The following is a 56,266-nucleotide window of genomic DNA, read 5'->3' as shown; positions in this document are numbered from 1 at the left end:
AACGGCTCCATCGCCCTGAACAACGCCACCATCAACACCAACGGCGGCAAGCTCACCCTGGGCAGCGCGGCCGACCCGGTCAATGGCTATGCCAGCACCAACGTCAGCAACGGCACCGGCGTGGCCATCAGCAACGGCACGCAGCTCACCACCAATGGCGGCGACATCAGCATTCGCGGCGCCACCTCGGCCACGCTCGGGTCAGGCTCCAGCGCCACGGCGGTGAACATCTCCGGCAGCACCCTGGATGCCGGTGGCGGCAATATCGACATCATCGCCCTGCAGGCCAGCACCAGCGGCACGGGCGATGCCTTCATCCTCACCGGCGGCAGCAACCTGCTCACCGACGGCGCAGGCGCCATCGCCATCAGCGCCGACAACCTCGGCGGCGGCAACGGCGCGCGGGTGTTCAGCACCAGCAACAACATCGCTGCCCGCGGTTCGGGCAATGTCACCCTCAGCGGCAATGCCGTTTCAGGCTTCGGCGTGCTGGTGTGCTCCACGGCCGCAGGCTCGACGCAGAATCTTTCGGTAGGCAGCGGCACGCTTACGGTCAAGGGCAGCAGCGCCAGCAACCGCGGCCTGTACGTGGCCGCCTCCGGCAGCGGTGCGGTGAATCTGCGCGGCGACAACGGCGGGCGCATCGTGCTCGGTGGCGACAGCGGGGGCAGTTATGGCACCGCGCTCAACGTCACCGGCGCCAGCGCCTCGATCAACCTGACCAGCGCCGGCGACATCAGCGTCGAAGGCAACACCAGCGGTGGCAGCACTCCGGCGCTGGCGCTGATCGCGGCGGGCAACGGCAACGCCAACACGCCGGGCTCGCGCATCAACATCGCCAGCAGCGCCGGCAATGTGCGGCTCAAGGCCGACAACGCGGTCATCAACACCGGCTCCGGTTCGTTCCGCGCGCTCTACCTGGATGCCAGCGGCGACTACTCGAACATCCGCGTCAACAGCGCCAGCGGTAACCTGGTGCTGGAAGGCACCAGCGCCTCGGGGCGTGGCGTGGACATCGCCCCGTCCGGCCGTGGCGCCGCCATCGACCTGGGCAGCGACAGCGGCGATGTGCTGATCAGCGGCACCAGCAGCAACAGCTGGGGCGGCTACGGCATCTTCCTCAACTCCACCGGCAGCTCGCGCGGCGTGGCCATCACCACCGGGACCGGCAACATCACCCTGCGCGGCGACTCGGTCGGCACCTCCGACGCCATCGCCCTGGGCGGCAGTGGTACCGCCTCGACCAACCGCATCAGCTCCAACGGTGGCAACATCCTGCTCGACGGCCATTTCCACTCGCCCAACAGCGATGAGCTGGACCACGGTATCGCCCTGCTCAGCGTCACCAACATCATCCAGACCACCGGCTCCGGCAACGTCAGCCTGATCGGCCGCGCCACCGCCGCAGGCGATGCCATCGACTTCTACAGCAGCGGCATCAACCGCCTGAGCGTCGAGAACGGCACCCTCAGCCTCGACGGCAGCGCGGTCGCCGCCCATGGCATCAGCATGCTCACCGGACGGACCGACCTGCGCGCCACCGGCAGCGGCTCGATCAGCCTGCAGGGCTATTCGCAGCAGGCCAACGGCATCCACTTCTTCCCCTCGACCGCCAGCAGCTCGGTGACCCTCTCCACGCAAGGCGGCAACCTCAGCCTCAATGGACGCAGCGACGGCGGCGCCAATGGCAACGGCGTGTTCCTGCGCACCGGCCCCAACGGCGTGGTGATCCAGTCGGCAGGTGGCGATATCAGCCTGAGCGGCATCGGCAACAACGGCGCCACCGGCATCACCTTCAACGGCTCGGGCAGCGGCGCGAACAGCCTGATCGCCACGGGCCACGGCAACCTGACCGTCACCGCCCGCAGCGACAGCGGCACGGCGCTGAACTTCGCCAGCGGCAGCAACCTGCTGCAGGTCGACGACGGTGTGCTGCTGATCGATGCCGACAGCGACAGCGGCGCATACATCGTCCACGGTAGCGACAGCACCAGGCTCACGGCCAACGGCGGCGCGGTGGTGCAGCGCCTGGGCGGGCTGGTCAACGCCACGCTGCTCGAGCGTAGCAGCGCCGATGTACGTGGCTACCAGCAAAAACAGATGGCCAACGCCAACTGGAGCCAGGTGCTCTACCCTGACTACCGGCAAACGCCGTTGCAGCCGCAGCTCGACCAGATCCACCTGGACCTGGCCCTGCTCGGCGACACGCTCGCGCAAGACTGAGGCCCGCCATGAACCAGCCCCCGTTCGCCCTGGAGCACTTCGAACAACTCTGCTACACGCGCCAGCACGAAGCGGCGGCGCGTGAACTGGTGCGCCTGCTGCTGATCATCGACCGCCACTACGGCAAGCTGTCCGGGGAGTTCAGGCTGTCGGTATCGCCTGCGGTGCCGGAGGACGAGCTGGAGAGTCACGTGCTGACGCGCCTGACCTGCGCGATCAGCGCGCTGTTCAGCGACCCGCAGTTCCAGATCAGCCCCGGGGGCTTCGACCAGCTGATCAACTTCCAGCGCTGGCTGTCGGCGCTGTTCGCCGCCAGCGCCTTCATCAACGCCGATCACATCCTGCGCACCCTCAACCTGCATGGCCAGGACAGCCCGCGCTTCGAGGTAGCGCCGGAGCAGTTGGTGAAATTCTGCATCCTCTACTCACCGGAGTCGCAGTTGCCGCTGGATGTGGAACTGCTGTGGACACAGAACCCGCAACTGGCGATGGCACTGTTCATGGCCCTGCTGTCGCCACGCTTTCTCGGCACCCCGGCGGCGCACTCCAAGCGCGAGGCGCTGCTGGCCTGGCTGCCCGAACGGCTGGACAGCCTCGACAGCCTCGATGAGTTGCCGATGGCGATCATCCACGATGCCTACATGCACTGCAGCTACGCCGACCTGCCGCAGCGCCACCGCATCAAGCGTTCGATCTGCCGCCTGATCGAGCGCAAGCTGGCCGCAGAAGGCATCGCCTCGCTGCCTGCGCCGGCCAGCACGCGCAAGGGCAGGCCGCGCATGCTGGTGGTGCTGGAGTGGTTCTCCGGGGCTCATTCGATCTACCGCACCCACTCGCGCACTCTGGAAGCCGCCCGTCAGCATTTCGAGCTGTGGGCGGTCGGCTATGCCAGCAATGTCGATGAATTGGGTCGCAGGGTGTTCGACCGCTTCATCGAGCTCAAGGCTCCGGACGACCTGCTCGCCTGCGTGCGCCAGGTGCGTGCCCTCGCCGAGGAGGTACGCCCGCAGGTGCTGTACATGCCCAGTGTCGGCATGTTCCCGCTCACCCTGTTCGTCGCCAACCTGCGCCTGGCACCGTTGCAAGTGGCGGCGCTCGGGCACCCGGCGACCACCGGCTCACGGCATGTGGACTACATCAGCGTCGAGGAGGATTTCGTCGGCGATCCGGCGTGCTTCAGCGAACGCCTGCTGCTGTTGCCCAGCGACGGCCAGCCGTACCGGCCCTCGGCGATCGAGGTCAGGCTCGGCGCCCGTGAACGGATCGACAGCCAGGAGGTGGCAATTGCCGTGGCGGCCACTACCATGAAGCTCAACCCGAGGTTTCTCCAGGCCTGCCAGCAGATCGTCGAGCGCAGCCAGGAACGTCACGGCCGGCGCGTGCGCCTGCACTTTCTGATCGGCCAGGCGCAGGGGTTGTTGTATCCGCAACTGCAGCGCCTGATCCGTCGTTATGTGCCCGACGCGGTGGTGCATCCGCACCAGCCCTATGCGCAGTACCTGGACACCTTCGACCGTTGCGACCTGTTCCTCAGCCCGTTTCCATTCGGCAACACCAACGGCATCATCGACGCCTTCACCCTGGGCTTGCCGGGCGTGTGCAAGACCGGGCCGGAGGTGTTCGAGCATATCGACGAGGGCTTGTTCAGGCGGGCGGGGTTACCGGCATGGACCATTGCCACGACGGTCGAGCAGTACATAGAGGCGGCGCTGCGCATGGTGAGCGAGCCGGCGCAGCGTGGGGCGCTGTATGCGCACCTGGGGAGCGGGAAGCCGTTGCAGCGGTTGTTCGAGGGCAGGCCGGAGATTTTTGCCGAGCATTTGCTGGCGCTGCTGGCGTGTCGTAGCTGAGCGTTCAGGGTGGCCTGACCGGCCTCGTTGCGGGCAAGTCGCAGCGGCGAACCGCCGCTGCTGCAACGAGGCGATCCGGTTTCGGTCTTCAGCGGGCGTCGAGGGCGTAGAACTCTTGCAGCTTGGCCTGCAGCAGCGCCTTGTCCGGCAGGCAGGTCTGGTACTCGGCGACGAGGGCCGGTGACAGGCTGCGGTTGAGCGCGTACTCGACCACCTCGTCATGCTTGCTGGCGCACAGCAGCACGCCGATGGCGGGATTTTCATGGTTCTTGCGTTCGTTGCGGTCCAGCGCCTCGAGATAGAAATCCAGCTTGCCCATGTACTCGGGCTCGAAGCGGCCGACCTTCAATTCCACTGCCACAAGGCAGTTGAGCCCGCGATGGAACAGCACCAGGTCCACGGCGAAGTCACGCCCGCCAACTTGCAGTGGATACTCCGAGCCGACGAAGCAGAAGTCGCGGCCAAGCTCCACGAGAAAGTCCTTCAAGCGCTGCACCAGGCCTTTATGCAAATCGGCTTCGGCATGGGCCGGGGGAAGGTCGAGGAAGTCCAGCATGTAGGTGTCACGAAACACCGAGAGGGCTTGCGGGTGGGCCTGGCTCAGGGAGGCCGAGGCCTTGAGCGGGTCGGTGACACTGCGTTCGAACAGAGCGTTCTTCATCTGGCGCTCCAGTTCGCGACTCGACCATTTCTCATGAATCGCCATGCGCAAGTAGAACTCGCGCTCTTCAGGCAGCTTGCTTTGGCTGAGAATCGTCAGATTCTGGGTCCAGGGCAATTGTGTCAGCAGTGCTGACACTTTCTCCTCGTGGCGATAGGTCTCGTAGAACTGCCGCATGCGAAAGAGGTTGCGTCGCGTGAACCCCCGTAACCCCGGCTGGGTGCGCGCAAGGTGTGCGGCCAACTGGCTGACCACGGCATCGCCCCACTCGGCATTCTCGATCTTGCGGCTGATGTAGGCGCCGACCTGCCAATACAGCTCGATGAGCTGGGTGTTGACGGCCTGCATGCAGCGTTGCCGCGCCGAGTGGATGAGGGTCACGACCTCGTCGAAGCGCTCATCTGCGGCGGGCGCGGCAGCGGTTGCGTTGTCATGTTGCGGGTGGTCTTTCATCGAAGGGCTCCTGGCATGGCTCCAAGCCAGGAAGCCTATCCAGAGTAGCGCCCTGAAGATGTCGGACCGCTCCGAGGTTGCTGTGGTATGCGACAGAGGGGGACCTAGTCCATGCGCCCCTCGTCATGACCCGTTACATCCGCCCGGCCTGACCCATCGAGCGCACCGCCACCTTGCGCCCATGCCCGCGCGTGGTGACGATGCCGAGGAACGAGATGAGGATCGCCAGGCTCAGCGTGGCACTGACCTCCGCGCGGTGCTCCTCGGTGTACATCATCACCGCCAGCGCGCAGCCGATGAAGACGATCACCCCCCAGGTCAGCCAGGGGAACAGCCACATGCGGAACTTCAGCTCCGTGCTTTCGCGCTCCAGGCGCCGGCGCATGCGCAGTTGCGAGATGGCGATCACCAGGTACACCAGCAGGGCGATGGCGCCAGAGCTGGCGAGCAGGAACTCGAACACGCCCTTGGGCGCGAAGTAGTTGAGGATGGCGATGGCCGCGCCGATCAGCGTGCTGCCGAACACTGCCGCGCGCGGCACACCGACCTTCGAGGTGCGCTTGAGCATGGCCGGGGCGTCACCGCGCCTGGCCAGCGAGAACATCATGCGCGAGGCGATGTAGATCGACGAGTTCATGCAGCTGGTCACCGCGATCAACACCACCAGGTCGACCATGAACGACGCGTTGGGGATGTTCATGATTTCCAGCGCACGCTGGTAGGAGCCCACCACCGCAAGCTGCGGATCGTTCCACGGCACCACCGAGATGATCACGAAGATCGACAGGATGTAGAAGGTGCTGATCCGCCAGATCACCGAACGCGTGGCCTTGGCGATGTTGCGCGCCGGGTCGCTGGATTCGGAAGCGGCGATGGTCACTGCTTCCGTGCCGATGAAGCTGAACATCACGGTGATGAAGGCGCCGATCACCGCCGACCAGCCCTTGGGCGCGAAGCCGCCGTGCTCGGACACCAGCGTGCTCAGGCCGCTGACTTCGCGGTTGGGCAGCCAGCCCATCAGCGCGGCGAAACCCAGGCCGATGAATCCCAGGATCGCGGTGACTTTCAAGATCGCGAACCAGAACTCGAACTCACCGTACTTGGCCACGCTGAACAGGTTGGTACAGGCCAGCAGCAATACCGAAGCAAGGGCGAAGATCCAGCTGTCGACCTGCGGGAACCAGGCGTTGAGCACATGGCCTGCGGCCAGTGCTTCGATGGGGATGACCAGCACCCAGAACCACCAGTACAGCCAGCCGATGGTATAGCCGGCCCAGCGACCGATGGCCTGGTCGGCGTAGGTGGAGAACGACCCGGTGTCGGGGTGGGCGACGGCCATTTCGCCGAGCATGCGCATGACCAGCACGACCAGCGTGCCGGCAACGAAATAGGAGAGGATGGTGGCGGGTCCGGCAGCCGCGATGGCGTGTCCGGAGCCGACGAAAAGTCCTGCGCCGATGATGCCCGCGATGGACAGCATCGTTACATGACGTGGCTTGAAACCTTGAGCAAGGTTGCCATCAGTTCCCACGGTGTTCATTGATCTTGTTCTCTTTTTGCTGACACAAGGAAGGACGGGCAGGCGTAGGCGAAAACTATCTCCTTTCTGGACAATGAGTTGCACGCGGCTCAAGTGATTTTGTTGAGATTGTTCACGGGTTGGGCGAGCGGCGGCGTCGAGGTGCGCTTCATTCAAGCAGCGCAGGTGCAGGGTAAATTGTTCCGGAGCGCCGTGAAGGTGTTCGATCACGACACCGGGTCATGGGAAGGCATGTCGGTGCGCTGCCGAGCCTGTTGGTCCGGGTCCAGCGCCGAGGCCAGGGCGTGTGCAGGCTGTTTTCGCCTTGTCTGACCTTCGTCTCAAGGCTTTTCACGCAGACCCTGGATTGTCGTTGACCTCGCTGACCACCAGCCTCTCACCGACCTGCTTGAGGTCCACCCCGTACAGCCCGTCGCCGATCAGGTTGGCGGTGGACACAAGCTGCGCGCCTCAGTGGTGCTGTTCGAGCGTGGGTAACGCCTGCGTAAAGGCGTTACCCACGCTGTCAGGCCTGGTGATGTCGTATAGACGCCACCGGCCTCAACGCACCAGGCACGGCCGCTTGTTGTCGAAGGTCCAGCCCGGCACCAGGAACTGCATCGCCACGCTGTCATCGCGCGCGCCCAGCCCCATGTTGCGGTAGCACTCATGGGCCTTCAGCAACTGGTCTTCATCCAGTTCGACCCCGAGCCCCGGCCGTGCCGGCACCCGCACATGGCCATCGACGATACGCAGCGGCTCACGCGTCAGGCGCTGGCCGTCCTGCCAGATCCAGTGGGTGTCGATGGCAGTGATCTCACCTGGCGCCGCAGCCGCCGCCTGGGTGAACATGGCCAGGGAAATGTCGAAGTGGTTGTTCGAGTGCGAACCCCAGGTCAGGCCCCAGTCATGACACATCTGCGCGACCCGTACCGAACCCTGCAAGGTCCAGAAATGCGGGTCGGCCAGCGGGATGTCCACGGCCTGGGACTGGATCGCATGGCCCATCTGCCGCCAGTCGGTGGCGATCATGTTGGTGGCGGTGGGCAGGCCGGTGGCGCGGCGGAACTCGGCCATCACCTCGCGGCCAGAATAACCGTTCTCGGCGCCGCAGGGGTCTTCGGCGTAGGCCAGCACATCGTGCTTGTCGCGGCACAGGGCAATGGCTTGCTGCAACGACCAGGCGCCATTGGGGTCAAGGGTGATGCGCGCCTCGGGGAAGCGCTCGGCCAGCGCGGTGACCGCCTCCATCTCCTCCTCGCCACGCAGCACGCCACCCTTGAGCTTGAAGTCGTTGAAGCCATAACGGGCCTTGGCGGCTTCGGCCAGGCGTACCACCGCCTCGGGAGTCAGCGCCTGTTCGTGGCGCAGACGCAGCCAGTCGTCGTCGGCGTCGGCCTCGTTGCGGTAGGCAAGGTCGGTGCGGCCGCGGTCGCCAATGTAGAACAGGTAGCCGAGCATCTTCACCGACTCGCGCTGCTGCCCTTCGCCCAGCAGCGCCGCCATCGGTACGTCCAGGTGCTGGCCGAGCAGGTCGAGCAGCGCCGACTCGATGGCCGTCACCGCGTGCACGGTGATGCGCAGGTCGAAGGTCTGCAGCCCGCGCCCGCCGGCATCGCGGTTGGCGAAAGTCTGGCGCATGGCATTGAGCACGCGCTGGTAATGACCGATCGGCTGGCCGAGCACCAGGCTGCGGCTGTCCTCGAGGGTCTGGCGGATCTTCTCGCCGCCGGGCACCTCGCCCAGGCCGGTGTTGCCGGCGCTGTCACGCACCACCACGATGTTGCGGGTGAAGAACGGGCCATGGGCGCCGCTGAGGTTGAGCAGCATGCTGTCGTGGCCGGCCACCGGGATCACGCGCAGGTCGGTGACCACCGGGGTCGAGGAATGAGGCGTCGTCTGCATGGTCGTTGTCCTTGTCTGGCAGGCGTTCAATGGGATTGACCCAGGGCCGATGGCGCCTTGAGGTCAGAGGAAGGGGCGCCCTTTGCGCGGGTGCGCACGAAGAACACGGCGATCGCTGCCAGCACCGACGTCACCGCCAGCCCGTACAGGCCGCCCTGGATCGATCCGGTCTGCTGTTCGAGCAGGCCGAAGGTGGTGGGGGCGACGAAGCCGCCGAGGTTGCCCACCGAGTTGATCAGCGCGATGACCGCAGCGGCGATGCGCGCATCGAGGTACCCCTGCGGGATCGGCCAGAACAGCGACGAAGCCGCCTTGAAGCCGATGGCGGCGAAGCACACCGCGACGAAGGCGAACACTGGCCCGCCAGTGGTCGACATGAACATGCCGATGGCCGCCACCACCAGGGCTGCAGCAACCCAGGCCTGCTGGAATTTCCAGCGCGCCGCCCCGGCGGCGAAGGCATACATCGCCAGGATCGAGATCAACCAGGGGATCGAGTTGAAGAAGCCGACCTGCAGGTCGCTGAGGTCACCCATGCGTTTGATGATGCTCGGCAGCCAGAAGGTGGCCGCGTAGATGGTCAGCTGGATGCAGAAGTAGATGACGCAGAACAGCACGATCTGGCGATCCTTGAGCAGGCGCCAGGCCGAGGTCTTGATCACTCCGCCGGCGTCGCGCTCGCGCTGTTCGCGGTCGATGGCCTCGACCAGCGCGTGCTGTTCGGCCTGGCTCAGCCACTTGGCATCCTGCGGGCGGGAGTCGAGCCAGAAGAACACGAAGAAACACAGGATCACCGAGGCCATGCCTTCGATGAACAGCATCCATTGCCAGCCGTGCAGGCCCAGGCCCTGGATCTGCATCAGCGCCCCGGCCAGCGGACCGGAGATCAGCGAGGCCAGGGCCGAGCCGCTGAGGAAGATGGCGATCGCCTTGCCGCGCTCGGCCCCCGGCAGCCAGCGGGTGAAGTAGTAGATCACCCCGGGGAAGAAGCCGGCTTCGGCGACCCCGAGCAGAAAGCGCAGCACGTAGAACTGGGTCTCGGTCTGGACGAAGGCCATGGCCGTGGCGACCAGACCCCAGGTGAACATGATGCGGGTCAGCCACAGGCGCGCACCGACCCGCTGCAGCAGCATGTTCGACGGCACCTCGAACAGCGCGTAACCGATGAAGAACAGGCCCGCACCGAAACCGTAGGCGGCGGCGCTGATGCCCAGGTCGCTCTCCAGGTGGGGGCGGACGAAACCGATGTTGACGCGGTCGAGGTAGTTGACCACGAACATGATGACGAACAGCGGCAGCACATGACGTTTGACCTTGGCGACGGCACTGGCCAGTGCATCGCCGCCGTGTGTGGCAGACGGATCGAGGGTGTGGTTCACAGGGAGTCTCCCACTCATTGTTTTTATTGAGGGTGCTGGTGGCCGACGGGCAGTTGTCTGACATCCAGATGGGAAAGAGCATATTCCTGGCGATGTTGTACGACAAGTTGCAAATTGAGGGTAAAAGACAAAATACAAGCAGTTATCTGGCTAAAAATCGTTGAAAATCTTTTATTCGGTGGTTTAAGCCGTGTAATGCAGGAGCGAATTTCAGGATGAAAAAAATCTTTGCAGGCAACTTGTCTGACAAGAAATCTGAGGGTGATCATTCGGGCCTCATCGCGGGACGAGCCCGTTCCCACAGGGATTGCTCCTGCAATCGAGCAGGGTGCCGGGAGCGGGCTCCGCGATGTGGCCTGCAACCCCAACCTGTCCTCCCGAGCGCCCTCATGCCCCGCCCTCACAGCCGCGCCCACGACCTGGTCTCGAGCCTCACCCGGCAATTGCTGCTGGGCACCTTCAAGCCCGGCGACAAGCTCCCCTCAGAGAACACCCTGGTACGCGAGTACGGGGTCAGCCGCACGGTGGTGCGCGAAGCGCTGTCCAAGCTGCAGGCTGCAGGCCTGGTCCAGGCCCGTCACGGGATCGGTACTTTCGTCATCGAGCGCCAGGCCCGCTCCGGCCTGCGCGTGGGCGCCGAGAGCGCCGCCAGTGTGCGCGACCTGCTGGAACTGCGTATCGGTCTCGAGGGCCAGGCCGCTGCGCTGGCCGCGCTGCGCCGCAACGAGCGGCAACTGGCGCAGATGCGCCAGGCCCTGGACGACTACCAGGACCTGGCCGCCGCCGGTGACAGCTGCATCGAAGCCGACCGGCGCTTCCACCTGCTGATCGCCGAGGCCACCGGCAACCTGTACTTCAGCGAAATGATGGCGCAACTGGGCGACGGCCTGATCCCGCGCAAGCGCATGGCCCAGGCCGAGCGCGCCGGGCCCAACCTGGCCGGGCACGCCTACCTGGCCAACCTGGAGCACGAGGCGATCCTCAATGCCATCCGCCGACAGGACCCGGACGCGGCGCGGGCAGCGATCTGCCTGCACCTGTCCAACAGCCGCGACCGCCTGCTGCCGGACAGGTAGGGGCTGTGTGAAAAGTCTTGAGACGAAGGTCAGGCAAGGCGAAAACAGCCGAGGAAGCGGAGTTTACGGGTTGTAAATGAGCATTCCGAGGCTGTTTTCAACGCAGCATGGACGAGTATCAAGGCTTTTCACACAGACCCTAGGCAACGGTCAGGGTAGTGCCCGGTCTACCAGCACCTGCAGGCGCCCGCGCGAGCACTGCTCCACCCGCGCCTCGACGCCATACACCTGCGCCAGCAGGCCCGGCTCGAGCACTTCGGCCGGCGTACCGCAGGCTACCACCCTGCCCTTCTCCAGCATCACCAGGCAATCGGCATGGCTGGCCGCGAGGTTGATGTCGTGCAGCACCGCCACCGCCAGCAGATGGTGGCGAACCACCCGCTCGCGCACCGCATCCATCACCCGCAGTTGGTAGTGCAGGTCCAGGGCGCTGGTCGGCTCGTCGAGCAGCAGTACCTGCGGATTGCGCGCCAGCAACTGGGCCAGGGCCACCAGTTGACGCTGGCCGCCGGACAGGCTGTCCAGACCCTGCTCGGCCAGGTGCTCGATACCCAGCTGGCGCAAGGCATCGAAGGCCGTCGCCAGCAGGTCGTCGGCACCGCCCACGCGCAAGGCGGCGACGATGCTTTCCAGTACCCCGAGCGCCAGCCCCGGCGGCAGTTGCTGCGGCATGTAGGCCAGGCGCCGGGCACGCTCGGCGAAGTGCAGGCGGGTGACGTTCTCGCCGTCCAGGTGCACTGCGCCCTGCATCCGCTCCAGCCCGGCCAGCGCCCGGAGCAAGGTGGACTTGCCCGCACCATTGGGCCCGACCAGGGCCACCAGGCTGCCGGCCGGCAGCTCCGGCAGGCTCAGTCGCTCGATGATCCGTCGGTTGCCATAGGCCACCGACACTCCGTCGATACGCAGGCTCACAACCTTCTCCCCCGCCGGAACACCAGCACCACGAATACCGGAACCCCCACCAGGGCGGTGACGATCCCCACCGGCACGATCACTCCCGGCAGGATCAGCTTGCTGGCGATCGACGACAGCGACAGCAGCAGCGCCCCGACCAGCGCGCTGGCCGGCAGCAGGAAGCGCTGGTCCTCGCCCACCAGCAGGCGCGCGATGTGCGGACCGACCAGGCCGATGAAACCGATGGTGCCGACAAAGGCCACTGCCGTGGCCGAGAGCAGGCTGATGCGCAACAGCGAGGCCACGCGCAGGCGCCGGGTATCGACACCGAAACTGCGCGCGCGGTCCTCGCCCATGCGCAGCAGGGTCATGGCCGGGGCGGCGCGCAGCGAGAACGGCAGCACCAGCGCCAGCACTGCAGCCAGGATGCCCAGCTTCTGCCAGTTGGCCCGCGCCAGGCTGCCGAGCGTCCAGAACACCAGTTGCTGCAGCACATCCTCGGTGGCCAGCAGTTGCAGCAGCGACACCAGCGCGTTGCAGCTGAACACCAGGGCGATGCCGAACAGCACCAGGCTCTCCACCCCGGCGCCGCGCAGCCGCGACATGGCCTGCAGCAACAGTACCGACAGGCAGGCGAAGACGAACGCCATCACCGTCACCTGTGCGCTCGGCGTCAGCCAGGCCACCGACAATGGATAGGCGATGGCCAGCGAAGCCCCCAGTGCGGCAGCCGACGACACGCCAAGGGTGAAGGGGCTGGCCAGCGGGTTGTCGAGGATCGCCTGCATCTCGGCCCCGGCCAGCGCCAACGCGCCGCCGACCAGCACCGCCATCAACGCATAGGGCAGGCGCACATTCCAGATGATCACCCGTTCGGTGGCACTCAGCGCGTTCGGGTCGAACACGCCGTGCAGCAGTTGCCCGAGCCCCATGCCCGAGGCACCGCTGGCCAGGTCGCCAAGCACCGCCAGCGCCAGCAGTGCGGCGAGCCCGGCGACCAGCCCGGCACGCCGCCACAGCAGGCGCCGGTAGCGCCAGGCTGCCAGCGCCGCACCGTCCAACGCCTGGGCCGTCACTTGGCGTCGATCCAGTAGTGGCCGTCCAGGCCGACGTTGAGCATGCGGTTGATCTCGGCCATGGTCGCCTGCGGGTCGAGGTCGTTGAAACGCTCGGGATGAACCCAGCGCGCCATGGCTTCGATGGCGAGGATGTTGAACGGCGAGTTGTAGAAGTCATGCCACAGGCCATGGGCCTGGCCGTCACGGATCGGGCGCAGCGGTGCGAACTCGGGACGCGCGGTGATCTTCGCCAGGCTCTGGCGGGCGGTGTCGGCACTTACGCCGGCACCGAGCAGCACGCCGGGGGCACGGTTGCCGGTGGCGATATAGACATCCGGGTCGGCCTTGAGCACATATTCGACGCTGACGTCACCCAGTGCGCCAGGCACCACGTCGGCGGCGATGTTATGCCCACCCACCGCCTCGACCACACTGCCCAGGCCACTCTTGCCGGTGGTGTGCCCCGGTGCCTGCCAGACCCCTGCCAGCAGTTCGAGGAAGACCTTCGGCCGCTCGCTGTCCTTGAGCCCGGCCACCTGGTCGGCGACATGCTTGAGGTGGGCATCGTAGAAGTTCAGGTATTCCTGTGCCTGCTGCTCACGACCGAGCAGGGTGCCCAAGGCTTGCAGGCTGACGCGGGTGTTCTTGATCGGGTGCACGCGGAAGTCGATGAACAGCACCGGGATGCCCGCCTGCTCCAGCAGGTCGGCGACCGGGCTGTGCTGGGTCGGGCCTTCGCCGGCGATGCTGAAGATTGCCAGGTCCGGCTTCAGTGCCAGGATCTGCTCGGCGCTGACGCTCTGCTCCGAGGCCTGGCCGATCAGCGGCAGCCTGGCCACCTGTGGATAACGCTTGGCGTAGACCTCGTAGGTGTGCGGGTCGAGCAGGCGCATGTCGTTCTGCCAACCGACCACGCGCTGGAACGGGTTGTCGCGGTCCAGCAAGGCCAGGGCGAAGAACAATCGGCCCTCGCCCAGGACGATGCGCTGGGGTGCGTGATCGATCTGGACCTTGCGCCCGAGCACGTCGGTGACCTGGGTGGCGCTGGCGGCTTGGGTGAAGCCCAGACCTGCGGTCAGCAGCATGAACAGCGCCAGCAGGCGCCGCGCGGAGAGGAGAATGGAGGGCATCGGGGAGCTCCTGGCAACAGCGGGTGCGTGACAGAGAATCGGTCTCATTCAAGACCGGGCATTCTAGTCAGGGGGTGCCCTTGCCAGTGTCCGGGTATGTAGTGGGATGTCGGTGAAACGTCATGGGTGACGGTTCATTACATTGAAGCAATCACCACCACCTGTCAGTCGAGCATCGTCCTGAGCGCCCGGCAATCCGCCGCATGCCAGTCCACCAGCTGCGGCCAGGGGTTGTCCGGCAGGTTCACCAGCACCGTCCTCGCTCCCGCCGCGCGCCCGCAATCGAGGTCGAAGCGATAGTCACCGACCATCACCAGCTCCGACGGTGCCACGCCCCAGGCCCTGGCGATGCGCAGCAGGCCGTCCGGGTCGGGCTTGGGCGCCGCCTCATCGCGGCCCAGGATGTGCTCGACCGGGAAACAGTCGGCCAGGCCGATGGCCTCGAGGGTGACATGCGCCAGCTCGCGGGCATTGCGGGTCAGGATCCCCAGCCGGCAACCGCGCGCTGCCAGTTCGCGAACCAGTTCGACGGCGCCGGTGGCCGCTGTCGAAGCAATCGCCAGGTCGCGCTCGTGCTCCAGCAGCCAGGCGTGCTTGGCCGCCGCTTCGTCAGCAGGCAGTGCGGCGAGGTGGGTGAGGATGTCGTCCTCGGGAGGAATGTCCAGCGCCTCGCGGATCGCGGCAAAATCGTGCACCGCCACGGTCAGGGTGCCATCCATGTCGAATACCCAGTTGCGTATGTCGCGCAGGTTCATGCCCAGTCCTTGCGATGGCGGATCAGGCCTTCCTGGGTGGACGAAGCCACCAGCTGCCCGGCGCGATTGAAGATACTGCCGCGAGTGAAGCCACGAGCGTTGCCGGCCCAGGGGCTGTCGGTGGCATACAGCAGCCATTCGTCGGCACGCAGGTCGCGGTGGAACCACAGCGCGTGGTCGAGGCTGGCGATCTGCATATCCTTTTGCCACACCGACTTGCCATGGGGCAGCAGCGAGGTGGTCAGCAGGCCGAAGTCCGAGGCATAGGCCAGCAGGTACTTGTGCAGCGCCGGGATGTCCGGAAGGTTGCCGTCGGCGCGGAACCAGGCGTACTTGACCGGATCGCCAGGCTTGGGGTCGAACGGGTCGCGCTCGGTGACCGGGCGGATCTCGATGGGCTTGGCGCACAGCACCTTGTCGCGGATACGCTCGGGCAACTTGTCGGCCATGGCCTGGGCCAGCTCGACTTCGCTGGGCAGGTTCTCGGGGCCGACCACGTCGGGCATCTGCACCTGGTGCTCGAAGCCGTCTTCGTCGTACTGGAACGAGGCGCTGCAGGTGAAGATCGGGTTGCCCTTCTGGATAGCCGTGACCCGCCGCGTGCTGAAACTGCCGCCATCACGCACGCGGTCGACCGAGTAGACCACCGGCATGCTGGCATCGCCCGGGCGCAGGAAGTAGCCGTGCAGGGAATGGACATGGCGCGCATCCTCGACCGTCTGGCTGGCCGCCGACAGCGACTGGCCCAGCACCTGGCCGCCGTACAGCTGGCGGAAGCCCAGGTCCTGGCTGCGGCCACGGAACAGGTTCTCTTCGATGGATTCGAGGCTCAACAGGTCGACCAGGTCGTCCAACACATGGCTCATCGGCGGCTTCTCCTAACAGGCATCACGCAATTCGGGCATTGGGGCAAATCATACAGAATTTGTCATTGTCTCCGTGCATGGGCGCCCATTCAGGGGCGCAGGGTCTGCTCCCACTGCCTGCGGTCGATGCGGTACAGCACATGCGGCCGCAACGGATGCCCCTGCGGCAGGCGTGGATGCTCGAAGCTGCCTGCCTCGTCCTCAACCATGCCGATGGCCTGCATCACTTTCTGAGAAGGGACATTGTCGCGAGTGGTGAACGACACCACCTCCTCCAGGCGCAACTGCGCGAACGCACAGCGCAGGCAGGTCCAGGCCGCCTCGCTGGCAAAGCCCTGGCCCCAGTGGCGCCGGGCCAGGCGCCAGCTGATTTCCACGGCCGGGGCGAATGGGGCTTCGAAGTTGACATTGAGCAGGCCGGTAAGGCCGATGAAGGCACCGCTGTCCATACGCTCCAGGGCCCAGAGGCCGTAGCCGTATTCGCTGAAATGGCCACGGATGCGGCCGATCAGCGCGGCGGCTTCCAGGCGCGTCAAGGGTGCGGGGAAGTGGCGCATCACCTGCGGGTCGGCGCACATCTCGGCGAACGCCGGCAGGTCGTCGTCGTGCCATTGGCGCAGCTTCAGACGGGCGCTTTCGAGTTCGAGGATCGGGGTCATCGGTGGGCTCCACAATGTCGTTCCTGCAGTCTACAGGTTAGGCGCCGGACGGGTTTTGCACCTGCGCTGAACGACCAATGCATTTTTCACAACGGCTTCACCCGGCGCCGACAGGTCAATTCAGACAATGCCTGCACCTGCCGCCGTGTTCGCGGCGCCCCTTCCTGCCGGAGCCCGAGCATGCTGTCGAGCGACACCCTGGAAAACCTGGCCATCCCCACGCGCCGCAAGCGACGCCCACTGTCGAGCAGGACGCGGGCCGCCGGCCTCGGGCTGTTGCTGGTCGCGGCCGGAGTGATGCTGTGGTCGTCAACGAGGACACACATCGTGAACCTTGGCAATGAACATCAGTTGAACGCCAGCGGCCTGCTGCAGCAATGGGCCGCAGGCAGCGTGATCGTGATGATCCGCCATGCCGAGCGCTGCGACAGCGCGCCCGGCCCATGCCTGGACGATCCGACCGGGATCACCGTGTCCGGCAGCCAGGCCGCCGTTCGCGTCGGCGAAGGCCTGCAGCGCCTGGGGCTGAACGGCGCCGACCTGCTCAGCAGCCCGAAGCTGCGCACCCGCCAGACGGCGCACTTCATCGTCGGTGACACGGTGACCAGCGAGGACTGGCTCGAGGGCTGCGAAAGCGCCTTCGCCGACCAGGCCCTGGCGCACAAACGCGCCGGGCACAATCTGGTGCTGGTGACGCACAATGGCTGCGTCGATCACTTCCAGCGCCGGCTCAAGGTCACACCGGGCGAGCGCGAAAGCGGCTACGCCAGCGCGCTGTTCGTGTCGGTCGACGGCAATGGCAAGGCGCGGATCCTCGGGCGCATGAACGAGCCGGACTGGAGACGGGTGCTGGCGTCGGCACAACGCTGATGGGTGTTCGAGTTGCGTGACATTCCAACCCGCTGGCAAGATCAACGCTGCCTCCAGCCGCGATCCTGCCCATGCCCCTGCCGCTGATCTACCACGACGACTACAGCCCCGAGTTCCCGCCGGAACACCGCTTCCCCATGGACAAGTTCCGCCTGCTGCACGATCACCTGATCGACAGCGGGCTGACCACCGACCAGGCCTTGCTGCGCCCCGAACTCTGCCCCAACGACATCCTCGCCCTGGCCCACGACCGCGCCTACATCGAGCGCTACATGAACGGCGAGCTGTCACGCGAAGACCAGCGCCGCCTGGGCCTGCCCTGGAGCGAGGCACTGGCGCGGCGCACCGTGCGCGCTGTCGGCGGCTCGCTGCTGACCGCCGAGATGGCGCTGCGCAACGGCATCGCCTGCCACCTGGCCGGCGGCACCCACCACGCCCATTACGATCACCCGGCCGGATTCTGCATCTTCAACGACCTGGCCGTGATCAGCCACTACCTGCTCGCCGCCGGGCGCGTGCATCAGGTGCTGATCTTCGACTGCGACGTGCACCAGGGCGACGGCACCGCGCGCATCCTCCACGACACCCCGCAGGCCATCACGGTATCGCTGCACTGCGAACAGAACTTCCCCGCACGCAAGGCCCAGAGCGACTGGGACATACCCCTGCCGCGCGGCATGGACGATGCCGCCTACCTCAAGGTGGTGGACGACGCCCTGAACTACCTGCTACCGCTCTACCAGCCGGACCTGGTGCTGTACGACGCCGGCGTTGATGTGCACAAGGACGATGCCCTCGGCTACCTGCAACTGACCGACGAAGGCGTGGCCGCGCGCGACGAAGCCGTGCTGCGCCACTGCCTGGGACGCGATATCCCGGTGGCAGGGGTGATCGGCGGCGGCTACAGCAAGGACCGGGCCGCGCTCGCCCGGCGCCATGGCATCCTTCATCACAGTGCGGCACGGGTACTGGGTTACACACAATGACTGTGGAACCGCCTGTGGATAACCTGCGGGAAAGCCGCTGCAGGCCTTTAACTGCCTGATCTGCAAGGCACTGTTCATTTTTTGTGCAGTATCTGCCAGACCGCCTGTGGGTTAGAATGGCGGCTCTTTTCCACAGCCCACCGCCGCCATGACCGATATCCACAACCCCTCCCGTCCTTTCGTCGCCGTGATCGGTGGCGGTCCTGCCGGCTTGATGGCTGCCGAGGCCATGGCCCAGGCAGGCATCACGGTCGAGGTGTTCGACGCAATGCCGTCGGTGGGCCGCAAGTTCCTGCTGGCAGGCGTCGGCGGCATGAACATCACCCATTCCGAGCCCTACCCCGCCTTCATCGGCCGTTATGGCGAACGCCGCGAGGCAATCGACGCGCTGCTGCGCGAATTCGACGCCGACGCCCTGCGCCAGTGGATCCATGGGCTGGGCATCGACACCTTCGTCGGCACCTCGGGCCGGGTCTTCCCCAACGACATGAAGGCCGCGCCACTGCTGCGCGCCTGGCTCAGACGGCTGCGCGACGCTGGCGTGATTATCCACACCCGTCATCGCTGGATGGGCTGGAACAGCGAAGGAGCATTGCGGATCGCTTATCCACAGGGCGAACGCCTGGTGCACGCCGACGCCGTGGTCCTGGCCCTGGGCGGTGGCAGCTGGGCGCGCCTGGGCTCCGACGGCAGTTGGGCGCCAGTGCTGGCCGAGCGTGCTGTGGATATCTCACCGCTGAGACCGAGCAACTGCGGTTTCGAGGTACAGGGCTGGAGCGATCTGCTCAAGAGCAAATTCGCCGGCGCGCCTTTGAAGAACATCGCCCTGAGCGTACCCGGCAGTGCTCCACGCAAGGGTGAGTTCATCCTCACCGCCCAGGGGGTGGAAGGCAGCCTGGTGTACGCCTGGTCCGCAGCCGTGCGTGCCGCTATCGAGCGCGATGGACGTGCGACCCTGCTGCTTGACCTGCTGCCGGACCGTCCTGTGGATAAAATCGCGCAGGCCTTGGCCAAGCCTCGTGGCTCGCGCTCGATGGCCAAGCACCTGCACGGGCAGTTGGGGATCGACGGGGTGAAAGCGGCGTTGCTGCGCGAACTGACCGACCAGGCGACTTTCGCCGATCCCATGCGCCTGGCCCAGGCGATCAAGGCGTTGCCGATCGAGCTGGTGCGCACGCGGCCGCTGGACGAAGCGATCAGCAGTGCCGGTGGCGTGCGTTTCGAGGCGATGGATGAGGGCTTGATGCTCAAGCAATTGCCCGGCGTCTTCTGCGCGGGCGAGATGCTGGACTGGGAGGCACCGACCGGGGGCTACCTGCTGACGGCGTGCTTTGCCAGCGGCTTGCGGGCCGGGCAGGCGGCGCTGGCGTGGTTGTCCGAGCGCAAGGCCGCCTCCCTGTAGGAGCCACTCTCTTGCTCAAAATCTGGAGGCCAACCCAATCCCTCTGTAGGAGTGGCGGTTCGCCGCTCCTACAGAGGGATTGGGCTGACCTTCAGATTTTGAACAGGGCAGTTGCACTAGGGTTTGCGCTTGCGTGGCCCGCCATTGAAACTCGGTACCTTGCGCACCGGCTTGACCGTCGGCGCTGAATCCTCGGTGCTGTCCATCCATTTGCCCAGCCCGCGCTTGGCGCTGTTCTCCTTGGGCTTCTTGGGCTTTTTCGGTTTCTTCAGCACCTGACCGCTGGCGTCGGTCATCGGTACCCGGTGATCGGGAATGAAGTCCGGCTCCTCGTGACGTGGCAGGGTCTGGCGGATCAGCACCTCGATGGCCGACAACAGCTGCACCTCGTCGGCGCACACCAGCGAGATCGCCTCGCCCTTGTTGCCCGCCCGGCCAGTACGCCCGATGCGGTGCACATAGTCTTCGGCCACGATCGGCAGGTCGAGGTTGACCACCAGCGGCAGGTCGTCGATATCGATGCCGCGAGCAGCGACGTCGGTGGCGACCAACACCTGGATTTCACGCGCCTTGAAGGTGTCCAGCGCGCGCTGGCGGGTGGCCTGCGGCCGATCGCCGTGAATACCATCGGCGTTGACGCCTTCGGCCAGCAGCCGCTCGACCAATTGGTCGACACCGTTGCGGGTCTTGGCGAACACCAGCACCTGCTTCCAGCGCTGCTTGCGCATCAAGTGGCAGAACAGGTCGGCCTTGCGCTTCTTGTCCACCGGCACCAGCCATTGCTTGACCGTGGTGGCTGCGGCATTGCGCGGGCTGACCTCGATGCTCAGCGGATCGTTCAGCGCCAGCCCGGCAAGCATGCGGATCTCGTCGGAGAAAGTGGCCGAGAACAGCAGGGTCTGGCGCTTGCGTGGCAAGGCGGCGTACACGGCCTGCAGCTCTTCGGCAAAGCCCAGGTCGAGCATGCGGTCGGCTTCGTCGAGCACCAGGGTCTGGACCTGGCCGAACTTGACGGCGTTCTGGCGGAACAGGTCGAGCAGGCGGCCGGGTGTGGCCACCAGCAGGTCGACGCCACGGCGCAGGCGCATCATCTGTGGGTTGAGGCTGACGCCGCCATATACCGCATAGGTGCTCAACGGCAGGTTCTCGGCGTATTGGCGGATGTTGGCGTGCACCTGCTCGGCGAGCTCACGGGTGGGCACCAGCACCAGCGCGCGAATCGAGTTGCTGGCCACCTTCTCGCCTTCGAGCGCCAGGCGCTGCAGCACTGGCAGGGCAAAGCCGGCGGTCTTGCCGGTGCCGGTCTGGGCGGCGGCCATCAGGTCGCGCCCGGCCAGCACCGCAGGGATAGCCTGGGCCTGGACCGGGGTCGGGGTGGAATAGCCCAGCGGCTGCAGGGTGCGCAGCAGGGGTTCGATCAGGCCAAGTTTGGCGAAATTCATGGTGATACCGTCAGGGGTTCAGCGAAGGCGGCAGTTTACCGCAAGCCCCGGGCGTTGCGCTGGCTTTGACGCCGCCCGTTCCCCTTCACTGTCTGTTCGGATCAGGTTGCCTGACGCGGCGCCCGGCGCCATTGCGGCAGGCCGATCAACACCACCGCGCCGACAATCACCCCCATGGCCAGGCACTCTTCTGCGCCGATCTGCTCGCCGGCAAAGGCAATCCCCAGCAACACCGCCACCACCGGATTCACGTACGCGTAGCTGGTCGCCGCTGCCGGTCGCACATGCTTGAGCAGGTACATGTACGAACTGAACGCCACGATCGAGCCAAAGAAGATCAGGTAGGCCAAGGCCCCCCAGCCCGCAGCGGTAGGCATCTGCGTCAACCGCTCGCCACTCAGGGCACTGCCCAGCAGCAGCACTGCGCCGCCCACCAGCATCTCGGCCGCACTGGCCATCGCGCCCTGGGGCAGCGGCAGGTTGCGGCTCCATACCGAGCCGAATGCCCAGGCAGCTGCGGCGAACAGGATCAGCGCCGCCCCCATGGGGCTGGCCTGCAGGTTCGAACCGAGGTTGAGCAGGCCGATACCGGCCAGCCCGAGGAAGATGCCCGCCCACTCCAGGCGCGAGTTGCGGTGCCCGAACAGCAGCCCGAACATCAGGGTGAACAACGGCACGGTGGCCACCGCCAGCGCCGCTACGCCCGAGGCCACGCCAGCATGCTCGGCCAGGGTCACGCCACCGTTACCGCAGCTGAGCAACAGAAACCCGATCGCCCCGGCGGCACGCCACTGCGGCCAGGTCGGCGCCGGAACGCCGCGCCAGCGCAAAAAACCATACAGCAGGCTGCCGGCAATCACGAAACGCACACCGGCCATCAGCATCGGTGGCCAGGATTCGACGCCGATGCGTATCGCCAGGTAGGTGGAGCCCCACACCAGGTAGAGGGCCAGGAAGGCGCCGATGAGCAGCCAGGGAAAACGACGAGAGGCAGGCATGGGAAAACACTCGAAATCCGTTTACGGGTGACTTAGTTTAGAAAGGCACCTGCGTAAACATAAGTTACAAAACACGTTTAATAGACCCATACACTTTGCAATGAACGGTAATTCGACTGCTTTGCCGTTGATTGCACAGCCCGCACCGAGAAGCCCATGGACAAGTACGACCGCATGCTGCTCGCCGCTTTGCTGGAAGACGGCCGCGCCACCTATGCCCAGCTCGCCCGCCAGGTCAATCTGTCGGCGCCGGCGGTGGCCGAGCGAGTTGCCAAACTCGAGGCCAGCGGCGTGATCACCGGCTACGCCGCCAAGGTCGATCTGGAAAAGATCGGTCTGCCCATCCAGTGCATCATCGAACTGCGCCTGGCCAGCCACGGCAACCAACAGGCCTACGACGCCCTGGCACGCATCCCCCAGCTCACCGAATGCCACCGGGTCACAGGCGACCCCTGCGTGATCATGCAGGCGGCAGTGGGTTCGATGCACGAGCTCGAGGCATTGATCAACCAGGTTTCGCAACTGGGGTTCAGCAAGACCTCGATCATCCTGTCCAGCGCAGTGGAGCGGCGGGTGCCGCTGGACCACCTGCAGGGCAATGGCCGCAAGGGATGAACGGCGTCGCTCAGTGCCGCAGCAGCAGGCTGCCTTCGATCGGCACGTAGCGTGTGGCGGCACGGATCAGCGACAGCGCCGTAAGCCCGGGCGCCCCATAGACCACCGTCTCGACACCATGGCGCAGCATCACCCGCTCGAGCAACTGGTCGAAATCGCCATCGCCGGAAGCCAGCACGACCTGGTCGACCCGCCCCGCAGCTTCGTAGACATCCAGGGTGATGCCCACGTCCCAGTCACCCTTGGCCGAGCCGTCGCTGCGCTGGATGTAGGGTTTGAGACGCACCTCGAAGCCGAGGTTGCGCAGGATCTGCTGGAATTGCTGCTGCTTGCTGTCACCGCGGTCGATGGCATAGGCCACCGCCTCGACGATCTCGCCGTCAGCGCTGACCTGCGACCACAGGGCGCTGTAGTTGAAGTGGCAGCCGTGGGCCTGGCGTACCGTGTAGTAGAGGTTCTGTACATCGGCGAACAGCGCGATCTTTTTCACCTGGCGGCCCCGCAATGACGGCGAAAGGGGCGCGGTGCGCCCCTGTGATCCGGGCAGTATGCCAGAGCCGTCAGACGAAGGTGTCGTCGTCGTCCGAGAAGAACCCGCCACCGCCACTGTCGTAGTCGCTGTCGGCAAAGCCACCGCCCTGGTCATTGCCCCAACCACCGTTGTCGGCTACCTGGCGCTGGCTGTCCTGGTCGTTCCAGCCGCCGTTGTCGCTGGTCGGGGCCGGTTCTTCGCGGATCACCTCCACCACCTCTTCGGGCTGCGAATGATGGCTGAACAGGCTGCTGATCCCCTGGGCGAGCAGCACGCCACCGGCCACGCCGGCAGCGGTCTGCATGGCGCCGCCGAGGAAGCTGCTGGCGCCGCTGCGTGGCGGGGCAGCCGCGAAACCTTGTGCCTGCGGCTGTGGCTGCGGCGGTTGCGCGTAGGTTTGCGGCGCGGGCTCGCGCCAGCCGCCGGACGAAGGCGCTGGCGCGACCGGACGCTGCGGCTCGGGGCTGCGTGCACTGCTGCCGAAGATGCTCGAGAGGAAGCCGCCACTGGCGCGGGGCGGCTCTTCCCGGGCCTGGGCACGAGCCTGCTTGAGTTCGGCTTCGAGCTGCCGGTTGCGCTCGTCCAGTTGCTTGAGCGCCGCTTCCTGGACCAGGATCGCCTGGGTCATGTAGTACGGCGCCGCAGGCTGCTGGCGCAGGTGCTCCTCGATGCGCGCCTGGGCCTGGGCATCGCGCGGCTGCTGCGGATCCTCGGCCTGCTTGAGGCGGCCGAACAGGCCGTCGATCAGGGTTTGCTCTTCAGTGTTCATGGGCTACCTCGTGGGCCATGCGAAACATCGGACAGGATCAAAGATGGGGCGTGTACCGGGAGGATTCAATCAAGCCTGCGATGAAACTTTTTTCAGCATGCGTCGCTCCTGGGCTAAAGTGACGCACTGCTTTTTCCTGCGATATAGACCGATGAACCCGCTGACGATCCTGCGCGACTCCCTCTACTTCTTCCGCCGCCATTTCACCAGCATCCTGCAGCTGTGCCTGCCGCTGGTGGTGCTCGAAGCCCTGTTCAGCCAATTGCTGTACCGCCAACTGGGTGACGACGCATCGCCCGCCTACGGCATGCTGGTCAGCCTGCTGTTCTACCCGCTGTACAGCGCCGCGTTGATCCTCTACCTGGACACCCGCAGCAACGGCCAGCCGACCAGCAAGCGCAACCTGTTCGCCCGTGCCGTGCAACTGTGGCCGTCATTGGCGCTGCTGATCCTGATCAGTTCGCTGCTGATCATGGCGGGCCTGGCGCTGTTCATCTTCCCGGGCGTGTGGATCATGATCAACCTGGTGTTCGCCGAGTACCTGCTGGTGCTGCGCGGCCTGCCGGTGATGCAGTCGATGCGCGAAAGCGCACGCATGACCACCGGGCACTTCATGCGCATCCTGATCTGCGTGCTGTCGGTGCTCGCACCGTTGTGGCTGCTCGACGGCCTGTTGCTGATGGCCTTCCCCGACCCGCAACCGGGCGCGCAACTGGCGCTGGACAGCTTGAGCGGCTTCCTGCAGCTGTTCAGCAGCGTGGTGCTGTACCGCTTGTTCATGCTGCTGGAGAGCGAAGGCAGCACCTCAGCGGGAAACTGAACGCGGCACGTGATGACGGCGCGGCTCTGGAAAGCGTTCGCGCTGCCCTGCCCGCCGTATTGTATCGACACTCCTGAACGACGCCCGACAATCACGGGCCGCCATCAGGAGATGCATGCAATGGGTATGACAACGGATTCCACACCTGAGCTACAGCGTGACTTCACCGCCACGATCTACTGGATGAAAGGGAGCCAGCTCGTCCCGATCAGGCGAAGCAACGCGAAGGATAAATTCACCTGGGGTGTAGTCCCGGAGGACAACTGGCTCCAGGCGGGAGGTGACCAACCCTCGCTGACCCTGGACTTCGAGTTTCACTCCAAGACCGAAGACCGCCTGCATTACATGATCAGCAGGTCGAGCGGATTGAATATGCTTGGACGAAGCGTCAACGGCTATCTCGGACTCTATCGGGTCAGCGAAGTGACCGACTACTGGAAACTGGAACCGTTGCGGCGGGCATCCAATGGCTGGGTCTGTCGCTTGCGTGATCATGAAGGGCATGGCGTGAAGACTTGGCTGGACAACCCTCACTTCGACAACTTCACCTACCACTTCCTGAACACCTATGAAGGGAATGACGCCGAGTTCCTCGTGGTGCCCACAACCTGACCGCAGCGTTCACAGCAACCCGAGGGTCAGCGCCTTGAGGGTTGCGGCGGCGCGGGTGCTGCATCCGAGCTTGCGGAAGGTGCTCTCCACGTGGGTCCTTACCGTACTCGGGCTGATCCCCAGCACCTTCGCCGTTTCCTTGTTGCTGTTACCGAGGCTGATCTGGTAAAGCACCTGGGTTTCGCGCTCGCTCAACACCCCATTGCCGACCCTGGCCGCAGCAACCCGGCCATCACCCCGCGCGGCCGCAATCACCGCCTCGCAACACTGGGCATCGAAGCGACCCTGTTGTGCCTGCTCCCTGAGCAGATGCTCGGCCTGCGGCCTATCGAACGCTGCGCGCCATGGGCGCTCGCCGAGCAAGGCCTCCCAGGCCAGGGCAACGGCCAGCAAACGCTGCGGCGGACGCAGGCTGTCCGCTTCCAGACCGCGGTAGTAGCCGCTGCCGTCGAGCCGTTCGTAGCCGTGCGCCGCGAGCTGCCCGGCCTGCACCAACCCCGGGATCTGCGCGCAGGTACGCTGGGTCCAGTAGGGGGCCAGGCGAATCTGTTCACGATCCCCTTCGAGCAGCACCCCGGGCTGGTTCCACACCCGGTTCGGTACCGCCGCACGCCCCATGCCGTGCACCAGGGCCGCCTGCCTTAGCAGGCATTGCTGCGCGGCATCCAGGCCCATCAAGGCGGCCGCGTCATGCACCAAGCCCGCCACCCGACGCGAATAGCCACCAAGCCAGGACAGCTTGAGATCAACCACATCGGCCACCAGGGTCAAAGGCACATCACGGCTCGCATCTGCCGCAGAGGTCTGTGCCTGCGCCTCCTGCAAGGCGTGCAGCCAATCCTCGGCATGGCGTCGCAACTCACCGACGAGGCTGCGTGGATAACGCCGGTCGGCCTGCCCGTCGATCCAGGCCAGCGCCGCCTCCAGGCCATGGGCGCGGGACAGGATCTCCAGATCCCCGGCCAGCACCACCTGGTAGACCACCTCGGGAATCTGCGGATGGCGCAAGCCGAAGGGGCGGCCCGTGCCATCGAAATGCTCGAACACATGCCGCAGGCCCTGCTCCACCGGCCCGTCCAGGCCCAGGGCCACGGCGACCTCGCCTGCCACCTCGCAATGCACCTGCGCCATCGGCCTGGTCCTGCGCATGGCGCGCTGACCCGCAGCGTCGAGGGTCTGGTCGAGCATGGCCTGACGCCCGCGCACATCGTCCCCGAGCAACCGGGTGAAATCTTCGGCGTTGGCGGTGCAGCCCGACCAGCGCAGCAGCGCGACCTCGTCGGCCACATGCAGGTGCAGGCCTGTGCCCATGCAGCTTTGCGCGAGCCAGCGGGCCAGTCGGGCCGTGCGCCGCGACTGATCGATAGGCTGACCCATGCTCAGGTCACCGACCATCGACAACGCCAGCATGGCTTCCTGCAATGGAATGCGGTCGGCAGCGGTCAGGGCGGATTCAGGCATGGGAGGTCCACTAGTCGGTCGATCGGCGGCTCGGTCATTCGACCGATACCGGTGCAGGCGTCTCCTGCCGAGAATACAGCCATCACTCACAGGAGACCGCGCCATGTTCCGATTCAAAACGCTTGCCACCGCAATAGCAATGACTGCCTCGATCTTCACCGTCGGCAGCAGCTTCGCCGACACCACCAAACCGTCGGTGGTCATCGTCCACGGCGCCTTCGCCGACGGCTCGGACTGGGCCAAGGTCGTGCCGCTGCTGCAGGCCCAGGGCATCAAGGTCACCGTGGTGCAGAACCCACTGACCTCGCTGGCCGAGGACGTCGCCGCCACCCGTCGTGTGCTGAACAACCAGCAAGGGGATGTGGTCCTGGTCGGCCACTCCTGGGGCGGTACGGTGATCAGCCAGGCGGGTACCGACGCCCACGTTCGCGGGCTGGTCTATGTGGCGGCATTCGCCCCCGATGCCGGCCAGGCCAGCAAGGACCTGGGTCAGGGCTACCCGACCCCGCCCGGCACCAGCCAGATCGCAGCCGACAGCAATGGCTACCTGTACCTGACGCCTCAAGGCATGGCCACCGACTTCGCCCAGGACCTGCCCAAGGCCCAGACCGACATCATGACCGCCACCCAAGGTCCGATCCGCGCCTCGGCCTTCGAGGATCGCACCAGCGCCGCAGCCTGGAGCACCAAGCCCTCATGGTACGTAGTGGCCGGTCAGGACCGCATGATAGATCCAGGCCTGCAGCGCGCCTTCGCCAAGAAACTCGGCGCGCAGACCACCGAACTGGGCACCAGCCACGTACCCCAGCAGTCGCAGCCTGGCGAAGTGGCCAAGGTGATCATCAAGGCTGTCGACAAGGTCGCCAGCACCCACTGAGCGATGGGCGGGCCGGACACCTCGGCCCGCCCTCGGTGAGACTCGCTGCGCTGGAGCGGTGCAAGGCCAGGAAAGCCTTCTCTCTCCCGCCCTTGGCTCCAGCGCTCCAGACTGATGCCCACCACGCCCAACCGCCTGAACTTCATGATCACGGGCAATGCCGAGCATCAGGACAAGAAGCTCGGCGTCAGCCGCAATGGCTACCTGGGGTTCTACCGCTATGCCTCGGTGGTGGACTATTTCAAGCTCGAGCCCCTGCAGTGGGGTCAGGACAGCCTGCTGTGCCGCTGGCGAGATCATCTTGGCCACCAGGTCAAGGCCAGCAGCGAAGCCCCGCAAGCTTCGGCGCGGTTCAGGTACATGAATGTCCAGATGGGCAGTTCCCTGACCTTCCTGGTCGAACGCGTCGCGCAGTGAGCTGTTATCTGCGCGGCTTGGCCCGCGCGGTGGCTTCGGCTACCAGCGGGTCATCCGGCCAGTAATGCTTGGAACCATCTGTCTGCTCTGATGATTGACACCCCCTCCCCCCCGGAAAATCAGGTGTTGGCACAAGCGAGGCGTGACAGTGGTTGATTGTCAGAGGAACGCTAAGCTGCCGTAGCCCCTAGTGCCATTTGGAACAGCTTACGAGGCTCTTTCCCGTTGCGTCTCAATTTCGGCCAGCAAGTGTTGAATTAATCCGGCTGCAAAACGCTGCCGCCCCACAAGCTCATCCTCTTCCTCGCCCTCAGCGCCGTAGAAACGCGCGTAGGCGACTGCTCCAACTTTCTCGAAGCCCTCACTGTGCTGGTCATCTCCAAAGCGCCTTGCTAGCGCCGCCAGTCCGTCCTGTATCGCCTCGGGGTGCAGGCTTGAACGAATACGCTCAACGAATAGCGCTGCGACTTCCTCTACCGAACCTGAGTACCTGATCACGTGAATCAGGTCGGCAGCATCCTTCCGCTCTTGGCGCTGATCGAGAGCTAGCGCCTTCAAGATTACAAACGCCGGCACATCTGCAAATCGCACAACATCTACTGACACTCCATCGCCATCCAGGAGTTGGGCACAAATTTCCTTCTCCCCGTACCAGTCGTGGACGATCTTGGCGTGCTTGATTGTGAGTGCCGATACCTTCTCTCCGTCGACGCTGATAGTCCTGCCAGGTTCCTCATCACCAGCATCTCGGAGAAGCTCCACAACCACTTCCATATGCTCATCGACCTTACGACGCCAGCGCCAAGATGATGGCCTTCCGTCTTCGACCCAGCGGGTAAAACCACGAGCTTTCAGTTGTTCCGCAAGGCTGGCATATTCGTTATCCGCTGCCAGCACCTCCAGGTTTAACACGATGTCCACGTCTGAAGTCCCAGCATGCTGTGGAATCTCAGGCGGAGCCGCTGGCGTGAGATACCGAGGAACGAGTCCACCCACAAGCCTGAGAGTTTCCTTTAGATTCCCAAAAGCGCTTAGCAGTGTGAGCAGCGTCCTTTCACACGCAGAGGTAACATCCTGGTCGTATCCAGCCGCTGTGCGAGGCTTCAGTCCTGTTGCCATGACAACTCCAAACGTTCCCTAACATGATCAGCCAGTTCTTTGTTGCGGCCACGGCCGTCCAGCAAATCCAAGTAAAGAATGTAAGGACTTGCAAAATAGGCAGGGTGGTCCGGATGCATCATTCGGTAAAGCAAGCCAGCAGGTTCGCGCTCGATAAGCGTAACGTTTGCACCTTTGTTGACTGGCTTGATATCTAGCATGCCAGCCATCCTCTCCGTGTAGCCCTTGGGCACTATGATGTCTACGCCATCGGTGCTTGTCAGCAACGGAGCATAAATATTAGCCGCAGTCACACCTGTGAACGCCCACGGGAAATCCACCCCCTGGTGTTCTATCCTCTCTGCCAGGTTAGCCAGCAAGTGCTTGGGGTTTTCGACAAACTTGTACCACTTTGACTTCTTTTCTTTGCGTCCCTGCCACTGCTCAGACCAAGCGTCCAAAAGCTTATCAGGGCGAGCTAGCATTCTCCGCTTGCTTGGCCCGCCACCGGTAGACTTTACCCATTCCCGCAATGTCAGCTCCTGCAACACAAGAGAACAGGTGTACGCGGAGGTCTGAGCTTGTTCGGCCAGTTCTGTACCCGTCAGCCATCCATTACTGTTCTTCAAAAGCGCATGAATTACGCTTTCACGAGCTTCAGTAAACAGATCAATGCCTTGTGTGTTCTTTTTGGAGCGCTGGGAAGGTTTTTCGATATTTATGAGCCAGCCGCCATGCTTCAGGTAAAGGCTGCCTCCAAGCTCGAATGAAGCAATATTCAGCTCCCTAAGCTCCTGCTTGGCTCCGGGGCTCAACACGCCTGCCGCAAGCAGTCCAATAACCTCGTATCCAGGATGAGCATCCTGCATGCTCCTGTGGAGCTGGTACACAGCATTCCTTAAGTCTCTTGGGTAGACTTCCCTTTTGACCTCTACGAATACCAGTAGGGTTTTACTCCAAGCCTCGATCACCACTATGCCGTCGAGTTCACCATCCACCCCAGCCATGGCGAAGTCTTGTGAAGCCTCTCTCACCGAAGCTTCCGGACCGAATGCCTCAGCAAGCGCCTCCACCAGCGCGGCCAGCATCTGCCGTTCGAATTCGAACCCCGAATGATGTGGGTAATGGTTCATAACCTTAGCCTCCAGCGAATCATTAGCTGAACAGCAAATAAAGCCTTATCAGCTAAAACTTAGCCCTCATCTTATCATTAGCTGAACAGCTAACCAGCCATTTTTTGCTAAGCTTTCACCGTAGCACGCTTGTGGCGTGAAGCCACCAGCAGGTTGCAGAGCGCTCAGGCACCTCAGATCCGCAGCAGGAAGTGCAGCCCGCAGGAAAGGTGCTCCACCTGCTGGGATTCAAGGAGGGTGAGGCGCCGGAAGAGTTGGCACTTCCCCGAAGGATGGGCATTGGGTGATGCACTATAGCCCCCAGGCAGTTCGCTTACTGGGGGCTACAGCCTCATCACTCAGGTCTTCCTTGGCTTAGCTCTGGCCGTCGCCTCGGCCACCAGTGGGTCTTCGGGCCAATAGTGCTTGGGGTATCTACCCTTGAGATCCTTCTTCACCTCGACATAGGTGCTGCGCCAGAAGTTGGCGAGATCCTGAGTGACCTGCACGGGCCTGCGGGCCGGCGACAGCAGGTGCAGAATCAACGGCTGCTTGCCCTGGGCGATCCGTGGAGTTTCTGCCAGGCCAAACAGCTCCTGCAGCCGCACAGCGAGGATTGGCGGATGCTGCGAGTAGTCGATACGGATATTCGATCCGGACGGCACCTGGATCGCCTGAGGCGCCTGGGTGTCCAGCTCCTGTGGAAGCGGCCACGGCAGGAGATTTCTGACTATCGACGGCAGATCCAGCTGGCTGAAGTGGCTGAGCCTCGTGACTTTGCCCAGGTACGGAGTGAGCCACTCTTCGAGTGTGTCGAGAAGATTGGCATCACTGAGATCAGGCCATTTGCTCTCTGCCTGACCATTCTGGATGTCCAGCTGACGCAGTAGATCGACCCGCGCCTGCCACTGCCGTAGCTCGGGGCTCCACGGCAGGAGCTCGATGCCCTTGCGTCTCACCAGGTTGACCAGGGCCAGCGAGCGGGTTTGCTCATCAAGACTCGGCAGGGCTTTCGTCGACAAGATCAGCTGCCCAACCTTCAACTGCCGCTCAGCCTTCAGAACACCTTCCCTTTCGTCCCACTCGACCTCATCGACAGACCCCACAAGGTCAGCCAGCTCGTCATCGAACAAGGCCGGATCGAGGTCACTCGCCAGGTAGATCCGCTCTTCACGCTGCCCTTGCCGGCTACCCAGGTCGGCCACCACCAGCCACTCATGCTTGGTGAGGGCATCGGGCTCCGGGAACACCGCAGCACGACCGTTGGACAGACGGTATTCGGATGCACTTGCACGCCTCTGCAGGCCAATTCGATCAGGGTAGGCGAACGCCAGGAGGCACCCTACCCAACGTGGGTGATCGGGCTCGCTGACAGGGCTGGAGGCCCTTCCGCGCAGCAGGGATCGGTACTGCCGCGCAGACTGCTTCACCCGCTGAAGGGAACCACCACTACGACGTGAATGCTGCTCGCCTGACAAGGCACTCAGCCTGGTGTGGAGGTCAGCACCGGCTCCACGGAGGATGTCCTTCTCACCGAGCAGCGCCGCGATGTTGCACGCCAGATCATCCAGCCCCATCGCACTGCCTTTGATGAGCATGTGAGCGATCCGTGGATGCGCTGGAAGCTCGCTCATGGCTGATCCGTGCGGTGTGAGCTGTCCAGCATCATCGAGTGCGCCCAGGCGCTTCAGCAGGTCTCTGGCTTGGCCGAAAGGAGCTGATGGAGGCTGGTCGAGCCAGGTCATCTCTGTCGGCTTCATTCCCCACCGGGCCAGCTGGAGAGCCAGAGCTGCGAGATCCGCCTGCAGGATCTCTGGTGTACTGTAGCCGGCCATTTGCTCGTGCTGCGACTCCGACCACAGGCGATAGCAGACACCTGGCTCCAAGCGCCCTGCCCGCCCTGCACGCTGCGTCGCACTGGCCTTCGATATACGCTGCGTGTCGAGTCGGGTCATGCCACTGCGAGGATCGAACCTTGGCACTCGCTCTAGACCACTGTCCACCACGACTCTGACGCCTTCGATGGTCAAGCTGGTCTCGGCGATGTTCGTGGCCAGAACGATCTTCCGGGAGCCCTTGGGTGCCGGGTCTATCGCAGCACGCTGGGCGTTCAGATCGAGGTCACCGTACAGCGGGCACACGATCACGTCTGGACGGTTGCTCAGCTGCTCCTTGAGGTCTTCCGCCACCCGCCGAATCTCTGCCTGCCCAGGAAGAAAAACCAGAACGCTTCCCGACTGTTCATTGATGGCGGCCAAGCAGGTGCCTGTGACTCGCGCATCGATTCGCTCGCCCGACTGGCAGGGGCTACCCCAAACCGTCGAAACCGGATACATCCGCCCTTCACTGGTGACCACAGGCGCATCATTCAGCATCTTTGAAAGGCGGGCACCTTCCAGCGTTGCGGACATCAGGAGCAACTTCAGCGGGGGCTCATCACGTAGCAGTTCGCGGGCACTCAGGCACAGAGCCAGTGCAAGGTCAGAGTCGAGATTGCGAAGGTGGTACTCGTCGAAGATGACCACGCCCACACCATCCAGTGCAGGGTCATCCTGGAGCCGCCGAGCCAGGATACCTTCGGTGACCACCTCGATCCGGGTTCGCGGGCCTACCTTGCTATCAAGGCGAATCCGATAGCCGACAGTCTCACCAACCTTCTGACCCAGTTCACTCGCCAAACGCTCAGCAGCCGCCCGAGCAGCCAGTCGGCGAGGTTCGAGCATGATGATGCGCTGCCCGGCCAGCCATGGCTCGTCGAGCAGCGCCAGGGGTACGCGGGTGGTCTTGCCGGCACCGGGCGGCGCCTCGAGCACGGCTTCGTGGCGTTCGGCCAGGGCCTGGCGAAGGGCGGGCAAGACGGCATCGATCGGTAAAGAATTCATGGTGGTCCTCAGGCTGGCGAGCGAGTATAACGGCGAACCGAGACCGCTTCGTCATGGTCTGAGCATCAGGTGCGGACGTTTTTGCCCGACCTCCTGCAGTCACCTTTCCGGAGATTCACATGCGCATCCACTCCCGCGTCATCGGTGGCGCCCTCATCGCCGCCCTGCTGACCCAGCTGACGGCCTGCGGCACCATCATCTATCCCGACCGTCGCGGCCAGATCGAAGGCAAGATCGACCCGGTGGTCGCGGTCATGGACGCGATCGGTATCCTGTTCTATGTCATCCCCGGCCTGATCGCCTTCGGCGTCGACTTCGCCACCGGCGCCATCTACTACCCCGGCGGCAAGACCGCACAGGTCGACCCGGCCAAGCTCAAGCCAGCCGTGGATGCCGATGGCAAGATCGACAACCTCAAGCTGCAGGCTATTCTCGAAAGCGAACTGGGCCAGCGCCTGCCGTTGAACGATCCACGGCTGATCCAGCACCGCGGTAGCGTCGAGCAACTGGCCGCCTACGGCCTGGTACCGGCCGCCTGATCCAACCAGGGAAGAAGCTGCGCGCATGACCGCCACCGCCGAACACAAACGCCTGCTGCGCCTGGCCACCCGAGCCTCGCTGACGGTGGCCAGCATTCTCGTCCTGGCCAAGGCCGTCGCCTGGTGGATGAGTGGTTCGGTGAGCCTGCTGGCCGGCCTGACCGATTCGGCGCTGGATGCAGTCGCCTCCTTCCTCAACCTGCTGGCAGTGCACTATGCCCTGCGCCCGGCCGACGACGATCACCGCTTCGGCCACGGCAAGGCCGAAGCCTTGGCCGGCATGGCCCAGGCGCTGTTCATCGCAGTCAGTGCCGTGCTCATCGGCGTGCAGGCGGTCGAACGCCTGCAGGCACCGCAACCGCTGGGAGACACCGGCGCGGGCGTCGCCGTGATGCTGTTGTCGCTGGTGCTGACCGTGGCGTTGCTGGCGTTCCAGCGCAAGGTCATCCGTATCACCGGCTCCACGGCCGTGCGCGCCGACTCCCTGCACTACCGCTCCGACCTGCTGCTCAATGGCAGCATCCTCATCGCCCTGCTGCTGGCCAGCTTCGGCTGGCCGCAGCTCGATGCGCTGTTCGGCCTGGGCATTGCGCTGTACATCCTCTGGAGCGCGGTACAGATCGCCCGCGAAAGCACGTCGATCCTCATGGACCAGGAACTGCCCGCCGACATCGGCGAGCGCATGCAGGCACTGAGCCTGGCCATTCCCGGGGTGAAGGGCGTACACGACCTGCGCACGCGGGTATCGGGCAGCCACTGGTTCGTCCAGTTGCACCTGGAAGTGCCCGGCGAACTGCCGCTGCACGAAGCCCATGCCCTGTGCGTGAAGGCCTCGCAAGCGATCCGCGAGCACTATCCGCGTGCGGATGTGATGGTGCATGCCGACCCGGTGTAGGCGCTGCGCCAAGCCCAAGCATTCAGTTGACGCTGTAGCCTCGCCCGGTCAGGCAAGCCGCCAATGAGCGCCGGTAGCCGTTGGCCACATTGGCCGGTGGCGCGTAGGTGGCCGTGGCCGGATCGAAGCCGGACTGGCTGACCGCCCAGCGGTGGCACTGGTAGCGGTCCTGCTCCTGTTGCTCCGGGCCCTGGCCGCTGGCCGGATAGGCGACCACGTCGTAGCCGCTGTCCTGCTGGGGCTGCGGTTGGGGTTGCGGCGCATAGGCCGGCGCCGACGGATTGACCACCACATATTCCTGACTTTGCGGCTGGTACTGGTAGTAGGTATCGGCCACCAGGAACAACAGCGCGCCACCGAGCCATACTTCCTGGGCATAGGACGGCAGGTAATTGACCCGCACGCCATAGGGCGGACGCACTACGATGTAGCCGCCGCCGTGGGGGCGATACCAGTAGCCACCCGAGTAGAAGTAGTCCTGGCCCCGGTAAGGCACTTTCCAGTAGCGATCCGGGAAACGGTCGGTAGTGAAGCCCGGGCGATATTGCGGGCCCGGCCCCCAGCCATTGCCGTGCCCGTCGGGCCGGCCCTGCCACTCACCGCCCGGACGCTGCCCGGGACCACCGGCCTCCCAGTGGCGGTTTTCGCCGTAGCGCCGCGGAACATCCTGGTAATAGCCCTGGCGCGGCGGCTGGGTCTGGCGTACTTCATCACGCGAATTGAGCGGCGAGCTGCCCTGGCCGGCGCCAGGCTCCTGCTGGCCGCCCCAGCCACGACCATCGCCCGGCCCCTGGGCGAGCGCGCCAAGGCTGATGCCCATTCCCAGCAACCCGACACCCGCCAACTGCCAGATGCGTGACCTCATGTTCTTCCTCTCGATAACGACCGCGCTTGGTCACGCCAGTCTAACCTGCCACGCGCCAGGTGGATGCCATCGGCCCGGGCCACAAGCACTAAAAAAGGGAGGCCGGTTGGCCTCCCTTCGGGAATTGTCGTCCGTGCTCGACGCTTGTGGCGTCGGCTCACCTCACAGTGCCTTCTGGACCCTGTGCAGCCCGGGGGCCTGGCGATCCGGTGGGATGGCTGGCCGCGACCGCCCGCCTAGAGCGCGTCGCCGTGGACATGAGTCCGGGCAGTGATTCTGTTGATAAAGATAGAGGAATCACTGCGGCAGCGGATTGCGAAGATTGCTCTGATAAATAGCACTTGCGCAATTTTTCACTCAGGATTGATAATTCGCCGCAATCTGAACAGAAAAGGCATTGTTGATGAGCAAGCTCGACCGCTACGACCTGAGCATTCTCGCCGAATTGCAGCGCGATGCACGCATCTCCAACCAGGAACTGGCCGAGCGCATCGGCCTGTCGCCCTCGCCTTGCTCGCGCCGGGTCAAGCAGCTCGAGGACGACGGCTACATCTCGCGCCAGGTGGCGCTGCTGGACCGCAAGAAACTCGGCCTGAGCCTGACCGCCTACGTGCTGATCGGCATGGACCGCCATACCCCCGAGCGCTTCGAAACCTTCGAGGCCGCCATCCGCAACCTGCCCCAGGTGCTCGAATGCAGCCTGGTCACCGGGATGGACGCCGACTACCAGCTCAAGGTGGTGGTGCCGGACATGGACCACTACCAGAAGCTGCTGCTCGGCAGCCTGACGCGCATCGAAGGCGTCACCAGCGTGCGTTCGAGCTTCGTGCTCAACCAGGTGCTGGCCAGTACCGAGATGCCATTGACCCACCTCCGTTAATACCTGCCACACCCGGCGTATGATCGGGTCTTCAGACTGCCTGGAGGTTAAAGATGGATCCCGCCGTTTTCGAAGAGTGGATGATGATCATCCTGGTCACCGTGCTGATCGGGTTCATGGGCTTCATCGTCTGGGACCTGGCAAAGAAGTCCAAGGCCGGACGCTTCGGCACGCTGATCCTGTTCTTCGTGCTGGGGCTGGGGGTACTGGCCTTCATCATCAAGAGCGTGGTGGTGGGGTTCCTCGAAGGGGTGTAGCGCAGGCCAGACCCCATCGCGGGAGCTCTACAGCCGTGCCGGCACCTCGCGCCAGCAACCCTGTTCCAGCCCATCGAGGGTCCAGTCACCGATCCTGACCCGCACCAGGCGCAAGGTCGGCAACCCCACCGCCGCTGTCATGCGCCGCACCTGGCGGTTGCGCCCTTCGCGGATCACCAGCTCCAGCCAATGGGTGGGAATGCTCTTGCGAAAGCGTACCGGTGGGTTGCGCGGCCACAGTGCCGGCTCATCGAGCAGGCGCGCCTCGGCTGGCAAGGTCTTGCCATCGTTGAGCTCAACGCCATCGCGCAATAGCTGCAACTGCTGCTCGGTCGGCTCACCCTCCACCTGCACCCAGTAGGTCTTGGGCAGCTTGTGCTTCGGGTCGGCGATGCGCGCCTGCAAAGCGCCGTCATTGGTCAGCAGCAGCAGGCCTTCGCTGTCGCGGTCCAGTCGCCCGGCCGGATAGATGCCGGGGATATCGATGAAATCCTTGAGCGTGGCACGGCCCTGGTCGTCACTGAACTGGGTCAGTACATCGAATGGCTTGTTGAACAGGATCAGGCGCGGCTCGGCCGGCGGCGCCTTGGCCGCACGACGCGGGCCGGCAGGACGCGCCGCCGGGCGGCGCGGTTTGGAGCGGGGTGGCAGGGGCATGGATCCTCAGCGGAACGGCGGCTCGTCGAAACTGCGCAGTTTACGCGAGTGCAGCGAGTTGAGCTCGGTGCGCAGCAGGTCGAGGGCGGCGATGCCGATCTTCAGGTGCTGGCTCACCGCACGGTTGTAGAAGGCGTTCGCCGAGCCCGGCAGCTTGATCTCGCTGTGCAGCGGTTTGTCGGACACGCAGAGCAAGGTGCCATAGGGCACCCGCAGACGATAGCCCTGGGCGGCAATGGTGCCACTTTCCATGTCCACCGCCACCGCACGCGACAGGTTGATCAGCGGACGCTCCTGGGCCCAGCGCAGTTCCCAGTTGCGGTCGTCGTAGGTGAGCACGGTGCCGGTGCGCAGGCGCTTCTTCAACTGCTCGCCACGCTCGCCGGTCACCTGCGCCGCCGCTTCCTGCAGGGCCAGCTGCACTTCGGCCAGGGCCGGAATCGGAATGTTCGGTGGCACCACGCGATCGAGGATGCCGTCGCGGCGCATGTAGGCGTGGGCCAGTACGTAGTCGCCGATGGTCTGCGACTGGCGCAGGCCGCCGCAGTGACCGATCATCAGCCAGCAGTGCGGGCGCAGCACGGCCAGGTGGTCGGTGATGTTCTTGGCGTTGGACGGCCCGACCCCGATGTTGACCAGGGTGATGCCGTCGCCGTCGGCAGCGATCAGGTGGTAGGCCGGCATCTGGTAGCGGTGCCAGACCACACTGGCCACCAGGGCCTGGGCTTCGCCGTTGTCCATGCCCTTCTCGATCATCACGTTGCCGGGCAGGACCATGCGCACGAAGCGCGGGTCCTGGCGCAGTTGCTCGAGGCCGTGGGCGATGAACTGGTCGACGTAGCGGTGGTAGTTGGTCAGCAGGATCCACGGCTGCATGTGGCGCCAGTCGCTGCCGGTGTAGTGCACCAGGCGGCGCAGGGAGAAGTCCACGCGGGCAGCATCGAACAGTGCCAGGGGCAGGGTCTGGGCGCTTTCCCAGTCGTACAGGCCGTCGGCGATGTTGTCGGTGGCGGCAGACAGGTCGGTGCTGGGGAACACCCGCGCCAACTGCGCGGCAGTGATGCCGCTGCCGGCCAACTCGTCGCCCTGGTCGACCACGTAGGGGTACGGGATGTTCTGCTCGCTGACGCCGACCTCGACGGTCACGGTGTAGTCGCTCATCAGCGGGCGCAGTTGCTCGAGCAGGTAGCCACGGAAGGCGGCCGGCTGGGTCACGGTGACGCTGTAGGTGCCGGCGACCTGGACCTTGGCGTAGGCGCGGGTGGTGGCGGCGACTTCACCCTGGCTGAAGTAGGTCAGGCGCAGAGCTGGGTAGCGGAACCGGGCGCGCTGGTCGTCGTCCGGTTCGGTGCGGTCCTTGAGGTAACGCTTGAGGGCCTGGCTGAGGGCCCCGGTGGCCTGTTCGTGCAGGGCCGCCAGACGGTCGACGGCCTGTTCGGGGGTATCAACGACTACAAACGCTTGGCTCACGCTGGGCTTCCTGTATTCGGGGGCATGCAGGGTTTCCATCTTGCCTGCCTTCTGCGCTAAAAACACCCCCGGGGGTAAATGGCCCCCCTTCGCGGGTAAACCCGCTCCCACACGTTCACCGCTGGTTTCAAATACAGCGCAGCACCTGTGGGAGCGGGTTTACCCGCGAAGAGGCCAACGCGATCAGAGCGGCGTGGCACGCGCCACCAGGGCTTGGGCATCGACGCCACGCGGCAACGCGCCATACGCCCGACCGCCCGTGCCCAGGCGGCTGCCGATGAACGCATCGCTCACCGTGGCATTGCCCGCCTCCAGCAGCAGCTTGGCCTGCAAGGCGAGCGCAATGTCCTCGGTCAGCTGGCGGGCGCGGTACTGGATATCGTCGGTGTCGGCGAACGCACCCTTGAGGTTGCCGATATGCGCGGCCAGGCGCGGATCGCCATGGCCATCGCCGAGCTCGGCGAACAAGGCCTCGAGCACACCCGGCTCCTTCGAAAGCGCACGCAGCACGTCGAGGCACTGCACGTTGCCCGACCCTTCCCAGGTCGAGTTGACCGGCGCCTCGCGGTACAGCCGCGGCAGGATGCTGTCTTCCACGTACCCCGCGCCCCCCAGGCACTCCGCGGCCTCGTTGATCATGCCCGGCGCTCGCTTGCAGATCCAGTACTTGCCCACGGCCGTGACCAGGCGGGCGAAATGCGCCTGTTGCGGGTCGTCGAGCTGGTCCAGCGCCTGGCCCATGCGCAGGCTCAGGGCCAGTGCCGCCTCGCTTTCCAGGGCCAGGTCGGCCAGCACGTTCTGCATCAGCGGCTGCTCGCTGAGCAGCTTGCCGCCGACCTTGCGGTGCGCGCAGTGGTGGCTGGCCTGGGTCAGGGCCTGGCGCATCAGGGCGCTGGAGCCGACCATGCAGTCGAAACGGGTCATGGCCACCATCTCGATGATGGTCGGCACACCGCGCCCCTCCTCGCCGATCATCCAGGCCAGCGCGCCACGGAACTCCACCTCGCTGGAGGCATTGGAGACGTTGCCCAGCTTGTTCTTCAGGCGCTGGATGTAGAACTGGTTGCGCTGGTCGTCCGGGCGGTGACGCGGCAGCAGGAAGCAGCTCAGGCCCTTGTCGGTCTGCGCCAGGGTGAGGAAGGCATCGCACATCGGCGCCGAACAGAACCACTTGTGCCCCACCAGTTCATACGGCTGACCCGGACCGGCAGCACCGACCGGGTAGGCACGGGTGGTGTTGGCGCGCACATCGGTGCCGCCCTGTTTCTCGGTCATGGCCATGCCGAGGGTAACGCCGCCCTTGTGCCGGTCGCCGACATTGCGTGGATCGTATTCGCGGGCCAGCACCTTGGGCAGCCAGTACTGCGCCAGTTCCGGCTGCAGGCGCAGCGCCGGGACCGCGGCGAAGGTCATGGTCAGCGGGCAGCCGCTGCCGGCTTCGGCCTGGCTGTGCAGGTAGGTCATCGAAGCCCGGGCCACATGGGCACCGGCCCGGGGCTCGGCCCAAGGCAGCGAGGGCAGGCCATGCTCGATCGCGGTGCGCATCAACTCGTGGTAGGCCGGATGGAACTCCACCAGGTCGATGCGGTGGCCGTAGCGGTCATGGCTACTGAATTCGGGCTTGTGGGCATTGGCCAGAAAACCTGCGGCCATCAGCGGGCCACCCGCGAGGGTGCCATAGGCGTCGATCCGCGATTCGGCCCAACCCGCGCCAAAGCGCTTCGACCACTCCTGCAGCGGCAGGTCGAGGCGGTACAGGTTGGCGCCATCGAGCGAAGGGGGCTGGTTGGTGACTTCGTGGGTTTCGGCGTACTGGTGCAGGTTCATCGGCGGCTCCTGGGTCATCGGTGGCCTGGAACGTCCAGTGAAGCACTCATTGCCGGGGAGTCAAAGTGGCAAAAGCGCCGATCCTGACGGCGTCGCCTACAGGAACCCGGGCCCGGAAGCGAGCCGACCGGGAGGCGCCTGCACCTGGGCCACCGCCACCGTCATCGTCAGCTCGAAGCGGCTGCCCAGGCCCCGCGTGGACTCGTAGGACAGGCGCGCGCCGATCAGCTCGCCCAGCTGCCGGCAGATCGACAGGCCGATGCCCAGGCCGCCGTAGCGCCGGGTCATGGAACCGTCGACCTGGAAGAAGCGCTGGTAGAGAATCGCCTGGTCAAGGTCGTCGAACCCGATGCCGCTGTCACTGACGGTCAGCGTCAACGCCAGGCTGTCCGGCCCGATCCGCCGCCCGCGCGCCTGGATCATCACCCCGCCCTGATGGGTGAACTTCAGGCCGTTGTCCACCAGGCAGGCCAGGCATCGTGCCAGTTTCTGCGCATCGCACACCAGATTGTCGGGCAGCTCCGCAGGCACATCCAGGCTCAGGTACAGGCCCTTGCCCAGCGCTGCTCCGGCATACCCGGCACGCAGCTCCTGCAGCAGCCGGCGCAGGCTGAACGGTGCGCCGTGCGCTCGCTGGCGACCGGCCTGCAACTCGGTGAGGGTCAGGATATCGTCGACCATCGCCATCATGTCCTGCGCCGAAGATGCAGCGGTGCGCTGGTACTGCGCCTGCTCTGCGCCCATGGGCAGGGTCTGCATCAGCTCCAGCGAACCGATCACGCCGTTCATCGGCGTGCGCAGCTCATGGGTGACGGTGGCGAGGAACTCATCCTTGAGCCGGTTGCTGCGCGCCAGTTGCTGATTGAGCTGCTCCAGCTTGCGTCCACTGTCGCGCAGCGCCTGCGACTGCTCTTCACGCAGGCTGTTGATGCGGTCGGCCAGGGCCAGCGACAGCAACGCCACCTCCAGCGCCGCGCCCAGCTGGCTGGCGTACATGGTCAGGAACACATTGGGCAGGTAACCCAGCACCATCAGCGTGTTCACCAGGCCACCCAGAAGAAAGGCCGACCAGGCGATGACGAACCAGCGCGCCACCCGAACCCCACGCACCCAGGCCAGGATCCCGGCGGCGAAGACACTCACAGTGAAGGCCAGCGCCAGCCCGGTGGCCATGCGCAGCGCCACCCCGTACGACAGGCTCACCGCCAGCAGCATCACCAGCACACCGCCGACCATCAGCACCATCAGCAGCCGGTCCAGGCCGGGGCTGAGGCGGCGCACCTGCAGGAAATGGCGGGTGAACAGGCAGCCGAACAGCCCGGCTGCGCCGATGAACAGGGGCGTTGCGGCGTTGGCCCACCAAGGGCTGTCGGGCCAGAAGTAGGCCACCCCGGCGCCATTCACCGTAATCTGGTAAAGACCGAACGACGCTATATAGAGGATGTAGTAGAGGTAGCTGACATCGCGCACGCTCAGGTAGATGAACAGGTTGTAGACCAGCATCACCAGCAGGACGCCATAGATCATGCCCAGCACGTAGAAACGTGCCGGCTGCGCCTCGATGTAGGCCTCGGACGACCACAGCGTCAGCGGCGCCTGCACCGAGCCCTGGCTGTGCAGGCGCAGATAGATCGTGGTGAGCCGATCCCGGACCAGCGGCAGCTCGAACAGGTAGTTGTTCTGCAGGATCTGCCGGCTGGCGTAGGGCAAGGCATCGCCGGTACGGCGTGCCAGGTGCAGCTCGCCGTGCTCATCGGGCAGGTAGAGTTCCAGATGATCCAGTGGCGGGTAGGCCAGCTCCAGCAGCCACTGGCGGGCAGAGGCTGCGGGTGGGCCAACAGGGCGCAGGTCGACTTTCAGCCAGAACACCGAGCTGGAGTAGCCGGCATTGAGGGTTTCCCGGGGGTGCGGGCGAAACTGCGAGGCAAACGCAGGTGCACTGACCTGGTCGATGCTGGCGCTGCCATCCACGTCTTCGTAGACCTGCATCAGCTTGCCCAAGGGAAGTTGCCGGGTGGCATCGTCGAAATCGACCGCTCCGGCGAGCAGGGGCAGGCAGCCCAACAGCACAATCAGCAAATAGCGCATACAGCCCCAGCCTGGCCCGCGCGGTCGCGTCGCAATTGCCTCCCATCCCTTTGAGACGACGAAATCCGGTGCAGCCGTTGATTCGAGTTATCCGAGCACTCTAGCATAGCGTTCCGGCGCGTCCAGCAGCCACTGGCATTTTGGACAAAAGCGCTCTAGAACGAGCCTTACAGGCGACGCCAAACGTACAACCTGACCAATCGATCAAGAAATTAGCGCGCCCCGGCGATTCGCACAAATGGGTTTGGTGGTAAGCTCGCCGACCATGAATACCTACAGCTCCCGCCCCGTTGTCCTCTGTCTCTCCGGCCACGACCCCAGTGGCGGTGCCGGACTGCAGGCAGATATCGAAGCCCTGATCGCCCAAGGCTGTCACGCCGCCCCGGCGGTGACCGCCCTGACCGTCCAGGATACTGTCAACGTTTCCGACTTCCGCGTGCTCGACCGCGAGTGGGTGCTGGCCCAGGCCAATGCCGTGCTGGCCGACTCGAGCGTGGCTGCGGTCAAGCTGGGCATGCTCGGCTCCATCGAGATGGTCGAGACCGTCGCCGAACTGCTCGCCGCGCATCCTCACCTGCCGCTGGTCTGCGACCCGGTGCTGCGTGCCGGCGGCGGCGGCCGCCTGGGCAAGGACGAGGTCGGCTACGCCCTGCGCGAGCGCCTGCTGCCACGGGCTACCATCGCCACGCCGAACCTGCCCGAGGCGCGTATCCTCGCCGAACTGCCGCACGGCAGCGCAGACGAATGCGCGGAGAAACTTCTGCCGTTCTGCGAGCATCTGCTGATTACCGGCGGTCATGGCGACGAAGTGGAAATCCACAACCGTCTGTACAGCCGTGATGGCCAGCAGCACACCTGGACCTGCCAGCGCCTGCCGGGCAGCTACCACGGTTCGGGTTGCACGCTGGCCAGTGCCCTGGCCGGCCGCCTGGCCCTGGGCGAGCAGCTCGAAAGCGCCGTGCGCAGTGCCCTGGACTACACCTGGCGCACCCTGCGCGACGCCGAGCAACTGGGCAAGGGCCAGTACGTGCCACGCCGCCTGCCCCTGGACTTCTGCTCCTGACAAGAGGCCTCAACATGAAGCTACGCGGCCTGTACGCGATCACCGACAGCCAGCTGCTCGCCGGCCGTTTCCTCTCGCATGTCGAGGCAGCGCTCGAAGGCGGCGTGTGCCTGCTGCAGTACCGCGACAAGGGTGACGATGCGGCGCGACGCCTGCGCGAGGCCGAGGCGCTGATGCAGCTCTGCGAGCGCTACGGCACCCGGCTGATCATCAACGATGACGCCGAGCTGGCCGCGCGCCTTGGCGTCGGCGTGCACCTGGGGCAGACCGACGGCCCGCTCACCCCGGCCCGCGCCCTGCTCGGCCGCCAGGCGATCATCGGTTCGACCTGCCATGCCCGCCTCGACCTGGCCACCCAGGCCGCCAGTGAAGGCGCCAGCTATGTGGCCTTCGGCCGCTTCTTCAATTCACTGACCAAGCCCGGCGCGCCGGCCGCCAGCCTCGAGCTGATCGAGCAGGCCCGCGCCCAGGTCAAGCTGCCGATCGCCGTGATCGGTGGTGTCACCCTCGACAACGCCGCCCCGCTGGTCGCCCATGGGGCCGACCTGCTGGCGGTTATCCACGGCCTGTTCGGTGCCGACAGCGCGCAGGAAGTCACCCGCCGCGCCCGCGCCTTCAACGCCCTGTTCGCTTCCTGATTTCGAGAGAAGAGCCCATGTCCCGTTCCGAAACCCTTTTCGCCCAAGCCCAGAAGCACATCCCCGGTGGCGTCAACTCGCCAGTGCGCGCCTTCAAGAGCGTTGGCGGCACGCCACTGTTCTTCAAGCATGCCGAAGGCGCCTATGTGGTCGATGAAGACGACAAGCGCTACGTCGACTACGTCGGTTCCTGGGGGCCGATGATCCTCGGCCACGGTCATCCGGACGTGCTCGACGCGGTGCGCCGCCAGCTGGAGCACGGCCTGTCGTACGGCGCGCCGACCGCCATGGAAACCGAGATGGCCGACCTGGTCTGCTCGATCGTGCCGTCGATGGAAATGGTGCGCATGGTCAGCTCGGGCACCGAAGCCACCATGAGCGCCATCCGCCTGGCCCGTGGCTACACCGGTCGCGATGCGATCATCAAGTTCGAAGGCTGCTACCACGGTCACTCCGACAGCCTGCTGGTCAAGGCCGGCTCGGGCCTGCTGACCCAAGGCGTGCCAAGCTCTGCGGGCGTACCGGCCGACTTCGCCAAGCACACCCTCACGCTGCCGTTCAACGACATCGACGCCGTCGAGAAGACCCTCGCCGACGTTGGCCAGAGCGTGGCCTGCATCATCGTCGAGCCGGTGGCCGGCAACATGAACTGCGTGCCACCGGCACCAGGTTTCCTCGAAGGCCTGCGCAGCCTGTGCGACAAGCACGGCGTGGTACTGATCTTCGACGAGGTGATGACCGGCTTCCGCGTCTCGCTGGGCGGCGCCCAGGGCCACTACGGCATCACCCCCGACCTGTCGACCTTCGGCAAGATCGTCGGTGGCGGCATGCCGGTCGGCTGCTTCGGCGGCAAGCGTGAGATCATGGGCTGCATCGCCCCGCTCGGCCCGGTCTACCAGGCTGGCACCCTGTCGGGCAACCCGCTGGCCATGGCCGCCGGCCTGACCACCCTCAAGCTGATCAGCCGCCCGGGCTTCCACGACGAGCTGAGCGCCTTCACCAGCCGCATGCTCGATGGCCTGCAGCAACGTGCCGATGCCGCTGGCGTGCCGTTCGTCACCACCCAGGCGGGGGCGATGTTCGGCCTGTACTTCACCGGCGCCGACGACATCGTCACCTTCGACGACGTGATGGCCAGTGACGCCGAACGCTTCAAGCGCTTCTTCCACCTGATGCTCGACGGCGGCGTGTACCTGGCGCCGAGTGCGTTCGAGGCGGGCTTCACCTCGATCGCACACGGTGAAAAAGAGCTGCAGATCACCCTGGACGCGGCCGAGCGGGCATTTGCCCAGCTCAAGTGAGGGTGACGGCCTGATCGCGGGACTAACCAGGTACCGCCTGCAGGGAAGCAGGCGGGTATCCGCTGAGGCGGTTTCTGGTCCAGGTGTGAGCTGCATCACAAGTCGGACAAATCCGCCCCGATGCAGAATTTCGAGTAAAACTTTGTAAGGTAGGCGCTGCTTATCCCATAATGTGCCACCAGAGACATTGGCCGCAGCTTTGCAGAGGTAAGTCGATCCCCATGAACCGCACCGGCCGCGCCCTGACCCTGGGCTGCCTGTTGCTTCTTCAGCCCCTGCTGGCCCTGGCGGAGGGCGGTAACTCGTTGCTGATTCCAGCGACGGGCCGCTGCACTCTCAACGCCCAGCCCCAGGACCTGGAGAACGCGCTGAAAGCCTGCGCGCAGATTGCGGAATCCGGCGATGCCCAGGCGCAGTACGAGCTGGGCGAGTTCTACTACGGCGGCACCCTGGCCCCCAAGGACCTGAACAAGGCACTGAACTGGTTCGAGAAGGCCTCGCTGCAGGGCCACGCGCAGGCGCAGTACCGCCTGGGCGGCATGTTCTTCCACGGCGAGGGGGTCAAGGCCAACAATGTCCAGGCCTACATCCTGCTGAAGATCGCCGCGGTCAACGGTGCCGAGGATGCATTGGACATGGCCGACGAAGTGACCGAGCAGATGCCCCGCGACGAGCTGGAGCACGCCACCCAGGTGCTCGGGCAGATCTTCCGCAAGTACCTGCTCGAGCTGCAGAGCGCCGAAGGGCGCACGCCGTTCTCGCCGCTGCCTTGAACCCGGCCCGCCTGCCGGCGGCCGACGGGTCATCACCCAACCGTCAAATTCTCCTGCCAGACTGCCCGGGATGCCCTTGATCGTTTCAGAGCTTTCGCCACTGTCGATCAAGGGTTATTCTTGAGTTCATATCCTTTGTCGAGCGCCTTGAACCGACCTTGAACGCACCCATACAACCCCATCGCTTCACCCTCGAACCCTTCGAGGCCCACCGTTTCGCCAACTTGTGTGGCCAGTTCGACGAGCACCTGCGCCTGATCGAACAACGCCTGGCCATCGAGATCCGCAACCGCGGCAATCAGTTCGAGCTGATCGGCGAACCCAAGACCACCTCCGCTGCCGAACAGCTGCTGCGCCGTCTCTATCGCGAGACCAAGGCCACCGACCTGTCGCCGGAAACGGTCCACCTCTATCTCCAGGAGTCGGCGGTCGAGAACATCGACAACCCCGCCGTCAACGAAGTCAGCGTCTCGCTGCGCACGCGCAAGGGCAACATCCGCCCACGCGGGGTCAACCAGCAGCGCTACGTGAAGGAAATCCTGGCCAACGACATCAACTTCGGCATCGGCCCGGCCGGTACCGGCAAGACCTACCTGGCCGTGGCCTGCGCCGTCGATGCCCTGGAGCGCGAACAGGTGCGCCGCATCCTGCTGGTGCGCCCGGCAGTCGAGGCGGGCGAAAAGCTCGGCTTCCTGCCCGGCGACCTGGCCCAGAAGATCGACCCCTACCTGCGCCCCCTGTACGACGCTCTCTACGAGATGCTCGGCTTCGAGCACGTGGCCAAGCTGATCGAGCGCCAGGTGATCGAGATCGCCCCGCTGGCCTACATGCGCGGCCGCACGCTGAACAACAGCTTCATCATCCTCGACGAAAGCCAGAACACCACGCTCGAGCAGATGAAGATGTTCCTCACCCGCATCGGCTTCGGCTCCACTGCCGTGATCACTGGCGACATCACTCAGGTCGACCTGCCGCGCGGCACCAAGTCGGGCCTGGCCCACGTGATCGAAGTGCTCAGGGACGTACCGGGCATCAGCTTCACGCATTTCCAGCCCAAGGATGTGGTGCGCCACCCGCTGGTGCAGCGCATCGTCGAGGCCTACGACCGCTTCGACGCCCGTCAGGCCAAGCCCGAGGCGCCCGGCAAAGATGCTTGAACTCGATCTGCAACGGGCCACCGATGCCGCAACCCCGGATGACGCTGCCTTCCGCCGCTGGTGCGAGCTGGCATTGCGCCAGCGCAGCGCCGATTCGGAAATGACCATCCGCCTGGTCGACGAAGGCGAAGGTCGCGAACTGAACAACACCTACCGGCACAAGGACTACGCGACCAACGTGCTGTCCTTCCCGGCCGATGTGCCCGACGAACTGCTCGACATCCCGCTGCTCGGTGACCTGGTCATCTGCGTGGCGGTGGTCGCGCGCGAGGCCGCGGAGCAAGGCAAGTCGCTGGAGGCGCACTGGGCTCACCTGGTCATCCACGGCTGCCTGCACCTGCTGGGCTACGACCACATCGAAGACGATGAGGCCGAGGAAATGGAAGCCCTGGAACGCCAACTGCTGGCCGAACTGGGTCATCCGGACCCGTACGCCGACGACGACACCGATTCAATCAACCACTGACCACTGCAAGGATCACGAGTAAACCGCCATGAGCGAAGATCGATCGAGCAACGGGCAAAAGTCCTGGCTGGGTAAACTGACCCAGGCTTTTGCCCATGAGCCGAAAAACCGCCAGGAGCTCCTCGAGCTGCTGCGCGAAGCCCATCAGAACAAGCTGCTCGACAGCGAAGCGCTGACCATCGTCGAAGGTGCCATCCAGGTCGCCGACCTGCAGGTGCGCGACATCATGGTCCCGCGCTCGCAGATGATCAGCATCAAGGCCAGCCAGTCGCCTCGCGAGTTCCTGCCGGCGGTGATCGACGCCGCGCATTCGCGCTACCCGGTGATCGGCGAAAGCCATGACGATGTGCTCGGGATCCTGCTGGCCAAGGACCTGCTGCCGCTCATCCTCAAGGAGAACGGCGAAAGCTTCAACATCAAGGACCTGCTGCGCCCGGCGACCTTCGTGCCGGAGTCCAAGCGCCTGAACGTGCTGCTGCGCGAATTCCGCGCCAACCACAATCACATGGCCATCGTCATCGACGAATACGGCGGTGTCGCAGGGCTGGTGACCATCGAAGACGTGCTCGAACAGATCGTCGGCGACATCGAGGACGAGCACGACGTCGAGGAAGACAGCTACATCAAGCCACTGCCCAGCGGCGACTTCCTGGTCAAGGCGCTGACGCCGATCGAGAACTTCAACGAGTTCTTCGACAGCGAGTTCTCCGACGATGAATTCGACACCGTCGGCGGCCTGGTCATGAGCGCCTTCGGCCACCTGCCCAAGCGCAACGAGACCACGGAAATCGGCGGCTATCGCTTCCGCATCCTCAATGCCGACAGCCGCCGGATACACCTGCTGCGCCTGACCCCGATCACCCGCTAAGGACGAACATGCGCTGGATCAACCGCCCCGGCTGGCCCGGTAACCTGCTGGCCATGGCGGCCGGCGCTTCCACCTCGCTGGCCCTGGCGCCATTCGACATCTGGCCGGTCGCCTTGCTGGCGATCCTGCTGTTCTACCTCGGCCTGCGCGAGCTCAGCCCGCGCCAGGCCCTGGGGCGCGGCTGGTGCTACGGCTTCGGCCTATACGGTGCTGGCACCAGCTGGATCTACGTCAGTATCAACACCTACGGCGGGGCCTCGCCCTTGCTGGCGACCTTGCTGCTGGTGGCATTCTTCGCCGCCATCGCCTGGTTCTTCGCCCTGCCCGCCTGGCTGTGGGCGCGCTGGCTGCGGCGCAACGAAGCGCCACTGGCCGACGCCCTGTGCTTCGCCGCCCTGTGGCTGCTGCAGGAAGCCTTCCGCGGTTGGTTCCTCACCGGCTTCCCGTGGTTGTATGCCGGCTACAGCCAGCTCGACGGCCCGCTGGCCGGGCTTGCGCCGCTGGGCGGGGTGTGGCTGGTGTCCTTCGTGCTGGCGCTGTCTGCTGCGCTGCTGGTCAACCTGCACCGACTGCGCTCACGCCCCTCGTTCCTTGCCATAGGCCTGCTGTTGCTGATCGCGCCCTGGGTGATCGGGCTGGGCTTGAAGGGCCACGCCTGGACCCGCCCGGCAGGCGAGCCGCTGAAGGTTGCAGCCGTGCAGGGCAACGTCGAGCAGGAGCTGAAATGGGACCCCGACCACGTCAATGCCCAACTGGCGCTGTACCGGGACATGAGCCTGAGCTCGAAACCGGTCGACCTGCTGATCTGGCCGGAAACCGCGGTGCCGGTGCTCAAGGACCAGGCCCAGGGCTACATCGACATGATGGGCAGCTTCGCCGCAGGCCGTCACTCGGCACTGATTACCGGCGTGCCGATCCGTGAAGTGGTGCACCAGCAGCGCCGCTACTACAACGGCATCACGGTGACCGGCGAGGGCGATGGCACCTATCTCAAGCAGAAACTGGTGCCGTTTGGCGAGTACGTTCCGCTGCAGGACATGCTGCGCGGGCTGATCGAGTTCTTCAACCTGCCGATGTCGGACTTCGCTCGCGGCCCGGCCGACCAGTCGCTGCTGCAGGCCAAGGGTTACCAGATCGCCCCTTACATCTGCTACGAGGTGGTCTACCCGGAGTTCGCCGCAGAGCTGGCCGCGCAGAGCGATCTGCTGCTGACCATCAGCAACGACACCTGGTTCGGCACCTCGATCGGCCCGCTGCAGCATCTGCAGATGGCGCAGATGCGCGCCCTGGAAGCCGGCCGCTGGATGATCCGCGCCACCAACAACGGCGTGACCGCGCTAATCGACCCGTTCGGCAGGATCACCGCGCAGATCCCACAGTTCCAGCAGGCGATCCTGTACGGCGATGTGGTGCCCATGCAGCAGCTCACGCCCTACCTGCAGTGGCGCTCGTGGCCATTGGCGATCCTGTGCGTGCTATTGATGGGCTGGGCGTTGCTGGCAGCCAGGATTGCCAGGACCCTCTAGGCTCTCGAAGAGTCCAGCAAAGCGTACGAAACCTCAATAGAACAGGCGGTACCCCAGCAGCCCTACCGCCTCGTTGAGCAACTGCCCGCTCTGCCAGATCGCCCGGCTCTCCGGCAGCAAGCCAGCGAACGGCCGCGCATGATCGCCGCCCAGGAACCCCACCGGCGCCGGCACCACCTCGAAGCCCACCTGCTCGAAGCTCCAGCGCGAGCGCTGCATGTGCCAGGCCTGAGTCACCACTATCACGCGGCGAATACCCAACGGCTGCAGAACATCGGCGCTGAAACGGGCGTTCTCCCAGGTCGTGCGGCTGACCTCTTCCTTCCAGGTCACCTCCACCCCGAAGTCCGCCTTGAGCCGATCGGCCATCAACTGCGCCTCGCTTGGCGGCGTGCCGTAGTGCAGGCCACCGGTGGTCAGCACCGGCAAGCCCGAGGCCTTGGCCAGTTGCGCGGCATAGCGCAAGCGCTCCAGCGCAGTGCCAGTGGGCTGGTCCTGACCACCCCAGGCCGGGTCGCCACGCTCGCGGCCCGCGCCGAGGATCACGATGGCATCGGCGCGCGCGGCCAGCCCGGACCACGCCTCCAACCCCAGCGGCGCCTCGGTTTCCAGCATCCGGGCCGACTCCTGCACCACCAGCGGCAGGCTCATCAGCCACAAGCCGCCCAGGCCACAGGCGAAACACAACGCCGCCAGGCGTGGACGGCGCCTGCGCAGCCACCAGGCCGCGAGCAGCAACAGGAACAGCAAGCCCGGCGGCATCAGCCACTGCTTGATGAAGAATCGGATCGGCATGCGCACACCTCCATGGAAGGCGTGCAGACTAAGAGGATCGGCGCCGGGCAACAAGTGCACGTCCGGCGCCGATCAGAGTGGTCAAGCGAAGAAGCGTCACGAAACGACGCGGGCCTGGTGTCCTGAACGGCTATCGGGAAGGTTGCGTTCTGGATCTGTCCATTGCAGCGGGGCGCTGCCGGTCCTTGAGCCAGACGATCTTGCCCTTGCCGGATTCCGGCTGCGGGTAGGCGCCGGCACTGGCGAAACGGCCCTCGGGAAGCGTGTCCAGATAGGCCTTGATCACCTGGAACTCCGCGGGGCTCAGGCCGCGCAATTCCAATTCTGCAGGCATTTCGTCGCGCAATCGCACGGATGTCCTGGCCACTTCGAGTGCCAGGCCCAGCCGGTCGATAAGGCGTTCGTAGAGCTCCGGTTTGATTGCGGTCAGCTGCGACTCTCCCATCCGTTCACCTCATTGAAGGTAAGAATATCTCCCCCCACAGATGAGCTTAGCGGCACTGCAAAAAGCAGCCGCCCGCCGCGACAAACGGCCCGCGCTGCGCCAATCGCATTCTGGGTTTCCCACGACGCGCAGCGCTCATGTATGCTAGGGCGTTCACTCTCACCGACACCGGAGTGCCGGACGCAGCGAGGTTGCGCTGCCTGGAAACAAGGTCTCTTCTCTCTCAGCAAAAGTAGCCATGCACGAACAATACCAGCCCCGTGATATCGAAGCCGCCGCCCAGACGTACTGGGACGAGCAACAATCGTTCGCTGTTACCGAACAGCAAGGCAAGGATACGTACTACTGCCTATCGATGTTCCCGTACCCGAGCGGCAAGCTACACATGGGCCACGTGCGCAACTACACCATCGGCGACGTGATTGCCCGCTACCAGCGCATGCTGGGCAAGAACGTCCTGCAGCCGATGGGCTGGGACGCCTTCGGCATGCCGGCGGAAAACGCGGCGATGAAGAACAACGTCGCCCCCGCCAAGTGGACCTACGAAAACATCGACTACATGAAGACCCAGCTCAAGAGCCTGGGTCTGGCCATCGACTGGGCGCGTGAAGTCACGACCTGCAAGCCGGACTACTACCGCTGGGAACAGTGGCTGTTCACCCGCCTGTTCGAAAAAGGCGTGATCTACCGCAAGAACGGTACCGTGAACTGGGACCCGGCCGACCAGACCGTGCTGGCCAACGAGCAGGTCATCGACGGCCGCGGCTGGCGCTCGGGCGCGCTGATCGAGAAGCGCGAAATCCCGATGTACTACTTCCGCATCACCGACTACGCCGACGAGCTGCTGGAAAGCCTCGACGAGCTGCCGGGCTGGCCCGAGCAGGTCAAGACCATGCAGCGCAACTGGATCGGCAAGTCGCGCGGCATGGAAGTGCAGTTCCCCTATGACCAGGCGAGCATCGGCCAGGCCGGCGCGCTGAAGGTCTTCACCACCCGCCCCGACACGCTCATGGGCGCCACCTACGTGGCCGTCGCCGCCGAGCACCCGCTGGCCACCCAGGCTGCCCAGGGCAACCCGGCGCTGCAGGCGTTCATCGACGAATGCAAGAGCGGCAGCGTGGCCGAGGCCGACATGGCCACCCAGGAAAAGAAAGGCATGGCCACCTCGCTTCTGGTCGAGCACCCGCTCACCGGCGAGAAGCTGCCGGTCTGGGTCGCCAACTACGTGCTGATGCACTACGGCGATGGCGCAGTAATGGCTGTTCCGGCCCACGACGAACGCGACTTCGAGTTCGCCCACAAGTACAACCTGCCGGTCAAGGCCGTGGTGCGCACCGGCGCCGGTGACGAAGTCGGCAGCGAATGGCAGGCCGCCTACGGCGAGCATGGTCAGCTGATCAACTCCGGCGAGTTCGACGGCCTGGACTTCGCCGGCGCCTTCGACGCCATCGAAGCGGCGCTGATCCGCAAGGACCTCGGAAAGTCGCGTACCCAGTTCCGCCTGCGCGACTGGGGCATCAGCCGCCAGCGCTACTGGGGCTGCCCGATCCCGATCATCCACTGCCCGTCCTGCGGCGACGTGCCGGTGCCGGAAGACCAGCTGCCGGTCAAGCTGCCGGAAGACGTGGTCCCGGACGGCGCCGGTTCGCCACTGGCACGCATGCCCGAGTTCTACGAGTGCAGCTGCCCGAAATGCGGCAGCCCGGCCAAGCGCGAAACCGACACCATGGACACTTTCGTCGAATCGTCCTGGTACTTCGCCCGCTACGCCTCGCCGCACTACGAGGGTGGCCTGGTCGACCCGAAAGCGGCCAACCACTGGCTGCCGGTCGACCAGTACATCGGCGGTATCGAGCACGCCATCCTGCACCTGCTGTACGCGCGCTTCTTCCACAAGCTGATGCGCGACGAAGGCCTGGTCACTTCGAACGAGCCGTTCAAGAATCTGCTGACGCAGGGCATGGTGGTCGCCGAGACCTACTACCGCGTCGCCAGCAACGGCGGGCGTGACTGGTTCAACCCGGCCGATGTCGAGATCGAGCGCGATGCCAAGGCCAAGATCATCGGTGCACGCCTGAAGACCGACGGCCTGCCGGTGGAAATCGGTGGCACCGAGAAGATGTCGAAGTCGAAGAACAACGGCGTCGACCCGCAAGCCATGATCGACGCCTACGGCGCCGACACCTGCCGCCTGTTCATGATGTTCGCCTCGCCGCCTGACGCGAGCCTGGAATGGTCCGACTCCGGCGTCGAAGGCGCCAGCCGCTTCCTGCGCCGGGTCTGGCGCCTGGCCCAGGCTCACGTTGCCCAGGGCCTGCCGGGCACGCTGGATGTCGCCGCCCTGGATGACGCGCAGAAGGTCGTCCGCCGCGCCATCCATGCCGCGATCAAGCAGGCCAGCACCGACGTGGGTCAGTTCCACAAGTTCAACACCGCCATCGCCCAGGTGATGACCCTGATGAACGTGTTGGAAAAAGCCCCGCAGGCCAGCGAACAGGATCGCGCCCTGCTGCAGGAAGGCCTGGAGGCCGTCACCCTGCTGCTGGCACCGATCACGCCGCACCTGTCCCACGCACTTTGGCAGGCGCTGGGGCACACCCAGGCGGCGATCGACGCCACCTGGCCGGCTGTCGACGAAAGCGCTCTGGTACAGGACACCATCACCCTGGTGGTTCAGGTCAACGGCAAGCTGCGTGGCCAGGTCGAAATGCCGGCTGCCGCCAGCCGCGAGGAAATCGAAGCCGCCGCCCGCAGCAACGAGAATGTCCTGCGCTTCATCGATGGTTTGACCATCCGCAAGGTCATCGTGGTACCGGGCAAGCTGGTCAACATCGTCGCCAACTGATGGCAACGCCCGCCCCTCAGACACGGGGCGGGCGGAACAGGCCCACAAGGGAGCAACAACATGATCAAACGCAATCTGCTGGTAATAGGCCTGGCCGCCGTGCTCAGCGCCTGCGGTTTCCAGCTGCGCGGTACCGGCACCAACGAAATTGCTCTCAGGGAGCTGGACCTCGGTGCACGTAACGCCTATGGCGAAACTGTCACCCAACTGCGCCAGAGCCTGCAGAACAGCGGCGTCAAGGTCCAGGCCGGCGCGCCCTACAAGCTGGTGCTGACCAACGAGCAGGACAGCCAGCGTGCGGCGACGTACTCCGGCGGCAGCCGCTCTGCTGAATACGAGCTGACCACCGTGCTGAACTACGAGGTCCAGGGGCAGAACGATGCGGTACTGCTCACAGACAAGCTGGAAGTACGCAAGGTCTACGTATACGACGGCAACAACATCACCGGCTCCACCCAGGAAGCCGACCAGGTTCGCAAGGAGATGCGTCGTGACCTTGTGCAAGGCATGATGGTACGCCTGCAACAACTGACCCCGGCCCACCTCGCCCACCTGCAGCGCAAGGCTGACGAGCGCGCCCGCGCCGAAGCCGAAGCACTGAAGGAAGCCCAGCGCATCCAGGACAACACACCCCAGCAATCGCCGCTGGAAATCCCGGCTCGCTGAGCCTGAACGGGGCGTCTCCGGACGCCCCGCCTCTGCCATGAAACTGTCTCCCGCCCAACTCAACAAGCACCTGCAAGGCAGCCTGGCGCCGGTCTACGTGGTCAGTGGCGACGATCCGCTGCTGTGCCAGGAGGCAGCCGACGCCATTCGCGCGGCTGCGCGCCAGCAGGGCTTCGACGAGCGCCAGGTGTTCAGCGCCGACGCCAACTTCGACTGGGGCAGCCTGCTGCTGGCCGGTGCCAGCCTGTCGCTGTTCGCCCAGCGACGCCTGCTGGAACTGCGCCTGCCTTCGGGCAAGCCGGGCGACAAGGGCGCGGCTGCGCTCATGGAGTACTGCGCCAACCCGGCAGAAGACACCCTGCTGCTGGTCAGCCTGCCCAAGCTGGACGGCAGCGCGCAGAAGACCAAGTGGGGCAAGGCCCTGATCGAGGGCGAACACTGCCAGTTCATCCAGATCTGGCCGGTGGACGCCCAGCAACTGCCGCAATGGATCAACCAGCGCCTGTCCCAGGCGGGCCTGTCGGCGCAACGTGACGCGGTCGACCTGATCGCCGCACGGGTCGAGGGCAACCTGCTGGCTGCCGCCCAGGAAATCGAGAAGCTCAAGCTGCTCGCCGAGGGCAACCAGATCACCGTCGAAACGGTTCAGTCAGCGGTGGCCGACAGTGCCCGCTTCGATGTCTTCGGCCTGGTCGATGCCGTGCTCAACGGCGAGGCCAGCCATGCCCTGCGCATGCTCGAAGGGCTGCGCGGCGAGGGTGTCGAGCCGCCGGTCATCCTCTGGGCACTGGCCCGCGAACTGCGCCTGCTGGCCGGTCTGGCCCAGCAGTTCAGCCAGGGCGTACCGCTGGACAAGGCGTTCAGCCAGGCGCGACCGCCAGTGTGGGACAAACGCCGCCCGCTGGTGAGCAAGGCCCTGCAGCG

52 protein-coding genes and 2 pseudogenes (2 of these 54 running past the window's edge) are annotated in these 56,266 nt (G+C 65.1%); 26 read left to right on the top strand and 28 right to left on the bottom strand.

The features are described 5' to 3' along the window. Together AC1TXO_RS03505 and AC1TXO_RS03500 are read left to right on the top strand one after the other, a co-directional pair. On the top strand, positions 1-2,223 hold the 3' portion of the coding sequence (locus tag AC1TXO_RS03505) for a beta strand repeat-containing protein (RefSeq protein ID WP_486405061.1). The gene continues 1,608 nt to the left of window position 1, outside the view; 2,223 of the gene's 3,831 nt are visible here — the last part of the coding sequence; its start codon lies beyond the left edge, outside the window; its stop codon occupies positions 2,221-2,223. Between the two features lie 8 nt (positions 2,224-2,231). Beyond that, entirely contained in the window at positions 2,232-4,073 is a 1,842-nt protein-coding gene (locus AC1TXO_RS03500) for a peptide transporter (protein WP_486405060.1), read from the top strand. An 88-nt stretch (positions 4,074-4,161) separates the two neighbouring features. Here the strand turns inward: AC1TXO_RS03500 and AC1TXO_RS03495 are convergent, their stop codons facing one another. The 6 genes and pseudogenes from AC1TXO_RS03495 to AC1TXO_RS03470 all read right to left on the bottom strand — a co-directional run bounded on the left by AC1TXO_RS03495 (position 4,162) and on the right by AC1TXO_RS03470 (position 10,259). After that, complete coding sequence (locus AC1TXO_RS03495) at positions 4,162-5,187, bottom strand: PDDEXK nuclease domain-containing protein (RefSeq protein ID WP_486405059.1); 1,026 nt, start codon at positions 5,185-5,187, stop codon at positions 4,162-4,164. 133 nt (positions 5,188-5,320) lie between these two features. Then, on the bottom strand, positions 5,321-6,727 hold the full coding sequence (locus AC1TXO_RS03490; RefSeq protein WP_486405058.1) for an amino acid permease: 1,407 nt from the start codon (positions 6,725-6,727) through the stop codon (positions 5,321-5,323). A gap of 342 nt (positions 6,728-7,069) precedes the next feature. Further along, a pseudogene (locus AC1TXO_RS03485) lies at positions 7,070-7,165 on the bottom strand (hypothetical protein); the annotation flags it as partial. A 102-nt stretch (positions 7,166-7,267) separates the two neighbouring features. After that, a complete protein-coding gene (gene gudD / locus AC1TXO_RS03480) occupies positions 7,268-8,611 on the bottom strand; it encodes a glucarate dehydratase (RefSeq protein WP_486405057.1) in 1,344 nt (447 codons plus the stop codon). 26 nt (positions 8,612-8,637) lie between these two features. Beyond that, positions 8,638-9,990: an MFS transporter gene (locus AC1TXO_RS03475; RefSeq protein ID WP_486405056.1), complete on the bottom strand. Its 1,353-nt coding sequence runs from the start codon at positions 9,988-9,990 to the stop codon at positions 8,638-8,640. Between the two features lie 23 nt (positions 9,991-10,013). Next, on the bottom strand, positions 10,014-10,259 hold the full coding sequence (locus AC1TXO_RS03470) for a hypothetical protein (RefSeq protein ID WP_486405055.1): 246 nt from the start codon (positions 10,257-10,259) through the stop codon (positions 10,014-10,016). Between the two features lie 120 nt (positions 10,260-10,379). On the opposite strand from AC1TXO_RS03470, the gene AC1TXO_RS03465 reads away from it, so the two are divergent. Beyond that, complete coding sequence (locus tag AC1TXO_RS03465; protein WP_486405054.1) at positions 10,380-11,066, top strand: FadR/GntR family transcriptional regulator; 687 nt, start codon at positions 10,380-10,382, stop codon at positions 11,064-11,066. Between the two features lie 150 nt (positions 11,067-11,216). On the opposite strand, the gene AC1TXO_RS03460 is transcribed toward AC1TXO_RS03465, so the two are convergent. From AC1TXO_RS03460 to AC1TXO_RS03435, 6 genes are all read right to left on the bottom strand, one after another. After that, the gene (locus AC1TXO_RS03460) at positions 11,217-11,978 is read right to left on the bottom strand and encodes an ABC transporter ATP-binding protein (protein ID WP_486405053.1); all 762 of its coding nucleotides are present in this window, start codon (positions 11,976-11,978) and stop codon (positions 11,217-11,219) included. Then, on the bottom strand, positions 11,975-13,036 hold the full coding sequence (locus tag AC1TXO_RS03455) for a FecCD family ABC transporter permease (RefSeq protein WP_486405052.1): 1,062 nt from the start codon (positions 13,034-13,036) through the stop codon (positions 11,975-11,977). Before AC1TXO_RS03455 ends, AC1TXO_RS03460 begins: the two co-directional genes overlap by 4 nt. Next, positions 13,033-14,148: an ABC transporter substrate-binding protein gene (locus AC1TXO_RS03450; protein ID WP_486405051.1), complete on the bottom strand. Its 1,116-nt coding sequence runs from the start codon at positions 14,146-14,148 to the stop codon at positions 13,033-13,035. Before AC1TXO_RS03450 ends, AC1TXO_RS03455 begins: the two co-directional genes overlap by 4 nt. A 164-nt stretch (positions 14,149-14,312) precedes the next feature. Next, complete coding sequence (locus AC1TXO_RS03445) at positions 14,313-14,903, bottom strand: HAD family hydrolase (protein WP_486405050.1); 591 nt, start codon at positions 14,901-14,903, stop codon at positions 14,313-14,315. Beyond that, positions 14,900-15,769: an acyl-CoA thioesterase II gene (tesB, locus tag AC1TXO_RS03440; protein ID WP_486405049.1), complete on the bottom strand. Its 870-nt coding sequence runs from the start codon at positions 15,767-15,769 to the stop codon at positions 14,900-14,902. Before tesB ends, AC1TXO_RS03445 begins: the two co-directional genes overlap by 4 nt. Positions 15,770-15,858: 89 nt before the next feature. Further along, complete coding sequence (locus AC1TXO_RS03435; protein ID WP_486405048.1) at positions 15,859-16,428, bottom strand: GNAT family N-acetyltransferase; 570 nt, start codon at positions 16,426-16,428, stop codon at positions 15,859-15,861. Between the two features lie 180 nt (positions 16,429-16,608). Between AC1TXO_RS03435 and pmrG the strand changes: the two genes are divergently transcribed. The 3 genes from pmrG to AC1TXO_RS03420 all read left to right on the top strand — a co-directional run bounded on the left by pmrG (position 16,609) and on the right by AC1TXO_RS03420 (position 19,686). Then, on the top strand, positions 16,609-17,298 hold the full coding sequence (gene pmrG, locus AC1TXO_RS03430; RefSeq protein ID WP_486405047.1) for a lipopolysaccharide core heptose(II)-phosphate phosphatase PmrG: 690 nt from the start codon (positions 16,609-16,611) through the stop codon (positions 17,296-17,298). Between the two features lie 71 nt (positions 17,299-17,369). Next, on the top strand, positions 17,370-18,284 hold the full coding sequence (locus AC1TXO_RS03425) for a histone deacetylase family protein (RefSeq protein ID WP_486405046.1): 915 nt from the start codon (positions 17,370-17,372) through the stop codon (positions 18,282-18,284). Between the two features lie 148 nt (positions 18,285-18,432). Next, a complete protein-coding gene (locus AC1TXO_RS03420; RefSeq protein WP_486405045.1) occupies positions 18,433-19,686 on the top strand; it encodes a TIGR03862 family flavoprotein in 1,254 nt (417 codons plus the stop codon). A gap of 116 nt (positions 19,687-19,802) precedes the next feature. On the opposite strand, the gene rhlE1 is transcribed toward AC1TXO_RS03420, so the two are convergent. Further along, complete coding sequence (gene rhlE1, locus AC1TXO_RS03415; protein ID WP_486405044.1) at positions 19,803-21,128, bottom strand: RNA helicase RhlE1; 1,326 nt, start codon at positions 21,126-21,128, stop codon at positions 19,803-19,805. 101 nt (positions 21,129-21,229) lie between these two features. Then, positions 21,230-22,126 carry a drug/metabolite exporter YedA gene (gene yedA / locus AC1TXO_RS03410; protein WP_486405043.1) on the bottom strand — a complete coding sequence of 299 codons (897 nt, stop codon included), beginning with the start codon at positions 22,124-22,126 and terminating at the stop codon, positions 21,230-21,232. A gap of 156 nt (positions 22,127-22,282) precedes the next feature. Between yedA and AC1TXO_RS03405 the strand changes: the two genes are divergently transcribed. Beyond that, positions 22,283-22,741, top strand: a complete 459-nt coding sequence (locus tag AC1TXO_RS03405) for an Lrp/AsnC family transcriptional regulator (protein WP_054892846.1) — start codon at positions 22,283-22,285, stop codon at positions 22,739-22,741. Positions 22,742-22,751: 10 nt separating this feature from the next. On the opposite strand, the gene AC1TXO_RS03400 is transcribed toward AC1TXO_RS03405, so the two are convergent. Together AC1TXO_RS03400 and AC1TXO_RS03395 are read right to left on the bottom strand one after the other, a co-directional pair. Further along, positions 22,752-23,231, bottom strand: a complete 480-nt coding sequence (locus AC1TXO_RS03400; protein WP_486405042.1) for an NYN domain-containing protein — start codon at positions 23,229-23,231, stop codon at positions 22,752-22,754. A 70-nt stretch (positions 23,232-23,301) separates the two neighbouring features. Then, positions 23,302-24,042, bottom strand: coding sequence for a DUF2076 domain-containing protein (locus tag AC1TXO_RS03395; RefSeq protein WP_486405041.1), 741 nt, complete (start codon positions 24,040-24,042; stop codon positions 23,302-23,304). A gap of 151 nt (positions 24,043-24,193) precedes the next feature. Between AC1TXO_RS03395 and AC1TXO_RS03390 the strand changes: the two genes are divergently transcribed. Both AC1TXO_RS03390 and AC1TXO_RS03385 read left to right on the top strand, forming a co-directional pair. Next, positions 24,194-24,862 (top strand): YciC family protein, encoded by a 669-nt coding sequence (locus AC1TXO_RS03390; protein ID WP_486405040.1) that lies wholly within the window; start codon positions 24,194-24,196, stop codon positions 24,860-24,862. 120 nt (positions 24,863-24,982) lie between these two features. Then, positions 24,983-25,474, top strand: a complete 492-nt coding sequence (locus AC1TXO_RS03385) for a hypothetical protein (protein WP_486405039.1) — start codon at positions 24,983-24,985, stop codon at positions 25,472-25,474. Positions 25,475-25,483: 9 nt separating this feature from the next. Here AC1TXO_RS03385 and AC1TXO_RS03380 read toward each other — a convergent pair whose 3' ends face one another. Then, positions 25,484-26,935 (bottom strand): HD domain-containing phosphohydrolase, encoded by a 1,452-nt coding sequence (locus tag AC1TXO_RS03380; protein WP_486405038.1) that lies wholly within the window; start codon positions 26,933-26,935, stop codon positions 25,484-25,486. A 103-nt stretch (positions 26,936-27,038) separates the two neighbouring features. Between AC1TXO_RS03380 and AC1TXO_RS03375 the strand changes: the two genes are divergently transcribed. Together AC1TXO_RS03375 and AC1TXO_RS03370 are read left to right on the top strand one after the other, a co-directional pair. Next, entirely contained in the window at positions 27,039-27,812 is a 774-nt protein-coding gene (locus tag AC1TXO_RS03375; RefSeq protein WP_486405037.1) for an alpha/beta fold hydrolase, read from the top strand. A gap of 114 nt (positions 27,813-27,926) precedes the next feature. Next, positions 27,927-28,229, top strand: a complete 303-nt coding sequence (locus AC1TXO_RS03370; protein ID WP_486405036.1) for a hypothetical protein — start codon at positions 27,927-27,929, stop codon at positions 28,227-28,229. Positions 28,230-28,233: 4 nt separating this feature from the next. Here AC1TXO_RS03370 and AC1TXO_RS03365 read toward each other — a convergent pair. From AC1TXO_RS03365 to hrpB, 4 genes and pseudogenes are all read right to left on the bottom strand, one after another. Continuing rightward, positions 28,234-28,299: pseudogene (locus tag AC1TXO_RS03365) on the bottom strand (hypothetical protein); the annotation flags it as partial. Between the two features lie 137 nt (positions 28,300-28,436). Continuing rightward, the gene (locus tag AC1TXO_RS03360) at positions 28,437-29,150 is read right to left on the bottom strand and encodes a hypothetical protein (RefSeq protein WP_486405035.1); all 714 of its coding nucleotides are present in this window, start codon (positions 29,148-29,150) and stop codon (positions 28,437-28,439) included. 182 nt (positions 29,151-29,332) lie between these two features. Beyond that, positions 29,333-30,460, bottom strand: a complete 1,128-nt coding sequence (locus tag AC1TXO_RS03355) for a type IV toxin-antitoxin system AbiEi family antitoxin (protein ID WP_486405034.1) — start codon at positions 30,458-30,460, stop codon at positions 29,333-29,335. 338 nt (positions 30,461-30,798) lie between these two features. Then, a complete protein-coding gene (gene hrpB, locus AC1TXO_RS03350; protein ID WP_486405033.1) occupies positions 30,799-33,321 on the bottom strand; it encodes an ATP-dependent helicase HrpB in 2,523 nt (840 codons plus the stop codon). A 119-nt stretch (positions 33,322-33,440) separates the two neighbouring features. Here hrpB and AC1TXO_RS03345 point away from each other — a divergent pair, with 119 nt between their 5' ends. Together AC1TXO_RS03345 and AC1TXO_RS03340 are read left to right on the top strand one after the other, a co-directional pair. Further along, positions 33,441-33,860, top strand: a complete 420-nt coding sequence (locus tag AC1TXO_RS03345; protein ID WP_486405032.1) for a polyribonucleotide nucleotidyltransferase — start codon at positions 33,441-33,443, stop codon at positions 33,858-33,860. A 25-nt stretch (positions 33,861-33,885) separates the two neighbouring features. Then, entirely contained in the window at positions 33,886-34,755 is an 870-nt protein-coding gene (locus AC1TXO_RS03340) for a cation diffusion facilitator family transporter (protein WP_486405031.1), read from the top strand. A 22-nt stretch (positions 34,756-34,777) separates the two neighbouring features. Here AC1TXO_RS03340 and AC1TXO_RS03335 read toward each other — a convergent pair whose 3' ends face one another. Beyond that, positions 34,778-35,620, bottom strand: coding sequence for a DUF6515 family protein (locus AC1TXO_RS03335; protein ID WP_486405030.1), 843 nt, complete (start codon positions 35,618-35,620; stop codon positions 34,778-34,780). Positions 35,621-36,023: 403 nt separating this feature from the next. Between AC1TXO_RS03335 and AC1TXO_RS03330 the strand changes: the two genes are divergently transcribed. Both AC1TXO_RS03330 and AC1TXO_RS03325 read left to right on the top strand, forming a co-directional pair. Next, positions 36,024-36,500, top strand: a complete 477-nt coding sequence (locus AC1TXO_RS03330) for an Lrp/AsnC family transcriptional regulator (protein WP_016712159.1) — start codon at positions 36,024-36,026, stop codon at positions 36,498-36,500. 53 nt (positions 36,501-36,553) lie between these two features. Beyond that, positions 36,554-36,757, top strand: a complete 204-nt coding sequence (locus AC1TXO_RS03325) for a DUF2788 domain-containing protein (protein WP_013974331.1) — start codon at positions 36,554-36,556, stop codon at positions 36,755-36,757. A 27-nt stretch (positions 36,758-36,784) separates the two neighbouring features. Here AC1TXO_RS03325 and AC1TXO_RS03320 read toward each other — a convergent pair whose 3' ends face one another. The 4 genes from AC1TXO_RS03320 to AC1TXO_RS03305 form a co-directional block, all read right to left on the bottom strand. After that, on the bottom strand, positions 36,785-37,414 hold the full coding sequence (locus AC1TXO_RS03320; RefSeq protein WP_486405029.1) for a pseudouridine synthase: 630 nt from the start codon (positions 37,412-37,414) through the stop codon (positions 36,785-36,787). 6 nt (positions 37,415-37,420) lie between these two features. After that, on the bottom strand, positions 37,421-38,923 hold the full coding sequence (gene amn / locus AC1TXO_RS03315; RefSeq protein ID WP_486405028.1) for an AMP nucleosidase: 1,503 nt from the start codon (positions 38,921-38,923) through the stop codon (positions 37,421-37,423). A 144-nt stretch (positions 38,924-39,067) separates the two neighbouring features. Continuing rightward, positions 39,068-40,711, bottom strand: a complete 1,644-nt coding sequence (locus AC1TXO_RS03310) for an acyl-CoA dehydrogenase family protein (RefSeq protein WP_486405027.1) — start codon at positions 40,709-40,711, stop codon at positions 39,068-39,070. Positions 40,712-40,807: 96 nt separating this feature from the next. After that, the gene (locus AC1TXO_RS03305; protein ID WP_486405026.1) at positions 40,808-42,799 is read right to left on the bottom strand and encodes a sensor histidine kinase; all 1,992 of its coding nucleotides are present in this window, start codon (positions 42,797-42,799) and stop codon (positions 40,808-40,810) included. A 265-nt stretch (positions 42,800-43,064) separates the two neighbouring features. Here AC1TXO_RS03305 and AC1TXO_RS03300 point away from each other — a divergent pair, with 265 nt between their 5' ends. The 8 genes from AC1TXO_RS03300 to lnt all read left to right on the top strand — a co-directional run bounded on the left by AC1TXO_RS03300 (position 43,065) and on the right by lnt (position 50,591). Beyond that, positions 43,065-43,862: a hydroxymethylpyrimidine/phosphomethylpyrimidine kinase gene (locus tag AC1TXO_RS03300; RefSeq protein ID WP_486405025.1), complete on the top strand. Its 798-nt coding sequence runs from the start codon at positions 43,065-43,067 to the stop codon at positions 43,860-43,862. Between the two features lie 14 nt (positions 43,863-43,876). Beyond that, positions 43,877-44,500, top strand: a complete 624-nt coding sequence (thiE, locus tag AC1TXO_RS03295) for a thiamine phosphate synthase (protein WP_486405024.1) — start codon at positions 43,877-43,879, stop codon at positions 44,498-44,500. Positions 44,501-44,517: 17 nt separating this feature from the next. Then, a complete protein-coding gene (gene hemL, locus AC1TXO_RS03290) occupies positions 44,518-45,801 on the top strand; it encodes a glutamate-1-semialdehyde 2,1-aminomutase (protein WP_486405023.1) in 1,284 nt (427 codons plus the stop codon). 221 nt (positions 45,802-46,022) lie between these two features. Further along, a complete protein-coding gene (locus tag AC1TXO_RS03285) occupies positions 46,023-46,574 on the top strand; it encodes a tetratricopeptide repeat protein (protein WP_486405022.1) in 552 nt (183 codons plus the stop codon). Between the two features lie 158 nt (positions 46,575-46,732). Further along, positions 46,733-47,731: a PhoH family protein gene (locus tag AC1TXO_RS03280; RefSeq protein ID WP_486405021.1), complete on the top strand. Its 999-nt coding sequence runs from the start codon at positions 46,733-46,735 to the stop codon at positions 47,729-47,731. Continuing rightward, positions 47,724-48,197, top strand: a complete 474-nt coding sequence (ybeY, locus tag AC1TXO_RS03275) for an rRNA maturation RNase YbeY (protein ID WP_486405020.1) — start codon at positions 47,724-47,726, stop codon at positions 48,195-48,197. Before AC1TXO_RS03280 ends, ybeY begins: the two co-directional genes overlap by 8 nt. Positions 48,198-48,225: 28 nt before the next feature. Beyond that, positions 48,226-49,065: a CorC family transporter gene (locus tag AC1TXO_RS03270; RefSeq protein ID WP_486405019.1), complete on the top strand. Its 840-nt coding sequence runs from the start codon at positions 48,226-48,228 to the stop codon at positions 49,063-49,065. An 8-nt stretch (positions 49,066-49,073) separates the two neighbouring features. Next, complete coding sequence (lnt, locus tag AC1TXO_RS03265; RefSeq protein WP_486405018.1) at positions 49,074-50,591, top strand: apolipoprotein N-acyltransferase; 1,518 nt, start codon at positions 49,074-49,076, stop codon at positions 50,589-50,591. A gap of 33 nt (positions 50,592-50,624) precedes the next feature. Here the strand turns inward: lnt and AC1TXO_RS03260 are convergent, their stop codons facing one another. Both AC1TXO_RS03260 and AC1TXO_RS03255 read right to left on the bottom strand, forming a co-directional pair. Beyond that, on the bottom strand, positions 50,625-51,386 hold the full coding sequence (locus AC1TXO_RS03260) for a YdcF family protein (RefSeq protein ID WP_486405017.1): 762 nt from the start codon (positions 51,384-51,386) through the stop codon (positions 50,625-50,627). 130 nt (positions 51,387-51,516) lie between these two features. Next, on the bottom strand, positions 51,517-51,831 hold the full coding sequence (locus AC1TXO_RS03255) for a hypothetical protein (protein ID WP_486405016.1): 315 nt from the start codon (positions 51,829-51,831) through the stop codon (positions 51,517-51,519). Positions 51,832-52,069: 238 nt separating this feature from the next. On the opposite strand from AC1TXO_RS03255, the gene leuS reads away from it, so the two are divergent. The 3 genes in view from leuS to holA are tightly spaced (at most 60 nt apart) and all read left to right on the top strand, a layout consistent with a single transcriptional unit that may run on beyond the window. Then, positions 52,070-54,676, top strand: coding sequence for a leucine--tRNA ligase (leuS, locus tag AC1TXO_RS03250; protein WP_486405015.1), 2,607 nt, complete (start codon positions 52,070-52,072; stop codon positions 54,674-54,676). Positions 54,677-54,736: 60 nt separating this feature from the next. Beyond that, positions 54,737-55,342, top strand: a complete 606-nt coding sequence (locus AC1TXO_RS03245) for an LPS-assembly lipoprotein LptE (RefSeq protein ID WP_486405014.1) — start codon at positions 54,737-54,739, stop codon at positions 55,340-55,342. Positions 55,343-55,379: 37 nt separating this feature from the next. Next, a protein-coding gene (holA, locus tag AC1TXO_RS03240) for a DNA polymerase III subunit delta (RefSeq protein WP_486405013.1) crosses the window boundary here: on the top strand, positions 55,380-56,266 show its 5' portion. Its footprint extends 151 nt past the window's final position; the window shows 887 of its 1,038 coding nt (coding positions 1-887); the start codon lies at positions 55,380-55,382; its stop codon lies off the right edge, out of view.

This window comes from Pseudomonas sp. FA117, assembly GCF_057370475.1.
This window is presented reverse-complemented; position numbering and strand designations above follow the sequence as displayed.

Coding starts and splice junctions, on each gene's coding strand:
- AC1TXO_RS03490 (WP_486405058.1), bottom strand. CDS start 6,727: ATGAACACCGTGGGAACTGATGGCAACCTTGCTCAAGGTTTCAAGCCA.
- tesB (WP_486405049.1), bottom strand. CDS start 15,769: ATGAGCCATGTGTTGGACGACCTGGTCGACCTGTTGAGCCTCGAATCC.
- AC1TXO_RS03310 (WP_486405027.1), bottom strand. CDS start 40,711: ATGAACCTGCACCAGTACGCCGAAACCCACGAAGTCACCAACCAGCCC.
- amn (WP_486405028.1), bottom strand. CDS start 38,923: ATGGAAACCCTGCATGCCCCCGAATACAGGAAGCCCAGCGTGAGCCAA.
- AC1TXO_RS03395 (WP_486405041.1), bottom strand. CDS start 24,042: ATGAACACTGAAGAGCAAACCCTGATCGACGGCCTGTTCGGCCGCCTC.
- gudD (WP_486405057.1), bottom strand. CDS start 8,611: ATGCAGACGACGCCTCATTCCTCGACCCCGGTGGTCACCGACCTGCGC.
- AC1TXO_RS03330 (WP_016712159.1), top strand. CDS start 36,024: ATGAGCAAGCTCGACCGCTACGACCTGAGCATTCTCGCCGAATTGCAG.
- yedA (WP_486405043.1), bottom strand. CDS start 22,126: ATGCCTGCCTCTCGTCGTTTTCCCTGGCTGCTCATCGGCGCCTTCCTG.
- AC1TXO_RS03375 (WP_486405037.1), top strand. CDS start 27,039: ATGTTCCGATTCAAAACGCTTGCCACCGCAATAGCAATGACTGCCTCG.
- AC1TXO_RS03300 (WP_486405025.1), top strand. CDS start 43,065: ATGAATACCTACAGCTCCCGCCCCGTTGTCCTCTGTCTCTCCGGCCAC.
- AC1TXO_RS03285 (WP_486405022.1), top strand. CDS start 46,023: ATGAACCGCACCGGCCGCGCCCTGACCCTGGGCTGCCTGTTGCTTCTT.
- AC1TXO_RS03385 (WP_486405039.1), top strand. CDS start 24,983: ATGGGTATGACAACGGATTCCACACCTGAGCTACAGCGTGACTTCACC.
- lnt (WP_486405018.1), top strand. CDS start 49,074: ATGCGCTGGATCAACCGCCCCGGCTGGCCCGGTAACCTGCTGGCCATG.
- AC1TXO_RS03500 (WP_486405060.1), top strand. CDS start 2,232: ATGAACCAGCCCCCGTTCGCCCTGGAGCACTTCGAACAACTCTGCTAC.
- AC1TXO_RS03270 (WP_486405019.1), top strand. CDS start 48,226: ATGAGCGAAGATCGATCGAGCAACGGGCAAAAGTCCTGGCTGGGTAAA.
- AC1TXO_RS03450 (WP_486405051.1), bottom strand. CDS start 14,148: ATGCCCTCCATTCTCCTCTCCGCGCGGCGCCTGCTGGCGCTGTTCATG.
- AC1TXO_RS03370 (WP_486405036.1), top strand. CDS start 27,927: ATGCCCACCACGCCCAACCGCCTGAACTTCATGATCACGGGCAATGCC.
- rhlE1 (WP_486405044.1), bottom strand. CDS start 21,128: ATGAATTTCGCCAAACTTGGCCTGATCGAACCCCTGCTGCGCACCCTG.
- AC1TXO_RS03255 (WP_486405016.1), bottom strand. CDS start 51,831: ATGGGAGAGTCGCAGCTGACCGCAATCAAACCGGAGCTCTACGAACGC.
- AC1TXO_RS03495 (WP_486405059.1), bottom strand. CDS start 5,187: ATGAAAGACCACCCGCAACATGACAACGCAACCGCTGCCGCGCCCGCC.
- AC1TXO_RS03335 (WP_486405030.1), bottom strand. CDS start 35,620: ATGAGGTCACGCATCTGGCAGTTGGCGGGTGTCGGGTTGCTGGGAATG.
- AC1TXO_RS03320 (WP_486405029.1), bottom strand. CDS start 37,414: ATGCCCCTGCCACCCCGCTCCAAACCGCGCCGCCCGGCGGCGCGTCCT.
- AC1TXO_RS03445 (WP_486405050.1), bottom strand. CDS start 14,903: ATGAACCTGCGCGACATACGCAACTGGGTATTCGACATGGATGGCACC.
- AC1TXO_RS03425 (WP_486405046.1), top strand. CDS start 17,370: ATGCCCCTGCCGCTGATCTACCACGACGACTACAGCCCCGAGTTCCCG.
- AC1TXO_RS03470 (WP_486405055.1), bottom strand. CDS start 10,259: ATGATCACCCTCAGATTTCTTGTCAGACAAGTTGCCTGCAAAGATTTT.
- pmrG (WP_486405047.1), top strand. CDS start 16,609: ATGCTGTCGAGCGACACCCTGGAAAACCTGGCCATCCCCACGCGCCGC.
- AC1TXO_RS03405 (WP_054892846.1), top strand. CDS start 22,283: ATGGACAAGTACGACCGCATGCTGCTCGCCGCTTTGCTGGAAGACGGC.
- AC1TXO_RS03325 (WP_013974331.1), top strand. CDS start 36,554: ATGGATCCCGCCGTTTTCGAAGAGTGGATGATGATCATCCTGGTCACC.
- AC1TXO_RS03380 (WP_486405038.1), bottom strand. CDS start 26,935: ATGCCTGAATCCGCCCTGACCGCTGCCGACCGCATTCCATTGCAGGAA.
- hrpB (WP_486405033.1), bottom strand. CDS start 33,321: ATGAATTCTTTACCGATCGATGCCGTCTTGCCCGCCCTTCGCCAGGCC.
- AC1TXO_RS03390 (WP_486405040.1), top strand. CDS start 24,194: ATGAACCCGCTGACGATCCTGCGCGACTCCCTCTACTTCTTCCGCCGC.
- AC1TXO_RS03305 (WP_486405026.1), bottom strand. CDS start 42,799: ATGCGCTATTTGCTGATTGTGCTGTTGGGCTGCCTGCCCCTGCTCGCC.
- AC1TXO_RS03465 (WP_486405054.1), top strand. CDS start 10,380: ATGCCCCGCCCTCACAGCCGCGCCCACGACCTGGTCTCGAGCCTCACC.
- AC1TXO_RS03260 (WP_486405017.1), bottom strand. CDS start 51,386: ATGCCGATCCGATTCTTCATCAAGCAGTGGCTGATGCCGCCGGGCTTG.
- hemL (WP_486405023.1), top strand. CDS start 44,518: ATGTCCCGTTCCGAAACCCTTTTCGCCCAAGCCCAGAAGCACATCCCC.
- leuS (WP_486405015.1), top strand. CDS start 52,070: ATGCACGAACAATACCAGCCCCGTGATATCGAAGCCGCCGCCCAGACG.
- AC1TXO_RS03345 (WP_486405032.1), top strand. CDS start 33,441: ATGCGCATCCACTCCCGCGTCATCGGTGGCGCCCTCATCGCCGCCCTG.
- AC1TXO_RS03435 (WP_486405048.1), bottom strand. CDS start 16,428: ATGACCCCGATCCTCGAACTCGAAAGCGCCCGTCTGAAGCTGCGCCAA.
- AC1TXO_RS03245 (WP_486405014.1), top strand. CDS start 54,737: ATGATCAAACGCAATCTGCTGGTAATAGGCCTGGCCGCCGTGCTCAGC.
- AC1TXO_RS03340 (WP_486405031.1), top strand. CDS start 33,886: ATGACCGCCACCGCCGAACACAAACGCCTGCTGCGCCTGGCCACCCGA.
- AC1TXO_RS03420 (WP_486405045.1), top strand. CDS start 18,433: ATGACCGATATCCACAACCCCTCCCGTCCTTTCGTCGCCGTGATCGGT.
- thiE (WP_486405024.1), top strand. CDS start 43,877: ATGAAGCTACGCGGCCTGTACGCGATCACCGACAGCCAGCTGCTCGCC.
- AC1TXO_RS03355 (WP_486405034.1), bottom strand. CDS start 30,460: ATGAACCATTACCCACATCATTCGGGGTTCGAATTCGAACGGCAGATG.
- ybeY (WP_486405020.1), top strand. CDS start 47,724: ATGCTTGAACTCGATCTGCAACGGGCCACCGATGCCGCAACCCCGGAT.